General features: G+C 43.1%; 51 protein-coding genes and 1 pseudogene (1 of these 52 running past the window's edge). 29 read left to right on the forward strand and 23 right to left on the reverse strand.

Annotated elements, in window-relative coordinates; translation table 11 throughout:
• Positions 1-430: 430 nt before the first annotated feature.
• Both ACKTT2_RS20090 and ACKTT2_RS20095 read right to left on the reverse strand, forming a co-directional pair.
• Positions 431-1513 carry a class I fructose-bisphosphate aldolase gene (locus ACKTT2_RS20090; protein WP_407890139.1) on the reverse strand — a complete coding sequence of 361 codons (1083 nt, stop codon included), beginning with the start codon at positions 1511-1513 and terminating at the stop codon, positions 431-433.
• Between the two features lie 141 nt (positions 1514-1654).
• Positions 1655-1762 (reverse strand): annotated as a pseudogene (locus ACKTT2_RS20095) (AAA-like domain-containing protein); the annotation flags it as partial.
• A gap of 696 nt (positions 1763-2458) precedes the next feature.
• Between ACKTT2_RS20095 and fdhD the strand changes: the two are divergent.
• A complete protein-coding gene (gene fdhD, locus ACKTT2_RS20100) occupies positions 2459-3286 on the forward strand; it encodes a formate dehydrogenase accessory sulfurtransferase FdhD (protein ID WP_407890140.1) in 828 nt (275 codons plus the stop codon).
• An 89-nt stretch (positions 3287-3375) separates the two neighbouring features.
• Here the strand turns inward: fdhD and ACKTT2_RS20105 are convergent, their stop codons facing one another.
• Genes ACKTT2_RS20105 through ACKTT2_RS20115 form a run of 3 tightly spaced genes read right to left on the reverse strand, consistent with a single transcriptional unit; the run spans position 3376 to position 7982 of the window.
• Complete coding sequence (locus ACKTT2_RS20105; protein ID WP_407890141.1) at positions 3376-5808, reverse strand: glycoside hydrolase family 65 protein; 2433 nt, start codon at positions 5806-5808, stop codon at positions 3376-3378.
• Positions 5798-6868 carry a PfkB family carbohydrate kinase gene (locus tag ACKTT2_RS20110; RefSeq protein ID WP_407890143.1) on the reverse strand — a complete coding sequence of 357 codons (1071 nt, stop codon included), beginning with the start codon at positions 6866-6868 and terminating at the stop codon, positions 5798-5800. The genes ACKTT2_RS20105 and ACKTT2_RS20110 overlap by 11 nt, the downstream gene beginning before the upstream one ends.
• Positions 6852-7982 carry an FAD-dependent monooxygenase gene (locus ACKTT2_RS20115; RefSeq protein WP_407890144.1) on the reverse strand — a complete coding sequence of 377 codons (1131 nt, stop codon included), beginning with the start codon at positions 7980-7982 and terminating at the stop codon, positions 6852-6854. The genes ACKTT2_RS20110 and ACKTT2_RS20115 overlap by 17 nt, the downstream gene beginning before the upstream one ends.
• Positions 7983-8115: 133 nt before the next feature.
• Here ACKTT2_RS20115 and ACKTT2_RS20120 point away from each other — a divergent pair, with 133 nt between their 5' ends.
• Positions 8116-8760: a TetR/AcrR family transcriptional regulator gene (locus tag ACKTT2_RS20120; RefSeq protein ID WP_407890147.1), complete on the forward strand. Its 645-nt coding sequence runs from the start codon at positions 8116-8118 to the stop codon at positions 8758-8760.
• A gap of 60 nt (positions 8761-8820) precedes the next feature.
• On the opposite strand, the gene ACKTT2_RS20125 is transcribed toward ACKTT2_RS20120, so the two are convergent.
• Positions 8821-10230 carry an IS200/IS605 family accessory protein TnpB-related protein gene (locus tag ACKTT2_RS20125; protein ID WP_407890150.1) on the reverse strand — a complete coding sequence of 470 codons (1410 nt, stop codon included), beginning with the start codon at positions 10228-10230 and terminating at the stop codon, positions 8821-8823.
• Between the two features lie 546 nt (positions 10231-10776).
• Here ACKTT2_RS20125 and ACKTT2_RS20130 point away from each other — a divergent pair.
• Both ACKTT2_RS20130 and ACKTT2_RS20135 read left to right on the forward strand, forming a co-directional pair.
• Positions 10777-12882, forward strand: coding sequence for a M3 family metallopeptidase (locus ACKTT2_RS20130; RefSeq protein ID WP_407890239.1), 2106 nt, complete (start codon positions 10777-10779; stop codon positions 12880-12882).
• 466 nt (positions 12883-13348) lie between these two features.
• Entirely contained in the window at positions 13349-14200 is an 852-nt protein-coding gene (locus ACKTT2_RS20135; protein WP_407890152.1) for a universal stress protein, read from the forward strand.
• Between the two features lie 95 nt (positions 14201-14295).
• On the opposite strand, the gene psbM is transcribed toward ACKTT2_RS20135, so the two are convergent.
• From psbM to ACKTT2_RS20160, 5 genes are all read right to left on the reverse strand, one after another.
• A complete protein-coding gene (psbM, locus tag ACKTT2_RS20140) occupies positions 14296-14409 on the reverse strand; it encodes a photosystem II reaction center protein PsbM (protein ID WP_017746279.1) in 114 nt (37 codons plus the stop codon).
• A gap of 95 nt (positions 14410-14504) precedes the next feature.
• Positions 14505-14801, reverse strand: a complete 297-nt coding sequence (locus ACKTT2_RS20145) for a 2Fe-2S iron-sulfur cluster-binding protein (RefSeq protein WP_407890155.1) — start codon at positions 14799-14801, stop codon at positions 14505-14507.
• 290 nt (positions 14802-15091) lie between these two features.
• A complete protein-coding gene (locus ACKTT2_RS20150) occupies positions 15092-15229 on the reverse strand; it encodes a photosystem II reaction center protein K (protein ID WP_407890157.1) in 138 nt (45 codons plus the stop codon).
• A 122-nt stretch (positions 15230-15351) separates the two neighbouring features.
• Entirely contained in the window at positions 15352-16464 is a 1113-nt protein-coding gene (gene tgt / locus ACKTT2_RS20155; protein ID WP_407890160.1) for a tRNA guanosine(34) transglycosylase Tgt, read from the reverse strand.
• A 106-nt stretch (positions 16465-16570) separates the two neighbouring features.
• Positions 16571-17023 (reverse strand): hypothetical protein, encoded by a 453-nt coding sequence (locus ACKTT2_RS20160; protein WP_407890161.1) that lies wholly within the window; start codon positions 17021-17023, stop codon positions 16571-16573.
• 390 nt (positions 17024-17413) lie between these two features.
• Between ACKTT2_RS20160 and cobS the strand changes: the two genes are divergently transcribed.
• Positions 17414-18190 (forward strand): adenosylcobinamide-GDP ribazoletransferase, encoded by a 777-nt coding sequence (gene cobS / locus ACKTT2_RS20165; protein WP_407890163.1) that lies wholly within the window; start codon positions 17414-17416, stop codon positions 18188-18190.
• 74 nt (positions 18191-18264) lie between these two features.
• Here cobS and ACKTT2_RS20170 read toward each other — a convergent pair whose 3' ends face one another.
• From ACKTT2_RS20170 to ACKTT2_RS20185, 4 genes are all read right to left on the reverse strand, one after another.
• The gene (locus ACKTT2_RS20170) at positions 18265-18735 is read right to left on the reverse strand and encodes a PPC domain-containing protein (protein WP_407890165.1); all 471 of its coding nucleotides are present in this window, start codon (positions 18733-18735) and stop codon (positions 18265-18267) included.
• 77 nt (positions 18736-18812) lie between these two features.
• Positions 18813-19508 (reverse strand): ComF family protein, encoded by a 696-nt coding sequence (locus ACKTT2_RS20175; RefSeq protein WP_407890167.1) that lies wholly within the window; start codon positions 19506-19508, stop codon positions 18813-18815.
• 165 nt (positions 19509-19673) lie between these two features.
• Positions 19674-20585: a sterol desaturase family protein gene (locus tag ACKTT2_RS20180; protein ID WP_407890168.1), complete on the reverse strand. Its 912-nt coding sequence runs from the start codon at positions 20583-20585 to the stop codon at positions 19674-19676.
• Between the two features lie 82 nt (positions 20586-20667).
• Complete coding sequence (locus ACKTT2_RS20185) at positions 20668-21348, reverse strand: dienelactone hydrolase family protein (RefSeq protein ID WP_407890169.1); 681 nt, start codon at positions 21346-21348, stop codon at positions 20668-20670.
• Between the two features lie 542 nt (positions 21349-21890).
• Between ACKTT2_RS20185 and ACKTT2_RS20190 the strand changes: the two genes are divergently transcribed.
• A complete protein-coding gene (locus ACKTT2_RS20190) occupies positions 21891-23195 on the forward strand; it encodes a hypothetical protein (protein WP_407890171.1) in 1305 nt (434 codons plus the stop codon).
• Between the two features lie 52 nt (positions 23196-23247).
• Here ACKTT2_RS20190 and ACKTT2_RS20195 read toward each other — a convergent pair whose 3' ends face one another.
• Together ACKTT2_RS20195 and aroF are read right to left on the reverse strand one after the other, a co-directional pair.
• Positions 23248-23553: a DUF2442 domain-containing protein gene (locus ACKTT2_RS20195; protein ID WP_407890172.1), complete on the reverse strand. Its 306-nt coding sequence runs from the start codon at positions 23551-23553 to the stop codon at positions 23248-23250.
• A 330-nt stretch (positions 23554-23883) separates the two neighbouring features.
• The gene (aroF, locus tag ACKTT2_RS20200) at positions 23884-24756 is read right to left on the reverse strand and encodes a 3-deoxy-7-phosphoheptulonate synthase (RefSeq protein ID WP_407890173.1); all 873 of its coding nucleotides are present in this window, start codon (positions 24754-24756) and stop codon (positions 23884-23886) included.
• A 692-nt stretch (positions 24757-25448) separates the two neighbouring features.
• Between aroF and ACKTT2_RS20205 the strand changes: the two genes are divergently transcribed.
• Entirely contained in the window at positions 25449-25937 is a 489-nt protein-coding gene (locus tag ACKTT2_RS20205) for a hypothetical protein (protein ID WP_407890174.1), read from the forward strand.
• Between the two features lie 446 nt (positions 25938-26383).
• Positions 26384-27064 (forward strand): pentapeptide repeat-containing protein, encoded by a 681-nt coding sequence (locus tag ACKTT2_RS20210; RefSeq protein WP_407890176.1) that lies wholly within the window; start codon positions 26384-26386, stop codon positions 27062-27064.
• A 150-nt stretch (positions 27065-27214) separates the two neighbouring features.
• Here ACKTT2_RS20210 and ACKTT2_RS20215 read toward each other — a convergent pair whose 3' ends face one another.
• Both ACKTT2_RS20215 and ACKTT2_RS20220 read right to left on the reverse strand, forming a co-directional pair.
• Positions 27215-27751: a nuclear transport factor 2 family protein gene (locus tag ACKTT2_RS20215; protein WP_407890178.1), complete on the reverse strand. Its 537-nt coding sequence runs from the start codon at positions 27749-27751 to the stop codon at positions 27215-27217.
• Between the two features lie 348 nt (positions 27752-28099).
• A complete protein-coding gene (locus ACKTT2_RS20220) occupies positions 28100-29218 on the reverse strand; it encodes a sulfate ABC transporter substrate-binding protein (RefSeq protein WP_407890181.1) in 1119 nt (372 codons plus the stop codon).
• Between the two features lie 324 nt (positions 29219-29542).
• Here ACKTT2_RS20220 and ACKTT2_RS20225 point away from each other — a divergent pair, with 324 nt between their 5' ends.
• The 6 genes from ACKTT2_RS20225 (at position 29543) to ACKTT2_RS20250 (ending at position 34070) form a co-directional block, all read left to right on the forward strand.
• Positions 29543-30310: a class II glutamine amidotransferase gene (locus ACKTT2_RS20225; RefSeq protein ID WP_407890183.1), complete on the forward strand. Its 768-nt coding sequence runs from the start codon at positions 29543-29545 to the stop codon at positions 30308-30310.
• 205 nt (positions 30311-30515) lie between these two features.
• Positions 30516-31670 carry a sulfate ABC transporter substrate-binding protein gene (locus ACKTT2_RS20230; protein ID WP_407890185.1) on the forward strand — a complete coding sequence of 385 codons (1155 nt, stop codon included), beginning with the start codon at positions 30516-30518 and terminating at the stop codon, positions 31668-31670.
• Between the two features lie 18 nt (positions 31671-31688).
• Complete coding sequence (gene cysT / locus ACKTT2_RS20235; protein ID WP_407890187.1) at positions 31689-32573, forward strand: sulfate ABC transporter permease subunit CysT; 885 nt, start codon at positions 31689-31691, stop codon at positions 32571-32573.
• Complete coding sequence (gene cysW, locus ACKTT2_RS20240; RefSeq protein WP_407890189.1) at positions 32560-33450, forward strand: sulfate ABC transporter permease subunit CysW; 891 nt, start codon at positions 32560-32562, stop codon at positions 33448-33450. The genes cysT and cysW overlap by 14 nt, the downstream gene beginning before the upstream one ends.
• A gap of 14 nt (positions 33451-33464) precedes the next feature.
• On the forward strand, positions 33465-33731 hold the full coding sequence (locus ACKTT2_RS20245; protein WP_407890241.1) for an NIL domain-containing protein: 267 nt from the start codon (positions 33465-33467) through the stop codon (positions 33729-33731).
• A gap of 60 nt (positions 33732-33791) precedes the next feature.
• Positions 33792-34070, forward strand: a complete 279-nt coding sequence (locus ACKTT2_RS20250) for an NIL domain-containing protein (protein ID WP_407890191.1) — start codon at positions 33792-33794, stop codon at positions 34068-34070.
• 88 nt (positions 34071-34158) lie between these two features.
• On the opposite strand, the gene ACKTT2_RS20255 is transcribed toward ACKTT2_RS20250, so the two are convergent.
• Entirely contained in the window at positions 34159-34746 is a 588-nt protein-coding gene (locus ACKTT2_RS20255) for a Crp/Fnr family transcriptional regulator (RefSeq protein WP_407890193.1), read from the reverse strand.
• A gap of 74 nt (positions 34747-34820) precedes the next feature.
• Here ACKTT2_RS20255 and ACKTT2_RS20260 point away from each other — a divergent pair, with 74 nt between their 5' ends.
• Together ACKTT2_RS20260 and ACKTT2_RS20265 are read left to right on the forward strand one after the other, a co-directional pair.
• Positions 34821-35843: a sulfate/molybdate ABC transporter ATP-binding protein gene (locus ACKTT2_RS20260; protein WP_407890195.1), complete on the forward strand. Its 1023-nt coding sequence runs from the start codon at positions 34821-34823 to the stop codon at positions 35841-35843.
• Positions 35844-36078: 235 nt separating this feature from the next.
• Positions 36079-37407 carry a DUF4910 domain-containing protein gene (locus ACKTT2_RS20265; RefSeq protein ID WP_407890196.1) on the forward strand — a complete coding sequence of 443 codons (1329 nt, stop codon included), beginning with the start codon at positions 36079-36081 and terminating at the stop codon, positions 37405-37407.
• Positions 37408-37579: 172 nt separating this feature from the next.
• Here the strand turns inward: ACKTT2_RS20265 and ACKTT2_RS20270 are convergent, their stop codons facing one another.
• The 3 genes from ACKTT2_RS20270 to ACKTT2_RS20280 form a co-directional block, all read right to left on the reverse strand.
• Entirely contained in the window at positions 37580-38233 is a 654-nt protein-coding gene (locus ACKTT2_RS20270; protein WP_407890197.1) for a PIG-L deacetylase family protein, read from the reverse strand.
• Positions 38234-38427: 194 nt separating this feature from the next.
• Complete coding sequence (locus tag ACKTT2_RS20275; protein ID WP_407890199.1) at positions 38428-39279, reverse strand: glucose-1-phosphate cytidylyltransferase; 852 nt, start codon at positions 39277-39279, stop codon at positions 38428-38430.
• A 60-nt stretch (positions 39280-39339) separates the two neighbouring features.
• Positions 39340-40620: a methyltransferase domain-containing protein gene (locus ACKTT2_RS20280; protein WP_407890201.1), complete on the reverse strand. Its 1281-nt coding sequence runs from the start codon at positions 40618-40620 to the stop codon at positions 39340-39342.
• Positions 40621-41312: 692 nt separating this feature from the next.
• On the opposite strand from ACKTT2_RS20280, the gene ACKTT2_RS20285 reads away from it, so the two are divergent.
• The 13 genes from ACKTT2_RS20285 to ACKTT2_RS20345 form a co-directional block, all read left to right on the forward strand.
• Entirely contained in the window at positions 41313-43688 is a 2376-nt protein-coding gene (locus tag ACKTT2_RS20285; RefSeq protein WP_407890203.1) for an NACHT domain-containing protein, read from the forward strand.
• 215 nt (positions 43689-43903) lie between these two features.
• Positions 43904-45967, forward strand: a complete 2064-nt coding sequence (locus ACKTT2_RS20290; RefSeq protein ID WP_407890205.1) for a glycosyltransferase — start codon at positions 43904-43906, stop codon at positions 45965-45967.
• A gap of 37 nt (positions 45968-46004) precedes the next feature.
• A complete protein-coding gene (locus ACKTT2_RS20295; protein ID WP_407890207.1) occupies positions 46005-46589 on the forward strand; it encodes a hypothetical protein in 585 nt (194 codons plus the stop codon).
• A 74-nt stretch (positions 46590-46663) separates the two neighbouring features.
• Positions 46664-48496: an ABC transporter ATP-binding protein gene (locus tag ACKTT2_RS20300; protein ID WP_407890209.1), complete on the forward strand. Its 1833-nt coding sequence runs from the start codon at positions 46664-46666 to the stop codon at positions 48494-48496.
• Entirely contained in the window at positions 48493-50304 is a 1812-nt protein-coding gene (locus ACKTT2_RS20305) for an ABC transporter ATP-binding protein (RefSeq protein ID WP_407890211.1), read from the forward strand. The genes ACKTT2_RS20300 and ACKTT2_RS20305 overlap by 4 nt, the downstream gene beginning before the upstream one ends.
• Positions 50305-50478: 174 nt before the next feature.
• Complete coding sequence (locus ACKTT2_RS20310) at positions 50479-50892, forward strand: acyltransferase (protein ID WP_407890213.1); 414 nt, start codon at positions 50479-50481, stop codon at positions 50890-50892.
• A 7-nt stretch (positions 50893-50899) separates the two neighbouring features.
• Positions 50900-51499: an acyltransferase gene (locus ACKTT2_RS20315; RefSeq protein ID WP_407890216.1), complete on the forward strand. Its 600-nt coding sequence runs from the start codon at positions 50900-50902 to the stop codon at positions 51497-51499.
• Entirely contained in the window at positions 51489-52673 is a 1185-nt protein-coding gene (locus ACKTT2_RS20320) for a hypothetical protein (RefSeq protein WP_407890218.1), read from the forward strand. Before ACKTT2_RS20315 ends, ACKTT2_RS20320 begins: the two co-directional genes overlap by 11 nt.
• Before the next feature lie 2 nt (positions 52674-52675).
• Entirely contained in the window at positions 52676-53878 is a 1203-nt protein-coding gene (locus tag ACKTT2_RS20325; RefSeq protein ID WP_407890220.1) for a glycosyltransferase, read from the forward strand.
• Positions 53875-55014: a glycosyltransferase gene (locus ACKTT2_RS20330; protein WP_407890222.1), complete on the forward strand. Its 1140-nt coding sequence runs from the start codon at positions 53875-53877 to the stop codon at positions 55012-55014. Before ACKTT2_RS20325 ends, ACKTT2_RS20330 begins: the two co-directional genes overlap by 4 nt.
• A gap of 28 nt (positions 55015-55042) precedes the next feature.
• Positions 55043-56212, forward strand: a complete 1170-nt coding sequence (locus ACKTT2_RS20335) for a glycosyltransferase family 2 protein (RefSeq protein ID WP_407890224.1) — start codon at positions 55043-55045, stop codon at positions 56210-56212.
• A complete protein-coding gene (locus tag ACKTT2_RS20340) occupies positions 56212-57345 on the forward strand; it encodes a glycosyltransferase family 2 protein (RefSeq protein ID WP_407890226.1) in 1134 nt (377 codons plus the stop codon). The genes ACKTT2_RS20335 and ACKTT2_RS20340 overlap by 1 nt, the downstream gene beginning before the upstream one ends.
• 44 nt (positions 57346-57389) lie before the next feature.
• Positions 57390-57671: the 5' end (the start) of a glycosyltransferase family A protein gene (locus tag ACKTT2_RS20345; protein WP_407890227.1), read on the forward strand. Its footprint extends 942 nt past the window's final position; the window shows 282 of its 1224 coding nt (coding positions 1-282); the start codon lies at positions 57390-57392; its stop codon lies beyond the right edge, outside the window.

Raw genomic sequence — 57671 nt, forward strand, 5'->3', positions numbered from 1 at the left:
GAACTCAGTTGTGAAACATTGATGCGGCGACGATAGTTGGCGGGTAGCCGCCCGCAAAAATAGCTCGGTGCCAGGTTCTATACATCGCAAAGCCCTCTTTCCTCTAGTTAGGAAGGGGGCTTTGTTTTGAGCGGTTATAGCGTATTATCTCTTGACGCATTACAGCTATTTACGTAAATAAACACATATCGTAGGATGGGCGTCCTCGCCTCGCCTGCCTTCTTATCTACAACGGGCGTCCTCGCCCGTTCCACAAGAAAATGCACCATCCTCTAGAAAATGCACCATCCCCTAGAAAATGTACCATCCCCTATTGGTGGGGTGGGTATGCCCACCAAACGTGTTTAGGTAATCATAAGCGCGGGAAGGGAGTAACGCTCGATCCCCAATGGCGAATTTCCCAGTCTCAATTCTTAATGACTGTTCAACATTAAGCTATAGTCACTTCAGAGGATAAGTAGATATCTTGGATGAGGTGAAATAGTTTGACGCCTTCCTCAAAGGGACGTTGAAATGTTTTTCTGCCAGAAATTAGCCCCGTTCCACCAGCACGTTTGTTAATAATAGCTGTGCGAACTGCTTCTGCAAAGTCATTTCTACCAGGAGCCCCTCCAGAATTAATTAGCCCCGCACGCCCGCAGTAACAATTGAGAACTTGGTAACGAGTTAAATCAATTGGATGGTCTGTGGTTAAGTCAGTATAAACTCTCTCGTTGGTTTTACCGTAACTCTTTCCAGTTCCTTGGGCAACAGCTCCGTATCCTTTGTTATTTTCTGGCAACTTTTGTTTAATAATGTCAGCTTCAATCGTCACGCCCAAGTGATTTGCTTGTCCTGTCAGATCGGCAGCTAGGTGGTAATCTTGGTCTTGCTTGAAGGCATTATTCCGCAAATAACACCATAAAATTGTTACCATTCCCAAATCATGAGCGCGTTTGAAAGCTTGACTGATTTCCTGAATTTGTCTGGTAGACTGGTCTGAACCGAAATAAATTGTCGCTCCAACTGCAACTGCACCCAAATTCCAAGCTTGTTCAACTGAGGCAAATAAAACCTGATCGAATTGATTGGGATAAGTCAGCAATTCATTGTGGTTGATTTTGACAATCAAAGGAATCTTGTGAGCATATTTGCGTGAAACTGCTCCTAGCACTCCTAAAGTTGTAGCAACAGCGTTGCAACCTCCTTCTATTGCTAGCTTGATAATATTTTCTGGATCGAAATAAATGGGATTGGGTGCAAAGGACGCACCAGCTGAATGTTCAATTCCTTGATCTACTGGGAGAATCGATACATATCCAGTGTTGGCAAGACGCCCAGTAGCATAAAGGGTTTGTAGATTCCTCAAAACTTGAGAGTTACGATCGCTACTTAGCCACACTCTATCTACAAAGTCTGGTCCTGGTAGATGTAACAAATCTTTAGAAATTTTTGCCTTGTAGGTGAGCAAGTCTTCTGCTTCTTTACCCAACAAAGATTCAATAGAATTAGGCGCAGACAGCATTGTTGTCATCAGAATTTCCTCAAGAAATTTACAAGCGTGTCTTTGCCTTTATGATAGCTTTTAGCAGGATAAAGTATAAAAATATTTCCTGCTTCTTGCCCGTGAGAGGTGTTATAAGTTTTAAAGCGATCGCTTGCTGAAATGCTCTTGCTCTGGCAAATGAACTACTAAGCCAATGTTAAAAGGTGACTCATTAATATTTAATTCAATATAAATCTCTGTAGAATGAACTACAACTAATCGCAACTTTTGCCAAACTTTATAAAACAAGAGTGGGAAGTGTTTCCTTCACGTGGCTTTAGCCCGTGGAGGAAACACGACGGAAGCCCTTTCAAGGGCAGTCTTACTCCATTACCGCCTTGGAGGTACTAAATGCCGGGTAGAATTGCCGTCTACTTTCGTTCAGGCAGTTATGAACTGACATTGTTCCCTCTGTACGCATAATGGGTTGCTCAATTGAGCCTCGCTTTCGCGGTAATGTGAGCCTCGCCAAAGTTACTGGTCGGTACTATCCAGACAGCACTGACTTACCCCTCGTAAATCTGTTTAACCATCCAGTTCTAGTGCTACAGACTGGCTACGCATCTGTAGGTAGGACTTTAACCTTGCCAATAACGTAGTACCTGAGTACTTAGGCTGGTCAGCTAACTAAAATTCCGAGGCACGAAGCCCCGTCACTTTAGTGCGGGGTGCTGACATTGTTTTGCTTGTTCGTGCCAAGAATGTAATTATCCCAATTACTTTTAGCATTTTTTTGGGAAATTAGTATCGCTCAATTAAAGGTTTTGCAGATACCCTGACTTTAATATATGTCTATCTTTAGAGATATTGAAAAAATAATCAATCTGTCTTTAGATAGAAAGCGAGGATAAATGAATAAGATGCTAGGTGTGACGGCAGGTGATACTATTGGCTCGGTTTATGAAATAATTTATTTCCTGGTACTGTTAGACAATGCCAACTCGAAGCAAAACTAAAGCAACTGTTTGGCTGATAGAGAACGGTAAAGTGCGATCGCGTTCTGACAATCTCGCTACTGAAGAACCTCTGGAAATTCGCTTTGCATTTCCACGCCAAACAGTTGCAATAACAATGCGAACACCTGGAGCAGATTTTGAACTAGCTGCTGGGTTTCTTTACAGCGAGGGCATAATTAACTGTAGAGAAGATATCAAACGCATCAGTTATTGCGTAGACAACTTGGTAGATGGCGAACAACATTACAACATTGTCAACATAACCCTTCGAGAAGGCTTAAATCCAGATCTACAAACACTACAAAGGCATTTTTATACAACTAGTGCCTGTGGAGTTTGCGGTAAGGCTAGTCTTGAAGCCTTGCGCTTGCGAAATCATCCACCCATTCCTACAGGATTAACAGTTACATCTGACATTATTTACACATTACCAAATAAACTGAGAGCAGCCCAAAGCGTGTTTGATGTAACAGGTGGTTTGCATGCAGCTGCTTTATTCGATACTCAAGGACAACTGCTAACCATACATGAAGATGTCGGACGCCATAATGCATTAGATAAGTTAATAGGTTCAGCCTTACTGAATGAGCAAGTACCTTTGAGCGATCGCATTGTGATGGTAAGCGGACGCTCTAGTTTTGAAATTTTGCAAAAGTCTGTAGCTGCTGGAGTTCCTATTGTCTGTTCTGTTTCTGCACCTAGTAGTTTAGCTGTATCCATAGCAAAGGAATTTGGAATCACTTTAATTGGATTTTTGCGAGGCGAAAAGTTCAATGTATATGCTGGGTTAGAAAGGATAGAATGAAGGCGAAACGGCTTCCAGTGCTAATAAAAGTAACGGGCGTCTCGCCCGTCCCACAAGAGATTTTTGAAGACTTTTTTATTTGGAAGTCCCTAAGCCAAGAGCTTAGTATGTGCCAGATTAATTGCTACCGAGGTATCTGGTTGTAGATCCATTGTTTGACCCTGACAAGTAACTTTGACAGATTCTGTATTCGCAGACGCGGCTGAAATGCTTAAGTGATTATCTATCATTTCAATTTGCAGATCGTTGCTTCGGTGATGGAGACTAATGGATAACCGTTTGAGGTGTGTTGGTAACGATGGATCTAAGTATATACTACCATTTTGGATACGCAAACCAAGGTAGTGATAGTGGAGGATATACAACGTACCTGCCATCATACCCAAGTGGATTCCACCTATTGTCTCTTTACTGTCTTTGTCCGAGATCTCGGTAAAACACGCCTTAGCAAATAATTGCCAGGATTTATCACTATCAAGTGTAGCAAGTGCGCCAGCGTAAACAATACGCGACAGGGTGGACTGGTGAGCTGTGCGTTGAAGATGATACTCGATTGTGCGTTGCATCTGCTTCCGGTTAAATTGATATCCCTGGCGTTCCAACAGTACCGTCACTTCTTTTTCAGTCAGCAGAAAGAACAGCATTGCTACATCAGCCTGCTTGGTCACTTGATATCGATTGATATCATCGCCTTCAGCTTCAAGAACCCAGTCAACACGTTGAGAACCGTGTTGTTCGTGAAACTGCTGTAAATCAAACTCCGAAAGGTTCTCGAATCCTTCATACTGGCTTAATATACCATCATTATGAAAGTCTATATGCATCTTTTGGCTAATAACATTCCAGTGCTCGATCTCGTCTTGGCTAAGCTTGAGCCTGTAGCAAAGTTCGGCGCAGGGCGAGGGTGGTAGTATGTTGAGCACCTCTCGCGCACAACAAAGTGTCCAGCTTGCCATAACGTTAGTGTAAGTGTTGTTGTCAATTCCAGGAATCTCCGTATTTGGATAGGCGGTATGGTATTCATCTGAACCAACTACACTAAGAATTTCATAGCGATCGCATTTGGGGTTATATGTCACAATACTTGCCCAGAAGCGTGCTATCTCTATTATCAGTTCAGCCCCGTAGTCACATAGAAACGTAATGTCGTTGGTAACTGTATAGTACTTCCACACATTGAAAGCAATAATCGCGTTGATGTGGTGCTGCAAGCAAGTTTTATCCCGTATCCAATGCTCGGAGAGCGGATTGAACTGAAAACGGGGTGTCTCTTCGCGTCCAGTACTGGCGCTACGCCAAGGAAACATTGCGCCACTATAACCGTGTTGACGAGCCAAGTGCCGCGAAAAGTTGAGGCGACGGTAGCGATACAGCAATATCGATCGCGCAACAGTAGGAAAGCGGGGGGCTAAGAACGACAGCACAAAGGTCTCATCCCAAAAAATGTGTCCGCGATAGTTCTCGCCGTGCCAACCACGAGCTGACACACCCACATCAATGTCAGTTGTATGAGGTGAGACAGTTTGTAATATATGAAAGATATGCAGCCGTATCGCACGTAGGTACTCTACTGGAGCGATGTCGATCTCGCAGCGCATCCACAGGAGCGCCCACGCTCGCTTGTGTGCATCAAGCAGACTCACAAAGCTAGGTGCATCTTGGATTGCTTGCTGTGCTGCCTCTCCGCTTTCGCCAATTGCGTAGTCGTGTGACGTGTATAAGGCGGCAATTTTCTCAATCGCGATCGCACTGCCGCGCTTGACAGACAAATGAATCCTCTCTACAACCTGTGCCTCCTCACAGTCGTAAACTCGTACCGAATCAGTTGCGTTACCATTGACAAACACGCGGGTACGTGCTGCCAATGCAATATTGATATGCGACTGACAGGTACGCATTTTGAGCCAGATACCTTCCGGTTCGAGTGTTCCGGTTTCCAAAGGCTCGAGGTGCTGCTTGCTATACTCTTTCTGGCGATCGACATTGTTGTTAATTACACGCCCGTCGATGGCTGAATGAATCTCCAAATTGCCAGACCAGTTTTCGGCGATGAGTTCAACATTTAACCCAGCAAGATGCGGTAGAGCCATGCTGACAAAGCGTTGTTCGCGAAGAAGCGTTTGCCGCCCCAGGGAGTCCCGAAACTGAATTTCTCGCTGTAGGACACCGTGCCGAAGGTGAAGCTTCTGGTGATATGAAAGAATTTCAACATTGTCAATCGAAAACCAATCGCCTCCTTCAATACGAAACGTTAGCAACAACCAATTAGGCAGATTTACAATCGATTCATCGTCAACATCTTCGCCTTCAATATGGCTAACGAGTCGATTGTAGATCCCTGCTCGGTAGGTACCAGGGTAATGAATACAATCGGCAGTTGCCTCAAAAGCTGCCGCACGAGTGACAAAATAGCCGTTTCCAAGAGCGCAGAGGGATTCCCGGTGACCTTCCTCTTCAGGCTCGTAGTCTTCAAAGCTAATAGTCCAGGCGCTTTCTAAATCACACGTGTTACTATAAGACATGAGTTTGGTTTATGAGTTGTTTAAAGAGCGCGTCGATCTCCGAGCGCGTTGGATATGCAGGCTGAGAACCGTATTTGGTCACAGCGGCGTGCGAGGCAGCCGTAGCAAAGCAGGCAGCATCACGCAACGAGCGACCTTCAAGTACAGCTACGGCGAGACCACCTGCAAAGGCATCGCCTGCGCCTGTGGTATCGACGACGTTTACCGAGATGGGTGGAACGTGCAGTACTATCTCACGGTTTGCGAGAACACAACCACCATCACTCAGCTTCACGCAAGCGTTCTCAACACCGTGCTCTACAAAGTAGCGTGCGGCTTGGACAGCACTATCGACCGAGTCACTCTCAATGCCAGTTAACCTCTTCGCCTCACCAGCGTCAGGGAGGATGTAGTTAACCTGGGAGAATATTTTCTGCTCGACCCGATCTGTTGGTGATGGATCGAGGAGCACCGGGATTCCTCCCTCGCAAGCAATGGCGATCGCATGCTCGACCATGAAGGGTGCTATTTCATAGTCAACCACCAGTACCGATCCGGGCGGTGCATTTTCAATAGCTCTGCTAACCATGGGAACATCTTCCGAGCACCAGTCCTGGTTCGCATTTTCAGCCAGTATAATTCCCTTGTTGCCATCGGGCGGAACTGTAATCATGGAAACACCAGTTGATTTACCCTCAACGGCACGCACGTATTGGAGGTCAACGCCGATCTCGCGTAGCGGCTGTAGCGCCTGCTCCTGCAATGAATCGGCACCAACACGCGCAATCAGTGTCGCGCTGATGCCAAGGCGGCGAGCAAGATAGGCAACATTCGCCGCTTTGCCGCCACTAAGTTTGATAAAATCGTGTGCTGGGAGCGTCTCGTTCAGATTTGGTCGGCGATCGACGCGCACTTGGAAGTCAGCGTTGACGCTACCAAGAGAGATAACTGTCCCTGGACTCATCATGTCTTTTCTGAAGCTTTCACATTCTTTAAGTATTGTAAAACTTCGCTCAATATATAGCCAGTGCAGTACTGTAAACTTCGTAGTTATCTGTGAGTGACTAGGCTCGGTAAGCATGAAAAGACTTGAAACTGTTGCCGATCGCTGAACCCATTGCCTTCATAAAAGTATTGCGAAGTCCCACAGCTACCGGGTTTTTCAATTCGCCCATCTTGCCGGATTGCCTCGATGCAAGGGCAATTGCCTTGGTACGCGGAAAACGCTCTGACTCATACTGTTGAAAAGCAATACTTAGATCTGGTTGTGCTTGCAAGCATTGGGCAACGACATAAGCATCCTCCAAAGCTGTACAAGCGCCCTGCCCCATAGTGGGTAGCATGGGGTGGGCAGCATCACCGAGTAGCGTAACATTTTGCTGACTCCAAGGCTGTTTTGGCGGACGATCGTATAAATCTGTGGTCAAAATATTGGCTTCATCTGTAGCAGTGATTAACTCAGAAATGGCTCTGAACCAATCCTGATACATTGTCAATAGCTCTTTTTTACGACCGAGCGCAGCATCTGGTTGTGCTTGGCGTGCGGTTGCTGCTGCATACCAATACATTTTGCCAAGCCCAAGCATCATGAAACCGAATCCTTTACCGCATCCTAAAAATTCTTGAATGTAACCAGGACGGTATGCACTTGGAATATAATCGGTTAAACCACGCCAAGTCTTGAAATTTCGGTAAGTGGGAGCCTCGTCACCTAAAATGGCGGCTCTGACTTGCGACCGCAACCCATCCGCGCCGATTAACGCATCTCCTTCAACGCTCAAACCTGAAGCAAAATAGGCATAAACCCGATTGTCCTTGCGCTCAAATCGCTCAAAAGTTTCTCCCAAAATAAATTTCTCACCCGGTACATTGCGGCACAATAGCTGATGCAATTGGGCACGATGAATTCCAATAACGGGCAACTCAAAGCCATCAAGTGCGACGTTCACTAACTCAAAGCCACGTTGCGAATTGAATTGATAGTTTGTGGTGAGATAACCAACTTTCATCGCTTCTTCCAATAAACCTAAGTTCTTCAAGATGTGGGTTGCGTTTGCCCAAAGCGCAATTCCAGCCCCGACTTCTTGCAACTCTTTAGTTCGCTCGTAGACGACAGGCTCAATCCCAGCACGACTCAGGGCGAGCGCAGTTGCAGCACCGCCAATTCCACCACCGATGATGATTACTTTTTTCATATATCCCAAATTTGTCGACAGACTTGTCAGTTAGTTAATTTTCATCAAACAGGTTTGACGCGCTCTTGTCAACTGACTGTTCAGTCGGGAAGAGGTATACTGATTCATAAGTTCTTTGAATCCTGTAACAACTGTGGCGCGTACAAAATCAGAAAAAGTAAAGAATGCCAAGCCAGTTCGAGATGCTGAAGCGACTCAAGCTGTGATTTTGGCAGCAGCGGAAGAAGAATTTGCCCAACATGGTTTTACGGCGGCGCGAACAGAAGCGATCGCCGCCAAAACAGGTGTTGCAAAGTCGATGATTTATTACTACTTTAAAGATAAAGAAGGTTTGTATCAAGCGGTCTTGGAGCGATCGCATACCGATCTAAGGCAAACAATTCAGCAATTACAGTTGGAGGATTTGTCTGGTGAAGTCGCGTTGGAAAGATTTTTGAGAGCATTGCTCGGTTGTGTATCGCGTAACCCAAAACTCCCGACTATCATGTTTCACGAAGCAGTGCAAAACCAGGGAAAGTACTATAAACACAGTAGCTCTGTGAGTATTGATACTACTTTGATCGCAATTCTGCAACAAGGCGTGGCTGAGGGGATATTTCGTCCACTCGATCCGTTTCAGTCTGCAATTAATATTATGGGAACTTGCTTGTTCTATTTTATTGGTGCAGGAAACATTCAGCAGTTTCCCCAGGGTAAGCGGCTTTTGAGCAAACCAATGCTAGAGCAGCACACCACTGAAGCGATCGCGCTAATCCTAGCAGGTGTACGACAATCCTGACTGCTAGCTGTTGAACGCACCGCCAACCAAATCTGACGATTATGGTTGGGGATTCTTACGCTATGAGGCACTCAGTCCCCACAACGTCCCCAGCGTTATCGGCGTCCGCGATTTGTTCGTTGAATTTCTATCTACGAATACTCTAGAGAATGTGCTGTCACCTATTAAGACACAATACCAATACCTAGCAGCAATGTTGTAAGAGGCAGAGAGATCGGCTTGATAAAATTTACCACTTGGAAACTTAGCTATAGAATAATTATTTTTATTCCGTTTGACTTTTCCGCTTCCATCATAAGCATAGGCACTCGTGTATTTAGGATTAACAGCTTGAACAATCCCTCCCAACTCTGACCATCTCTGGGTTAATGTCTCAAATATTTTTCGATGACACCAAAGATGGAATTTTTGTTTAGTTAGAGATTTTTTCCGACCTGCCTTAGCTTTCCATCCTTTCAGATTTTCTATAACAATTACCTTAACTTTATGGAAATTGGCAAATTCTATAATTCTCTTACTAATTTTTCTGGCTATCTCCAAATTAATATTTGAAGATTTGCGATATAGCCCTTTACAAAAACCCTTGGGTAGTTTTTTGTCTTTTCCAATTCTTGCTTTGGTTTGCTTGGATTTATGAGCTATCATCATGCGTCGTTGATTGCGTTGGTCTATGTCTCTTGCTGGATTGATAAACAATCTGGCTTTTACAGTACCTTTGATATCTACGATGCTGCAAACACTGCTACTATTGATCCCTATATCTATGGCACATACGTAATCGGATTCCTCCTTATTTACTTTCAGAATTTTGACAGGTATAGACAATTGACAAGTCTTCTTGTTAACCACTAATGCCGGAGATTGCATCTCATTGTTGGCAATGAGATGTCTATTGTTACCATGCCCTTTCACTGGTATTTTCTTAATCCATACCCAATCCTTGCCATTCCAAACTTTGATATCTACCGAACTGTAATTTAAACCATAACGGATTTGTTGACCCTTATATAAAGATGGGTAAGAGTTACACATTGCCGTCAATCGTGGCGGTTTAGCATCACGTTTTGACCTTTTGCCAGATTGCCATTCTCTGTAACGAGTCTGGAAACTTGATACTATACCAATAGCATCTGCAATAGCAGCCCTTCTTAGATAACTGGGAAATTTCCGGAAAGATGGATACTTATAAACGACTTTTTGATAATAATTATGTTTAGGCTCTGGATTGTCTGCTGTTTTATGGATTATTTTCTCAATAGCAGCCACTGTTTCCTTTAAAGATAGCTCGGCAAGTTTTACCCATTGGGCATTTATAATTAAGACAAGAGGCTTTAAGAACCTTCGATACTCTTCTACTGTCATAATTAGCTGTTGTTTTTCTTCTGGTTTAATTGCCAAATCCCAAACATCAGTTCTAATTATTTCTGCTAAATTCTTTTTTCTCTTGTTATTTTTTCTTTTCTTGCCCATTGGTTCGACCTACCACTCTAATTTTATTTTACTAAACGTTAAGTAATAGTCAAGTGGCTAAAACAAAATCAAGAGAAAAATTGGCAGAAGCGAAATCCTGAAAAAGTCAGAGCATATACAGCTAAATATGAGAAGTCTAGAGCTAAGACAACAGTGTATGCGCGAAAAATGGGTGACAGAACAAATCGATCGAGTTAAGGAACCTAGGCAAACCTAAGGTAACTGGGTTCGGCTCCATATTGAAGCATGGGCAAGAATCAGGTGTAGTCAGACTTCGATAACAATCAGGATTGAGAATAATGTTGCTGCGCTTTGAGGCTTGGATTCCCCTTACCCCACCCAAAAATACTAGAAAATATTTACATTTTGGGTGGGGTAAGGGGAATCATTTTTGTTCAAAAGAGCACTTACAGTTCCAAGCGGTATGGTTTCTATCACCTCCAGTTGCAAGAAACCCGCAATAGCATTCTTCTATCGCTACATTAGAAGATACAAGAAAGAAAAGTCGCTTTTTGTTTTTATTTACCGGGTACTCTTACAGCAATGATGAGTGAAGCAGTTATTATTCCCAATAACCCCTTACTAAAAGGTTCTGGCTTACCACCTTTTGCAGAAATACAACCAGAGCAAGTTGTACCAGCATTCAACCAGCTTTTAGCAGAATTAGACCAAGAACTCGTTGGATTAGAAGCTAGTGTAGAACCGACATGGAGTGGTTTAGTACAACCTTTAGAAAATCTTACAGAACGCTTGTACTGGAGTTGGGGTATTGTCAATCATCTTATGGGTGTAAAAAATAGCCCCGAATTGCGCGAAGCTTTTGAAACTATACAGCCACCAGTGATTCAGTTCTCCAACAAACTCAGCCAAAGCCAACCTATTTACAATGCTTTCAAAGCACTCCGCGCCAGTGAGACTTGGGCAACTTTGGATGCAGCCCAACAGCGCATTGTTGAATCTGCCATTCGAGATGCAGAACTTGCAGGTGTTGGTTTGCAAGGAGAAGCAAGAGAGCGTTTTAACGCCATCCAGATGGAGTTAGCCGATTTATCTACTAAATTTTCCAACCATCTGCTTGATGCAACTAAAGCTTTTAGCTTGACTTTAACCACTCAAGAAGAAATTGATGGCTTACCCCCTAGCTTACTTAGCTTAGCCGCACAAGCTGCACGATCTGCAGGAGAAGAAAACGCTACAACGGAAAATGGTCTTTGGCGCATTACTTTAGATGCTCCTAGTTACATACCCTTCATGCAGCACAGTACCCGACGAGACTTAAGGGAAAAGCTTTATAAAGCTTTTATTGCCCGTGCTTCGTCAGGTGAGTTTGATAATAACCCACTTATCGAACGTATTTTGGAATTGCGTCAAGAACTGGCAGAGTTGCTTGGTTATCAGACATATGCTGAATTAAGCTTGGCTAGTAAAATGGCTCCTAACGTCAAAGCAGTGGCGTCTTTGTTGGAAGAATTGCGTTTCCGTAGTTATGATGCTGCTGTTAAGGAATTGGATGAACTCAAAGCTTTTGCTGCATCCAAAGGAGCACCAGAAGCCAAGGATTTGTGGCATTGGGACATTCCATTTTGGGCAGAACGTCAGCGAGAAGAAAAATTTGCTTTTACTGCTGAAGAGTTGCGTCCTTACTTCCCACTCCCTCAAGTTCTCGATGGTTTATTCGGATTGGTAAATCGACTATTTGGCATGACTGTTACCCCTGCTGATGGTCAAGCCCCTGTTTGGCATGAGGATGTGCGGTACTTCCAAATTGCTGATGAAGCGGGTCATCCTATTGCTTATTTTTACTTAGATCCTTACAGCCGTCCTGCTGAAAAACGTGGCGGTGCGTGGATGGATGTTTGTATTAACCGTGGCAAGATTGTAGAAAATGGAGTGACAACGGTTCGGTTACCTGTGGCTTATTTAATTTGCAACCAAACCCCTCCTGTAGATGGTAAGCCTAGCTTAATGACTTTTGACGAAGTTGAAACCCTGTTCCACGAGTTCGGTCACGGCTTGCACCTCATGCTAACAAAGGTGGATTATCCTTCTGCGGCAGGTATTAATAATGTTGAGTGGGATGCAGTGGAATTACCGAGCCAGTTTATGGAGAATTGGTGCTATGACAAACCAACTTTGTTTGGTATGGCAAAGCACTATGAAACAGGGGAACCTCTACCAGAACATTATTACCACAAGCTAGTAGCAGCAAAGAATTACATGACTGGTACTGGTATGTTGCGACAAATCCATATCAGTCTTGTCGATTTAGAACTCCATCACCGCTATCGTCCGGGTGGTACGGAAACTCCTAAAGATGTGCGATCGCGTCTAGCCAAAACCACAACTGTTCTGCCACCATTACCTGAAGATGCCTTCCTATGTGCGTTTGGACACATATTTGCTGGAGGATATGCTGCGGGTTATTACAGCTATAAATGGGCTGAAGTTCTAAGTGCAGATGCTTTTGCCGCATTTGAAGAAGTGGGTCTTGATAACGAGACAGCCATAAAAGCAACAGGCAAACGTTATCGAGAGACGGTGTTGGCTCTTGGCGGTAGTCGGCATCCTATGGAGGTCTTTAAGTCCTTCCGAGGTCGCGAACCAAGTACTGAACCCCTACTCAAGCATAATGGTTTAGCTGTTGCAGCGTAAAAATTTGTTGCTGGATTCTAGCCTGCCACTAGTATATTTATCCATAACTCATGTACCTCATGTACGGGCGTCCCCGCCCGTACCACAAGATGGATAATTTATGAGAGAAAGTCGGATGTGTTTTTAACCATAGTCATCTTTATATTTTGTAAAAAAATAGAAGTCATATTCATCTATTATTTCAAGTCTTCTTTGCATTACTTAACTTTGTTCTAATTAAAAAGAGTAAACATAGATTACAACTAATAAATTTAATAACCATTCGTTAAGTTCATAGGTCAGAATTAATAGTAAGCTGGAATTATCAAGAACCCAGTTAATCTTTTCAAAAACTGGGGACGAATAACCCGAACTGTTAGTAGTTATTGGTTAGTAGTTAGTGGTTGCTAGAACAACTAACTACTAACAATTAACCAATAACTATTATTGAGTCAATTAGGTAACCTGAACCCAAAGAAGATCTAAGATGATAGAAAAAATTTTGCTGGCTGTCTCCGGCTTAGGTCACGCTGAAGAAATGCTCAAATCCTTAAAGGATGTGCCTTCAATTCAACGAGCAAAAGTAACCGTTTTACACGTTGTACCAGATCAAGTGATTGCTGAAAATATGACAGCTAAATGGGAAGAAGGAGGCAAAATTTTAGCGAATGCTATTCAGTATTTGAGCCTAGATCCCAGTCGGGTTTCCTCTATTTTACGTCAAGGCGATCCCAAAACTGTGGTTTGTCAGGTTGCCGATGAAATTGAAGCTGACTTGATTATCATGGGTTCGCGAGGACTCAAACGCCTACAATCGATTTTATCAAACTCTGTCAGTCAGTATGTTTTCCAACTATCTTCTCGCCCCATGTTGTTGGTTAAAGATGACGTTTATGTCAAAAGAATTAACCGTATTATGGTGGCAATGGATAATTCAGAGGCTGCCAAGCATTGCTTAAGTTTAGCTCTATTCCTCTTACGAGATATTAAGGGAGGAGAGTTACTTCTGGCTAATATTAATACAGATTTGCGTGGCAAAGCATCTGAAAGGCATGAAATTAGTTCAGAACACAGCCCTGTTTTAGCCGCCGCTGCTGCAGAAGCTAAAAAATATGGTGTCCCGGTTCGTTGTGTGGTCAGTAGTGGTAAACCAGGTGAAGAAATTTGTCGTTTAGCAGATGAATGGAAAGTAGATTTACTACTTCTTGGTTCTCCAGATCGTCGTCCTACTATTGCTAAGAGTTTGGTAGATATAGACAGACTTTTAGGTGCATCTTTGTCTGATTATGTGCGAGTGAATGCCAACTGTCCAGTTTTGTTGGCACGAACAGTAGATTAAGGAAAGTTGAACGAACGGCGATCGCTCAATAAAAACCCCTACCATATAAGTGTAGGGGTTCTCTCGATCTTAAATTTTGAATTTTGAACTGCTTGTTAATCTTTTTTACCTTCGCGGCTAGCAGTTTGAATGTAAAGAATTATTAAAAAGACTGCAGGAACGAGAACGAACAGAATGCTCGCTACGAACCCTAGATCGTTAACTTGCATGGGAAGACAGCCTCGCTTCAATATCTAGGTAACACTTTTAGGATACCATTTCATGGCAAAAGAAATATGACTTTATACCTTCATCCTTTATATTGCTACGGCTTTGTAATTACACTAACTGCACCATTTACCAGAGTTTGACAAGCAAGACGGCAATTTTCTGGTTTTTTCTTCAATAATTTCCTTTCTGCATCGGTACGGGGCGATAAATTGTCCGAGCCTTCAACAATCTCTACTACACAACAGCCACATTGACCGTACCCACCACAATTCATCATCTTGCCAAAAAGTTTGTATATGTCAACATTGTTTTGCAAGGCTTTTTCTCGTAAGTTCGCGCCGTTAGCTGCTACGACTTCTTTATTCTCTTTCACAAATGTGATGTTACCCATTTCTGATACCTCATTTACGTAAACTCAACTAAAAAAGTATTAAGGATAAAGGGAAAGCATGAAAAGCTTATAGTTCGCCCTTCATGAGGTACAACCTCCCGAATTTTACGGTAAAGGCGTTACCTGACATACTCGCTTTATTTTTATATTTTACCCACTCTCTTAATTTATTACAATTTATTAAGAAATATCAATTTTATTGACAAAGTGTAAGAAAAAAAACCCGACTGCCAAAAAGCGCCGGGTTTGGGGAGTATTGAGCCTATATTTAGGTCAATGAGTCAATTGATTTATCTAAAACCAATAGCGGCTTGCCAAACAAAAGCAAGCAACAAGAAGAATACGGGGATGATTGGCAGAACGTCTACCAAAGGATCGAGAATTTGATAAGCTTCGGGTAATTTTGCCAACAACAATGCTGCTTCCATATTTATTAAATCCACCTATCCAACACAGCTTTCAGAATTGAGAAATATCTTAACACGTGGTAGTGGTCATTGGTCACTGATTACTGGTCACTGGTCACTGGTCACTGGTCACTGGTCACTGATTACTGGTCACTGTCAAGCCATGAAGCAAAATCGTTTGCAAAGGTATCGTTCAGTATTGCTTCTCGTATCTTTTGAGTAAAGCAAATCAATTCAGTGATATTGTGAATACTTAACAAGGTATACGCTAGTATCTCTTGCGCTCTGACTAAATGAGATATATATGCACGGCTAAAGTTTCGACAAGCATAACAAGGACAAGTTTCATCCATCGGTGTAAAGTCTTCGCGAAACTTGGCATTTTTTAAATTCCATCGCTCGCCTTGTACCATTGCTGTACCGTGTCTTGCCCAACGGGTGGGAATAACGCAATCAAACAAATCAACTCCAGATGCGATGGCGATAGCAATTTCTCGGTATGTGCCGACTCCCATTAAGTAACGAGGTTTTTCTGGTGGTAGTAGAGGTGCTGTTGCTTTGACTACGTGAGAAATGAGTTCGGGTGGTTCGCCCACGCTGACGCCACCAATAGCGTATCCAGGTAAATCTAATTCTGCCAGAGACAAAGCTGCTTGAGAACGCAGATCGAGATACACGCCTCCCTGTACAATACCAAATAAGGCTTGGTCTTGACGTTGATGAGCGATCGCACAACGTTTTAGCCAACGGTAAGTTCTTTGTGTGGCGGCTTCTACTTCTTCGCGTGTGGCTGGGTAAGGCGGACATTCATCGAATGCCATAATGACATCCGCACCTAAAGTATTTTGAATTTCAATAGAACGTTCTGGAGTTAAGTTAATAATTTGACCATCATGGGGCGAGCGAAAAATCACTCCTTCTTCACTAATTTTCCGCATTTCACTTAAACTAAACACTTGGAACCCACCTGAATCTGTCAGAATTGGTCCATTCCAACCCATAAATTTATGCAGCCCTCCACCTCCTGCTACAATTGCTTCACCTGGTTGGAGGTGTAAATGATAAGTATTGCACAAAACCATTTGCGCTCCAGTGTCCTCTAGCTGAGATGGAGTCATAGTTTTGACATTTGCTAGCGTCCCCACAGGCATAAATCGTGGAGTTTCTACTATACCGTGAGGGGTAGAAAAAACTCCCACCCGCGCCTTTGTCTGGCTACAGGAAGCAAGACGTTGAAAAGAAAATTGTGCACTCAAGAGAGAATTTACTAATTGCTAAGGGCTAATAGCTAATAGTAACATTCGGGGAATCAGTGACCAGTGACCAGTGACCAGTGACCAGTGACCAGTAACCAGTGACCAACTAAAACAGGTCGCAGTTATCATCATCCATCTCCGCATCCCACTTAGCTGAGAAGACTTGCTCCATCATGGCTTCCAAAGCACTGACGTGAAAACAACGGTCTTGTCTCTCCTCCAAAGGAATGGACAGGGGAATCAGTCGCAAACACATTCCTTCTTGGATCAGGTCAAAATAAGTCTCTTTTTCCGGAGACAGTTTTAATTCCAAGTAATCAAAACTATAAACATTCAGATAAAGCGTGTGGTTGGCGACTAAGGTAGACCGTTTCGGATTGGCAAAAACCTCCATGACATCCCCCTCTCCCTCGCCCTGCAATTTTCCCTCATGGGTGTGAATGTAGCGAACGCGACCTAAATCTGTCAGTAATCGCCACATATCTTGCTTATTCACAACCACGCCTGTATCAATAATGCACGGAGCTGGTATCTTGGTATCGGGTAGATGGTTACTCATAAATTAAACACTTTTTGGAGCGCAAATGAGTTCAACATAGCTCTACTTTTATTGTTACAGCTTTGCTGAATCCCTACATTTTAATCAAAATCTTCACCTGTAGGACAATCTATTGAAAAGCTGCAATCAATAAATTTGTGAGTCACAGTACTACAGTACTGTCACTGACTTTTAAGACTGCTATGGCTAATTCAATTAGTGATAATTTACACATAATAACAAATCATCACTGAGCATAGCATAACAAAATTTTTTCCATTAGTTCCCGATACGGATAAATCTTATTTAAAGCTTTAAAAAAGAGGAAGAATAAACTATCCGTATTTCTTGCTTTTGGGTTCATCTTGTAAGCTACATTTTATCTTCTATAATTTACTGCTCTTCCTTCAGATGGCCAATCGACATCAGTGGTGGAAACAACACATATTAAATATGGCTGCTTCTATAATATTCTATACAAGTATTCCCATGCCTTATCTGGAAGGATTAGACTTTAAGTATGTGGCGCAATATGCTCCCTGGGTGGGGTTGACCATAGGGAGTATTTTGGGAGCGTTGGATATTGGAATGAATTATTTAGGAGTACCAATATTGACTCGTAGTGCTTTGCTCGTCAGTATTTGGATTGCTCTAACCGGAGGATTGCACTTAGATGGAGCTATGGATACAGCTGATGGTTTGGCAGTGGGAGATCCCAAGCGGCGACTTGAGGTGATGGCAGATAGTGCAACGGGTGCGTTTGGTGCAATAGCAGCTGTTGTTTTGGTGGGTATAAAAATAGCTGCTTTAACAGATTTAGAGAACAATCGTTGGTTAGCTTTAATGGCAGTTTGTGGGTGGGGACGTTGGGGTCAACAATTGGCAATCGTTCGCTATCCTTACCTCAAACCAACTGGTAAGGGCGCATTGCACAAACAAGCGATTCGTTCTTATAAAGATTTGTTACCAGGATTGTTCTTGGTAGTCAGTTTAAGTGTATTGGAAATATTACTGAACAAACAGCGTCTGTTGTTTGCTCTAGGAATGGCAATTGCAGGAATTGCGATCGCTACTCTTACAGGTGCTTGGTTTAACCGTAAGTTGGGCGGACATACGGGAGACACTTACGGTGCAGTTGTTGAGTGGACAGAAGCTTTACTTTTGGTTTGGTTAGTGGTTAGTTGTTAGTTGTTAATGCTACAACGAGCGACTACTATCTACTAACGATGACAGGCGAGACGCCTGTCCTACACAACTAACAACTAACTCCCCTTAACTGGTTGCAGTCGTGTTACCTTTAATTTAAAAGCACCAATTCCGGTTTCTCCAAACGATCGGACGCGAACGATGTAACTCCCTGTTTCTGAAACTCTGGTAAAAAGTAGAGAATTGCTGCTACCATCGGGACCGTCATCATTTTCTGCTACAGTGGTGCCATCGGGTGCTAGCAAGGTAATGATAGCATCGAAGCTCTCAGAGATTAAATCAATGGCTAAATTATCTCCCTTACTCAATTTCACCATGTAATCGCGAGCATATCCGCCTTGACCTGTAGGAATATCCTTATCAGAGAGCATATCGGAAATTTCATTACTTAGTGGTAAAGGAATCGGACTATACAACTTATTTGCTGGTTGAGCAAAAGCTGCTTTTGTACCAAAACCAATTACTACTACTGTGGCACTCGCAATCGCGAGTTTTCTCAACCCCACTGCAAAAGCCTTACTTACCATTCGGAGACTCTTCCATGAAAACAGCGCCGTTTGGTTAATTATAGTTTTCCTGACTAGAATTTGCCCATGTGTAGTTTTTATCTGGAATTGTAACTAGGGTTGTTCGGGTTGAAGGTAGTAGCAGTTGCTACAATTCCTAAAACTCTAATTCCAGATTGATGAAGTGTTTGGGTAGCAGATTTGGCAGTCGCACCAGTGGTGTAAATGTCATCAATCAATAACACGGGGGTTTTTAATATGTGACGAAAATCTTGTCCTATTCGGAAAGCTTTAGCTAGATTCTTTTGTCTCTCAGACACAGTTAAACCATACTGTGCTTCAGTTTCTTGTACTCTCTCCAATCCGTTGACTTTTAGTTGTAATCCTGTTGTTTCACAAAAACTTTGGGCTATTAGTGCAGCTTGGTTGAAACCTCGCTTTTTTTGCTTCTCAGAATGAAGTGGAATTGGCACAACTATGCATTTTGTATTTCGTGCAGTGCTACTTGATAACCATGCGTTACCTAGGTATTGACCCAAAGGACGAGCAATTTCAGGATGGTTTTTATATTTCATAGTAGCGATCGCTAATTTTAGAGTACCACCATAACTTCCCCAAGCAAAAACTGGCAGAGGTTGGTTCCAACGAACACCAGGATTAGGCAAACAAGATCGTTGTAGTTTCTGAGTACAGTTTTGGCAAACTTCTTGACTAGTAGGACGTTCGCATAGAGGACAATTAGATTTTAGGAAAATATTTAATAAACTTTGAAAATTTCTCATCCAAAGAGGCATACTTTACACTAAGAATTACAACTTGTTATTCTCAGTATATGTCAATTTATTAATACACGCATTTACTTAGACCATTTTCAAGCTAGCCGATCGCACGAAAATTCACAACCAAAAATGAAAACGTCTCTTTCCTAGTTTCCATTCGCCAATCCCCAGTCCCTAACCCTACTCTATTTTCAATGAGAAATTTCTTGTCATTAATGTGTTGTTAAAATCTACCATTTGAGTTAAGTCTCCACCCAAAACGGCGGGACTTCTTTCCACAAGTTTGTTATTGGGTTTGCACCAGTAATCGCGTTGTTTTTGAAAGGGTACGAGTAAAATATGCTGTAGTTTGTTGTCATCAGGAGAGGAATAAGCCGGAATCCCAATCTCAATCTCTGACTGAGGAACGTTAAGCCTTAGTGTCTGATGCAGTTTATCCCACCAAGGAAAAATAACAGAATAGTTGGAATTGGTTTCGTCTCCAACTTGGGAGTGATGAACGCCATGCATCCGAGGCGTTACCAAGATTGTATTTAACCAGCGTTCAGTCCAGATGGGAAGACGAGTATTGCTATGGTGAAACAGGGTATTTGCTTGATAAACTAACTCGTAGAGAATGTAAGTTCCCAGGGATATGCCAGTTAAAGCTATCTGAAAAATGCGAAGCCCTGCTGATAAAACAATTTCTACGATATGAAAGCGAAAACCTGTAGAAATGTCTAAATCTGGATCGATGTGATGTACGTTGTGAAAGCGCCACAAAATCAGAAATCTGTGATTCGCTCTATGCCAGTAGTAGTATGTTAAATCCATCAATAAAAAAGCTATGACGCTTTTGATGGCTGTAGGTAGTGCCACAAGATGAACCAATCCAAATGACTGTAAGTGAGTCCACTGCAACATAAATTGAGCAGTCGGTTGAACAACAGTCGCATTTGCGGCAAAAGCCAAAGTAATAACACAGGAGTTGATAAACAACCTCTTTATGAGTGAATGCTTTTGCAATCGCAAGGGAAAGATTCTTTCCAGCAGAAACAAGATAACAAAAACTGCTGTGACGATCGCATAAACATAACTAAGTAGTAGTAACATTGTTGTCAACTAGTTATAGATTAAGAATTTTGATTCGCCATCGCACCAGATGAGTAAAGTTTCCTTCTTTTCATTGTGCTGACTACTGAGGTAATGTAACTAAGTATTGTTCAAACCACTCACTCGATAAGCGTGCAACTACCTCTAGTGTTCCCGGTTCTTCAAAAAGATGTGTTGCTTCAGGAACAATGGCTAACTTCTTTTCTACTTGTAGCTGTTCCATCGCTTCTTGATTCATGCGAATAACGGGCGTATCTTTTTCACCGACTATTAACAGTGTTGGCGCTTGAACATTTGACAGCGACGCTTCTGCTAAGTCAGGTCTTCCACCGCGAGAAACAACAGCACGAATACCATTTGGATGTTGTGCAGCTGCTACTAAAGCTGCTGCTGCACCGGTACTAGCACCAAAGTAACCAATTTTTGTTTTGTAAATCTCTAGATTTTGGGCTAGCCATTCTGTAGCATCAATTAGCCGTTGAGCTAATAAATTAATATTAAAACGTAATTGTCCTGTTTGATTGTCTATTTCTTCTTCATCTTGAGTTAGCAGGTCAATCAAGAGGGTAGCTAGCCTTGCTTTATTTAATTCTTGGGCAACATAACGATTTCTTAAACTATGCCGACTGCTACCACTACCGTGAGCAAACAGCACAACTCCACGAGCATTTTCAGGTATCCTCAGATCGCCTTCTAGGTTAATTACGCCTGATGCAACTTGAATTGAACGTTCTTCAACTTGCGATTCTAATGTTCTATCCATAAACCTTTTACTAAAAATTTTTCAAAATTGCTCTTAAAGTTATGCTTTCACAAGCCTTGACTAAATCTCTTCCATCTTCAGTATGGAGCATTTTATAGCAATCCTAAATCGTTCGTAAAAAATTTTAAGCACTGTAGGGGAGCTACCCGAAGAGCGCGGGTTTAAGCGCGACTAGAAGGATCGTAATTAGTCATTTGTCGTTAGGGGATGTCCAAGAAATAAATTATCCATCTTGTGGTACGGGTGTCCTCGCCCGTTCTTTGTGAGTGACGGGCTAGAAGCCCGTACCACAAGAGAAAGTTAGTTATTTTTTTATTTGGAATGATGCTCGCTTTGTGCTTATTGGTGAGGCGACTCATGGCACCCATGAGTTTTACGAACAACGAGCCGAGATTACCAAACGCCTTGTTGGCAAATGGAAGAAGCACCAGAGACTTTTCCTACAGGTATCTGAACAGTGCGAATATTTCCAGTCGGCTAGCATAATAGTGGCTATGTGGGCTTCGCCACTTGCTTTGACTTGAAATCTTCCAAACAATGCCATGAAACAATGGTTCCTTACAATTCTACTACCTCTTGTTCTACTCCAAAACTCAGTTTTAGCTCAAACACCTCCACTCACGACTTCTGATAACAGACAGTTAACATTACTTCCCTTAGAAGGTACTAAGCAAATTCAACTTAATTTAGTAAATTGTAGCGGGTGGTTAGATTGCGCTTTGGCGCGTGTCTTTCTACCTGCTAGTGCATATATTGATAGTCGAGAGTTGCAATTTGATAACAGAACTCCAAGAGATGTAACTGTTCTTAATCCTGTAGTTGTCGCTCAAGGTGAAATTACAGGCTATCAACTCAATACATCTACAACAATCATCTTACCTAGCTCTCAAATTTTACCGGCTAACCAGATAGTTGGTATAAATCTTTTATTGAAACGCTCTGCAATGCCTTCCGACCATTACATCGGTGCTGTCTATCTCAACTTTGATAGTGTTGGTAACCGCTTGACTTTACCTCTCGACTTGAATGTTAGAAGTGGTCCCTTTGTTCCTCTTCTTGTATTATTATTAGGGGTCATTCTCGGCAGGCTCATGCAGTATGTCGAAAAGTCAGGCGGTGCTCAGGCAGAGGCTTTGAAAGAAGTTAATCGTCTTGATGTAGATATTGCAGATGCTTATTTAGAAAGTCAAGACGATCGCAAGATATTAACTAATATGTCTAGGGAAGTCCGAAAACTGGTGTTTCGGAACAAAATTGATATAGCTATGTCTCAAATTGAATCTATCAGAAATCGCTTGGAAGTTTTACTGAATTTGCAAGTGATGGTGCAAAAAATAGAAGAAGAACTGCTAGATGCAAGTACAGAACAAAGAGTGCGATCGCAAATAGAAAAAATTCGATATTTTATTTCGCAACAAGATGATATAGCGGCAAATGAATTCTTAGAAGATTTAAAAGCAATGTTTGAGGATCTAGGAACTAGATCGGTAGACCGTCCAGAAATGAGTCGGTCTATAGAAAGCGCCCAAGATGCAACAGGTCGTCTTATTAAAAGAGAGACTATCCCACCTAAACCTACTATGACCGAGCGTTTGCAAATGTTTTTAGTAACCCTTTCTGGCTTATCAGATAGAGTGAGTGCTGAAGCAACACTGTGGTTTATCAAACCTTTACTATCCTTAACGCTGTTACTGACTCTCACAGGTGTAGGATTAAATTCTCTCTATGTGGAAAATGGTAAAACTTTTGGAGCCAGACCTTTTACTGATTTTCTAGGGTTGTTGCTTTGGGGACTCAGCGCTGATGTTGCTAGCCGTAGCCTAAGCCCGGTTAAAGGTAAAGGATAAAGTAAACACCTCAAATTAGTATAAGGATTGAGTTAGCAAAGCGCCACTTCTGTCAACTGGTAGAAGCACTGCGTGTAGCTAACCACCGTTCAAAAGAGTGCTGGCTTTCTCCACTCCGTCTACCAGCCAATAAACCCTCAACACCAATATGCTCATCAATATCAATCCACTCAATTGCATAGCCATCACCTAAAATTTGCCAGTTTTGTCGTTCCTGAGGTGAAGCGTGCATTAGACGAGGATACCAGGTTAAAGGAATACTAAGGCTGCGACCATCAACTAGGTCTACAATCAATTTCTCATCAGAGACGGTAACTTGATTTACAATTAGTTCTGTCTCAAGCGTCAAAGTACTCATCTAAAAGCCTCCGGGAGTGCGGAAACCACGTGGCTGTCTTCCCGTGGAGGAAGCGTTCAGTGAGTCCACTGCTGCAGGCGGGTTTCCCGCCGTAGGCAAGTGGCGAACCCAGAGGGCGAGTCAAAATTTAGCAATTTGCTTATCCCACTTAACGTGAATATGGGGAGGCTCCCCCCGATCTGAGCTAAAGAATATGAAATTGTAAGGACCAACTTGAAGAACCGTAGGCATTAGCAGACGTGGTTTTAAATTGTCCTCAAGTATGAGATACTCTCTAAAACCTGTCAATATTGATTGTAGTACTGATGCTCTGTTATCCTCTTGCGTATTTTAAGCTGCACAAAAAATAGGGGCTGGTTGTGAACCCGCCCCCATTGTTTCTGATATACTCCGCCCGACAGATACAGCTACGGGCTTTAAGCTATTAACTAAATTCACCATATCTTCCAAAGACAATGCCTGACGTGCATCAGATACAGATTGTTCTGGTTCTGGATGGCACTCTATAATTAACCCATCTGCCCCACAAGCAACTGCCGCTTTCGCTACGGGTGCTACTAGTTCTCGCTTACCGACGGCATGAGAAGGATCGACAATCACTGGTAAGTGAGTTATTTGTTTGAGTGCCGCGACTGCACCCAAGTCGAGTACGTTACGGGTGTAATTGTCAAAGCTGCGGATACCTCGTTCGCACAGCACAACATCAGGATTGCCGTGGCTAACTATATATTCAGCTGCCATTACAAATTCTTCTATGGTTGCTGCCAAACCTCGTTTCAGAAGTATTGGTTTACCTGCTTGTCCAAGTGCTTTCAGTAAATCGAAGTTTTGCATATTGCGGCTACCAATCTGAAGCATATCAGCACGTAGGGCAACAACTTCTATTTGGGAAATGGACATAACCTCTGTCACAACTGGAATATTGTAACGCGATCGCACTTCTGCCAAAATTTGCAATCCTTCCTCGCCCATGCCTTGGAAAGCGTAGGGAGAGGTGCGGGGTTTGTAAACACCACCACGTAAGGCTTGAACGGATGCAAGAGTTAACTTTTGAGCGACAGTTTCCATTTGTTCTTGGCTTTCAACAGCACAAGGTCCGCCAATAATGACGAGTTCCTTTCCACCAAAAGCGACTTTTGGAGAAAGACGGACGATTGTTTGATGGTGAGGGTGAGATTTGGTAACAAGTTTGGCGTTATTCATATAGTTGGTAGTTAGTTGTTAGTTGTTAGTTGTTAGTTGTTAGTGGTCACTGGTCACTGGTCACTGGTCACTGAAAACAGAAAAGCCCAGAACCAGGTTCCGGGCTTTAACGATGCATTTGTTTGCATGACGCTATCACCCGGAGCTGATTCTAGGCCAAAAATAAAAATAAAAGCTTGTGGTGTAATGGGGATTTTTTCTGACTTTATCCTTCATCGTTTATCCTTTACCCTTTCAACTTCTCCTAAAAACACAAAAACCGCAGAGTTCGCTCTGCGGTTCACCGGGTGATTTCCATGTGGAAACTGAATTCACTCCCGGTGAACCACCCTAAACCAAAAATAAAAGTAGGAATTATTGCTTATCATTGGATTTGTGCTTTGTGGAAAAAGATAGATTAAACTTATATACATGACCTTAACAGAGGCAGAGAGTTGCGTCAACCCCCCACAACGTTCTTTGACTTGTAGGCATATCCTCTACATTTGAAGAATAGCGATCGCAATTGCGCGTGCTTGGCACAAACTGAAAGGGGCTTCATTTTTTTAACTTCTCCTTATGAACTTCTTACTCCTTACAAAGGTAACCAAGCTGTCACGCATTTCATTGCAGCTAATTACGGGAAAATCTTACAAACATGAAAACCCCTCTTTCCCTACTCCCCACTCCCTACTCTCTTTTTTTAACTGCTTATGCCGAGTTCCAAAATTCTTTCCACATCTTTTAATTATCAAGGAGTTTACCCTTGCCCAGTGTGCCGTGTAGGTAAAATTAGTCATATGCCATTGATGGAGGCTATGTCTTGTGATTTTTGTCAGCAAATTTTTGTTGCTAATGTCGAACAACAACAACTCAAAATGCCTTCTAGACAACCTCCTCTTATTTGGTATTGGAACGGCTTCAATTGGACAGAAGCACAAATAGAAGGAGTTGAGTTTGGTTGGGGTTACGTGTTTGCTGCTGTCGGTTTTATACTTCTTCCCACTGCTTTAATTGGTATAGTAGCGTATAATTTCCCACCCGAGTCACAAGTTCCCTTATCCTGGGTGCCATATATTTGGACAGTATTAACCTTTTCTTTTCATTTGGCTATTATTATTTGGCTGCTAATCGAGGTTTATCAAATCCCGATGCGAGCTTATGTACGAGCATTACAACAGCGATTCATAGGCAGAGGATAATATAAATATTGATTTTCTCTAGAAAATGTATCTTTTGATAGTAGATACTCTATTTTTTATTGTTTTCATCCAGACAAAGCAAATACATTTTGTATCAGTATTTTACAATTGATAACATATCCATAAGTAGTTGATACAAGTATTTACATTCTTGTAAGGTTTATTAGCTGAAGAAAAATGTACTGAATTCTTGACTATTATGAAGTAATCAGTGACCAGTGACCAGTGACCAGTAAGTAGTTACATATACTGTAGAAGCCCCTGAATTTATTTATGGAAAAACAGAAATTAATTCATTATTCAAATCCCCAACTTAGAAGTAAGGTGATTCATTGGTCAGGTGGTCACTGGTCAGGTGGTCACTGTTCAGGAAAGATTATACAAATGATGCAGTCGAAATTTGTCTGTATCACTCATAATGAAGTTAATTTCCACCCAAAAGTCTTATGAGCGAGATGGAGCGGTACTATAGATTGTTAGAATTAGAGCCTGGAGCAACACTTGAGGAAGTGAATCAAGCGTACAAAGATTTGGCTTTTGTATGGCATCCCGACCGCCTACCAAAAGAAAACGTCCGTTTGCAAGAGAAGGCGCAAAAGAAGCTGCAAGAAATTAATGAAGCTAGGGAAAAATTGCGGTCTTTAAAATCTCAGTATCAAATGTCACATAGCAGAGCGGCATATTCGTCCTATACGCCCTATACGCCCACAAAGCCAACTCAAAAAACTTCTCAATCTCCAAAGCCAGACGCTGCAAAGCCTAATAACGACTTAAGTGGGAAGGACTTTAGTAGAGCTAACTTGAAAGGGAAAGATTTATCTGGTAGAAATATGAGCTACGCCAATTTGAGTGGAGCCGATCTCAGTGATAGTTTTATGCATAAAGTGAATCTTAGAGGAGCAGATTTATCAGATGCGAATCTGTTTAGAGCAAATTTACTGTTATCTGACCTCAGAGAAGCGAATTTATGCGGTGCTAATTTAATAGGAGCAGATTTAAGTGGTGCTGACTTGCGGGGAGCAAATTTAACAGGAGCACGCATGAGTTCTGGCGATCGCATTCTTGTAAAATTAATAGGAGCAAACCTAAAAGGAGCAATTATGCCTGATGGCAAAATCTATGAGTAATTGCACTGATTTAATTGAAAATTTAAAGACTAGATTGCCCGTACTCTTTCAACATAAGGGCAATCGCTTTTGCCTAAAAAAGTTTAAGAAACCGATCGTGATTTGCCGTTGTCCTTCAGCAGCTGACTCAGACGGAAAACTTTCAACTATCTAAGGTCTAAACTTTAAGTCTTCCCCTTTAAACGTGGTCACCTGTGCATACATTAACCCGTCCCAGGTTACATAAGCATCAGAACCGCGATAGGGTTCTGATAGGAAAGGCGCTTCAGATCTCCACTGAACATTAATTGTTTTACCGACTTGACTTACGTGCTCGGGAGTAAAGGTGAGACCGCACAAACCGCCTTGCTCGCGAGCTTTAACGAAATCTACAAAGAGCGCTCGTAACTGCGTCCGTCCTTTAACTACAACGCCATCAGGCAGATGAATCTCAGCTGTGTTTGGATACTGAGCCATGAGGCGTTCAAGGTCACAAGCGTTCAACGCCCTCAGATGTTCATCCACCACCTTCACAGGTGTAGACTGACGTTCTAACGTTAATTCATCATCGTCTTTGGACGTTAATTTGTTAACAACACTATCAAACAGTAATTCATGAACTCTATCGAACGCCGAAACTTCTAAAGTTGTTGCACTAACAAAACCGACAGCGAGTAGCAAGGCACCCGTAATTATAGATTTATGCATTTTTTTCTTCCTTTACCTTGTCATAGAATATACCTCGTTAAAATTTTAAAAGTAAGTACATTTTGTCAATACTCCCAAATGTAGAAATAAATTTATATTAGAAAGCACCTTTTGCTGCTGCCCATTTACAGCAGTTTTCAAGTAAATGAGCCATACTATGCTCTTGTGGTCTATGAACCTGAAAATTGCTGTAATTGATGAGAACTTAACTGTAGATTTTAGCGAATAAACCACTCCAAACGATGGCGTTGCTGTCATGACCACTAGCCCATTGCTAATGGCTGATAGCTAATTGCTAATCTTAAATTCACAATTAGCAATTAGCAATTAACAATTAGCAATTAGCCATTAAAACTTCCCTCCCTGAATCTGGTCAAAAACAGCCTTGTCATCAAAGAACTTCTTCTGAATTCCATCCCAACCACCAAAGTCTTTGACAGTATAAAGCTTGCTGATTGGAGGAAACTGCTTTTGATTTTCTTTAGCTGCAGTAGCATTTACAGGGCGAAAACCTACCTTTGCAAATTGCCGTTGTGCTTCTGGTGTATAGAGAAACTTAACAAAAGCTTCTGCTACTTGACGAGTACCGCGCTTGTCCACAACCTTGTCCACCACAGCTACTGGGGCATCAATTGAAACATTGACTTGAGGAAGTACAGAAGGAAAATTAGATTCTCCTTTTATCTTTGCCAGAATTTCCTCATTTTCATAATTTAGTAACACATCCCCTTGATTGCGCTTGTAAAAAGTATCGCTGGCTTCTCGCGCATCCTTAGGTAACACGGGGACATTTTTATAAACCTTAGTAACATAATCGCGGGCTTTTGCTTCATTTCCACCTGTCTTAATTACGGAACCCCAAAGCCCTAAAAAGTTCCAACGAGCACCTCCAGAGGTTTTCGGATTAGCTGTGATGACACTCACGCCCGGTTTAACTAAATCGTTCCAATCACGAATTTTTTTAGGATTACCCGGACGAGTCACAAGCACAACAGCAGAACGAGTCACAATCCCATTGTTGGGAACCTCTTTTTCCCAACCCGGTTTAATCAGCCCTGCCTTCTGGATCTTATCCACATCCAATCCCAAAGCTAGTGCTACAACATCCGCCTCCAAACCATCAATAACAGCTCGTGCTTGGGAACCAGACCCACCATAACTTTCCCGAAAAATAACTTCTTGATTGCGCTCTTTCTTCCACTTCTGTGTAAAGAGGGGAATGATTTTGGAGTATGCTTCTTTAGTCACGGCATAGGATACCAAAGTCAATTCAACTGTTTTGGGTTTTTGGCTAATGAGTTGAGTTTGAGTCTTTGTAGGAGGCTTTTGCAAAGTCATACCTGCATAAACAGGTACTGCCGCACTGATAGTAAAACCTATAGCGATCGTAAAAGTGCGCGTGCGAGTGGAAGATTCCTTCCACGGTTGTAATAAGGAAGAAAAAATATTTGGCAGGGGCATTTTCATGGTCGGTAATTCCTCAAAAATTGTAAAGTACGGTAATTCTATAAAATTGCAGTAAGATTAATGAAAATAACAATCTCATAAATACGTACTCAATGCAAGAGGGATTGGGGACTGGGGAACTCGGGGTCCCCTCTGGGGATAAGGGGCAATGGGGATTGGGAGGACAAGGGTGACAAGGGTGACAAGTGTGACAAATGACACTCGATCGATGACAAATGACACTTGACCAATCTCCAATTGAAACATTAGTGCCAGAATAGTGTAGAGCTTCTAAAGTATCTTGATCCCAGAGCCATTTTCATAGAGTTCAGGATTTTAACAGCCATGTGCCAGCTGCTAGGAATGAACTGCAACGTACCTACTGATATTTGTTTTTCGTTTGAGGGCTTTGCAGCGCGGGGAGGAAAAACTGATGACCATCGCGATGGCTGGGGAATTGCCTTTTTTGAAGGAAAGGGGTGTCGGCTTTTCCTGGATGCCAAACCTTCTATTGATTCTCCTATTGCGGATTTGGTACGGTGCTTTCCCATTCACTCCAAACACGTGATAGCCCACATTCGCAAAGCGACTCAAGGTGAAATTTCTCTAGAAAATTGTCACCCGTTCCGACGAGAAATGTGGGGAAGGTATTGGGTTTTTGCTCACAATGGCGATTTACGCAATTTTCATCCCCAGGATTTGGAGTTCTATCAACCTGTTGGCAACACTGACAGCGAAAAAGCTTTCTGCCTAATCTTGGATAAGTTACGAGCTTCTTTTCCTCACAGTAAACCACCTGTAGAAAAATTTTATTTAGTTCTCCAGGAAATCACTAATTTTATTGCAAAAAAAGGTATATTTAACTACTTGTTATCTGATGGCGAGCACTTTTTTGCTTATTGCTCAACTAAGCTTTGCTATATAGTGCGTCAAGCACCTTTTGCTGCTGCCCATTTAATTGATGAGGACTTAAGTGTAGATTTTAGCGAATTAACCACTCCAAGCGATCGCGTTGCCGTTATTGCCACTACTCCGTTAACTGACAATGAAGTCTGGACAACCATCGAACCAGGAGAACTGTTAGTCTTTCAGGATGGCTTACCAATGAGTTAGCGATAAACACCTACCAAGCTTCTCTTATTCACTGGTCACTGGTCACTGGTCACTGGTCACTGGTCACTGTAAAAACACCACTTTCCTGATAGATAAAGTGATGTTTTCCCCTTGCTTTTTTTGCTTATGCCATGTATTATCTCTTACAATAAACAATAAATACGGTTAGCTATGTAACTAACCGTATAACTTCGGGGGCGAGAGTATGAATTTCTGGCAGACTGTCCTGAAACAAGCAGGGCTATTATTTTTGCATATTACCGACAACTTTAAGCTTAAGTCTTTAAAAAGCTTTTTATCACTCTTTTTAGTAGGAATCAGCTTAAGTGTTGCGATCGCGGCTTGTTCTGGTGGCAATACAACCAGTTCTTCTGGAAATAGCACTGGAACAGATACCACAGCAAACCCTGTCGCTGCAAACAAACAGGATGCTGAAATTACCCTTGTTTCCTTTGCCGTGACAAAAGCAGCGCATGAAGCTATTATTCCAAAATTTGTGGAAAAGTGGAAAAAAGAGCACAACCAAAATGTAACATTCAATCAAAGCTATGGCGGTTCTGGCTCTCAAACCCGTGCTGTGATTGATGGTTTGGAAGCTGACGTTGTCCACTTGGCACTTGGTTTAGACGTAGGAAGAATTGAGAAAGCTGGGTTGATACAGCCTGGATGGGAAAAAGAAGTCCCGAACAATGGTATTGTTTCCAAATCAGTCGCTGCCCTAGTCACTCGTGAAGGAAACCCCAAAGGTATTAAAACTTGGGCAGATTTAGCAAAAGATGGTGTTAAGCTGATCACGGCTGACCCTAAAACCTCCGGGATTGCACGCTGGAATTTTCTCACATTATGGAATTCAGCCATCAAAAGTGGAGCATCAGAAGATAAGGCGATTGAGTTTGTGAAAAAAGTCTACAACAACGTACCAGTTCTGACAAAAGATGCGCGTGAAGCGACTGACGCCTTTTTCAAGCAAGGACAAGGAGACGCACTCATCAACTACGAGAACGAAATTATCTTGGCACAACAGAAGGGAGAGAAAGTCAATTACATCATTCCTGATGTCAATGTATCCATCGACAATCCAATTGCAGTTGTAGATAAAAATGTTGATAAACACGGAAGCCGTGAAGTCGCAGAAGCTTTTGTAAAATTCTTGTATGAACCAGAAGCACAGGAAGAATTCGCTAAGTTAGGATTCCGATCTGTCAATGAAACAGTCGCTCAAAACAAGGCTATTTCAGACAAGTATCCAAAAGTTAAAAATCTAGGCACAGTGCAAGACTACGGTGGTTGGGACTCCATCCAGAAAAAGTTCTTTGCCGATGGCGCAATCTTTGACAAAATTCAAGGAAAAGGAAAATAGGAATTAGTTAAACCACTTATGACTATTTCATCTCCTCCATCACCTTCTACCAGGAGAACTGTTCGCCAACAGCCTCTTTGGAAAAGGTCTCTACAACATCTTTACAACTTACCTTGGACTTGGCGAATTACCATTGCCTATTTAAGTGTGATGTTATTTCTACCAGTCCTTGCAATGTTGGCAAAGGCAAGTACTGAACCTCCAACCCGGTTTTGGGAAATTGCGACCAGCCCTATTGCTCTGGCAACTTATGAAGTAACTTTTGTTACTGCATTCTCTGCTGGTCTCATCAATGGAGTGTTTGGAACTCTCATTGCTTGGGTCTTTGTACGGTATGATTTCCCTTTGAAACGCTTGCTTGATGCCACTATAGATTTACCTTTTGCATTACCAACAGCAGTCGCCGGATTAACTTTAACGACAGTCTACAGTGAGAATGGTTGGATTGGTTCTTTACTAGCACCTTTAGGAATCAAGGTATCCTTTACTCGTTTGGGTGTAGGGATAGCCATGATATTTATATCTCTTCCCTTTATTGTGAGAACAGTACAACCAGTGCTGATGGAAATGGAGAAGGAAATTGAAGAAGCAGCTTGGTGTTTGGGTGCTTCTCAAGTACAAACTTTTTTGAGGGTGCTTCTACCTCCTTTGTTTCCCTCTATTTTGACGGGTGTTGCGTTAGGTTTCTCCCGTGCTGTCGGGGAATACGGTTCAACTGTCATTATTGCTTCTAACACCCCTTTTAAGGATTTGATTGCTCCGGTGCTTATTTTCCAGCGATTGGAGCAGTATGACTATTCGGGTGCAACAGTTATTGGCATGGTGTTATTAATCATCTCTTTGGTGATGTTGCTGGGAATCAATCTTTTACAAGCTTGGGGAAGAAGATATGACGCAAGATGAATTTCCACAACCGCACTTTCACTCAACAACCAGCGAAACAAGCACTTCAAAGCGAGTCAAACCAAAAAGTTTTGCTCCTACAATACTAATTGCGATCGCAGTTGGTTACTTAGCTATAATCATTTATGTCCCCGCAATCAACGTTTTTGTCCAGGCTTTTAAAAGCGGGGTTGGAACGTTTTTCTCTCACCTGTCGCGTCCGGAATTTACTCATGCGGCTTGGTTGACAATAGCTCTAGCTATCATTTCTGTACCTGTAAATACAGTATTTGGTTTGTGTGCGGCTTGGGCGCTCGCACGCAACAAGTTTCCCGGTCGGGCTTTTGTTCTGAGCCTTATTGACTTACCCTTTTCTATTTCACCTGTAGTTGCAGGGTTAATGATTGTGCTGCTGTATGGGCGAAATGGGTGGTTTGGTCAGATTTTGGAAACCAATGATATCAAAGTTGTCTTTGCCTTTCCAGGTATGATACTAGCCACAGCTTTTGTGAGTTTACCCTTTGTCGCACGGGAAGTGATCCCCGTTTTAGAAGAGTTGGGTAGCGATCAAGAGGAAGCCGCTAGAACACTCGGTGCAAAAGATTGGCAGATATTTTGGCGCGTTACCTTACCTAACATCCGTTGGGGTTTACTTTACGGCTTGCTTTTGACAAATGCGCGAGCAATGGGTGAATTTGGTGCGGTTTCGGTAGTTTCTGGGAACATTGCCCGCAAAACTCAAAGCTTACCCCTCTACATAGAAGATGCTTACAAACAGTATGAAACGGAAGCTGCTTTCTCAGCAGCAGTGCTGTTAGGGTTGCTAGCAGTCGTTACTTTGGTGATGAAGGAGATTTTAGAACGGAAAACGGGGATCAAACAGAGCGCAAAACATTAATTGTAATGACAATTATGGTTTCTGAAAATCAGCTTGCCCACAGACGCATTCGATTGAGAATACCTAAAGAATTTCATCAAGAACCCGTGATTTCGCGCCTGATATCAAACTACGGTTTGACAGTGAATATCACTGCTGCAATGCTCGGTTCAAATGGTATTGGTGATGGTTGGTTTGACTTAGATTTACAAGGAAGCAGCGAACAAATTGAGAGCGCCTTAATCTACATCAACGATTTAAATTTGGAAATTTGGCATGACATCAATACAGGTGATTACTAGTATGATGCGTGGATTTTAGATTTTAGATTTTGGATTGAGAGCAATGAATTATTAGTAACTATGATTAAAAGCAGCAGTACCACAAAAGTTCGTTTGCGTTTGCATATTCCTCCCTTGTATGAGAAAGAACCTGTGATTTCTCGGCTAATTTCCAGTCATGGCTTAATTGTTAACATTACAGGAGCAATGCTGGGAAAAAGCACAAATGGGGAGGGACTATTTGACCTAGAAATTCATGGAACTGTGCCACAACTTTGGCATGGTTTAAATTATTTAGAATCTCTAAATCTGAAAATTGAGGGTAAGCCTCATACAGGTGGAGATAGTTGGTACTGCTAAGTCAGCTATTGCTTAATCGCAAACGATTGTTAGGTCTTAAAAATTCAACACTAAGCGATCGATAAACTAATGTTTCAACACTGTTTGCCTAAATTTCGTAATGCCAAAGTTCTTCTTCTTTCAAGACAATTCTGTGTAGGGGAAGACGATGAATCAAGCCCTGCTCTTCCAACTGGGTAAGGATACGAGTAATCGTTACGCGAGTTGAATTGAGCATATCAGCAATGTCTTGATGAGTGAGGCGTAAATCAATAAGATTTCCCGATGCTACTTCACGACCAAATTTCTTAGCTAACCAAGTCAACAACTTAACAACCATAATCTCTACTGTTTTATGACTGCGAATTATCATCAGTTCTTCAGCTTGTTGAATGTGAGCGAGCAATACCGATGTGAGTGGGAACCACCCATCTAGAGGAAGCGCTACTGCTTCAACTTTGGTCAAACACTCAATTTGATAGGGATCGATTCCAGAAAAAGCTTGGCTGACAACATCCCCCGGTCCCCAAATTCCTAAGGTGACCAGCGTACCGTCTTCATGCCAAGTGATAACCCTCACCACTCCTGTTTCAATTTTCCACAAACTATTTTCTTTCAGGGGTAGCGATGAGCGAATCTTAAAGCTTTTTCTAGTGGTTTGACTGGATGAATTGGGAAAATGTGTTGAAATAGACATTGTTGTTTAAATTACCTTTTCTCGATAAAAAAACCGTAGTTTCTAAATATATCAGTTTTTTGTAGGAGATTGCTATGGGAATTGCAGTTCAAAATGTAACTAAGCAGTACGGCTCTTTCTATGCTGTAGACGATGTGAGTTTGGAGGTCAAAACGGGGTCTTTAGTGGCTCTTTTAGGTCCCTCCGGGTCTGGGAAATCAACTTTACTGCGAATGATAGCTGGATTGGAAGCACCCGATACCGGTCATGTTTGGTTGGTTGGAGAAGATGCCACTTACAAATCAGTACAAGAGCGTCAGATAGGGTTTGTATTTCAGCACTACGCCTTATTTAAGCACATGACAGTGCGTCAGAACATCGCCTTTCCATTGGAAATTCGCAAGTTCCCTAAAAATAGAATTCAAGATAGAGTTTCAGAACTTTTGGAATTAGTTCAGTTAGGGGGTTTTGGAGAACGCTATCCCTCTCAACTTTCTGGAGGTCAACGTCAAAGAGTAGCGTTAGCAAGAGCATTGGCAGTGCAGCCAAGAATCTTGCTTTTAGATGAACCATTTGGGGCGTTGGATGCGAAAGTCCGCAAGGAATTAAGAATGTGGTTGAGACAATTGCATGAAGAGGTGCATGTGACAACCGTGTTTGTGACCCACGACCAAGAGGAAGCGATGGAAGTTTCCGATCAAATCGTAGTGATGAATAAAGGTCGGGTAGAGCAAATGGGTACGCCTGCTGAGATTTACGACTATCCAGCCACACCTTTTGTCATGAGCTTTATTGGTCCGGTCAATGTTCTTTCCAGTAACGCTGGTATTGTGGCAAATAAAGATTTTGTCACTCCATCAAGCCATCAAGTTTTCTTACGACCCCACGATGTTGCGATTAAAACTAGTGCTAGTGAAGAAAATTCTGTATCGGCTAAGGTAGACCGGATTATTAACTTGGGTTGGGAAATTCGAGTTGAGTTGGTTCTTCAGTCTGGAGAACCAGTCATTGCTTACTTATCTCGCGAGCAGTTTAATCAACTTAAGATCGCGGAAGATCAGCAAGTGTTTGTTAAACCCAAGCAAGCAAAAGTCTTCCCAACTTATGCTATGAGTTGATAGTGTAATTTACAATCGTTCTGCGCGTGTAGAGAGGTAGCATACAAATGGGAGAGACGTAGTATGCTAGCTCTCTACATTAATTTTTACCTGTTTTGTTCTATTTGGGAGAAATATTACTTTTACATAAAAAAGCGGCTGCAACATTTGTTTATAAAAATACTAGTAAATGTAAACATAATAATATTGTAAAATATGTGTCTATATATGCTTAGAGAATCCCCTAATAAATAATATGCATACAGGTATTGATATAAACAACAGTATTAGCGTGAATGATATTAGCCATCAAATGTATCAGTTAATATCTGATTTGTATCCTATTTGTCGTAGTATTACTGGAAATGGCTTACGAAAAACTCTGGAGATTATTCACAAATATATTCCCTTAATTATACATAATGTACCTACAGGTACTCAAGTATTTGATTGGACTGTTCCTAAAGAGTGGAATATAAAAGATGCCTATATTAAAAATATTCAAGGCGAAAAAATTATAGATTTTAATCAATCAAATCTTCATGTAGTTAATTACAGCGTAAATATTCATGAAAAAATGCCTTTAGAGGATTTAAAGGCACATCTTTTTACATTAATCGACCGCCCTAATTGGATTCCTTATAGAACTTCCTACTACAAAGAGAACTGGGGCTTTTGTCTTAGCCATAACCAATTCTTAGAATTAAAAGAAGAAGAGTATGAAGTTTACATCGATTCTTCTTTAGAAAATGGTCATTTAACTTACGGAGAGTATTACATTAGAGGCGAAAAAGCAGATGAAGTTCTGATTTCATGTCACGCCTGCCACCCATCTCTTTGTAATGACAATCTTTCCGGAATAGCATTAGCAACATTCTTAGCCAAACATCTCAGCCAACTTTCGCCTTCTTACTCTTATCGTTTTCTCTTTATTCCTGGAACCATTGGTTCCATTACCTGGCTGGCTTTAAATGAAGTGAATGTTGACAAAATTAAACATGGTTTGGTTGTAACTTGTGTGGGCGATCCCGGTAAGTCTCACTACAAAAAAAGCCGTCGAGGTAATGCTGATATTGATAAAGCCGTTATTCATGTGTTGAAACACTCCAATCAAGATTATGAAATTATGGAGTTTTCTCCCTACGGTTATGATGAACGGCAATTTTGCTCGCCAGGATTTAATCTTCCTGTGGGCTGTTTTATGCGATCGCCTCACGGTACTTATCCTCAATATCACACATCTGCAGACAATTTAGAGCTGGTAAAACCTCAATATCTTGCCGATTCATTCTCAAAAATTTTGTCAGTTTTGCAGATTGTAGAGAACAATAAAAAATACTTAAATCAAAACCCTAAATGTGAGCCACAGTTGGGTAAAAGAGGACTATATAGTGCCATCGGTGGGCAGACTGATACCAAAAAAAATGAAATGGCTATGTTGTGGATTTTAAATTTGTCTGATGGCGAGCATACACTGCTAGATATTGCTGAAAAATCCAGTTTAGAGTTTGACTTGATTAAGAAAACAGCAGATACATTGTTGCAGTTCAATTTATTAAAAGAATGTTTTGAGTCAAAAAACTAGATCCCCTGCTACTCTCTCGTTCCCAGCCTCTGGCTGGGAATGCAGACAGCGAGGCAGAGCCTCGCCAAGTTGGAGCGAGGCGAGACGGGAGGCGGAGCCTCCCTTCAGGTATTCCCAAGCGGAGCCTGGGAACGAGGTGGGGGGATCTGAGCTTTGAATTCTTACATTCGAGTTAAAAAACTACTTTACGGCAGTAAAAAGCTTCCGCATACTTATTAGGCGCATTAGATTCAATTCCTCGCAATCTCAAAATTGATAAAAATGTTTCTTCTGTAAACCATTGTTTCTGGCTTTGCGATGGAAAGCTATCAAGAATATAGTTGATTTTGTCTTTGCAAATGTTTTCAGTTAAATGAACAAAAAAATTAGGATTTCCTAAATCTCCATCATACTTGGGGATTTCATATTCTAATATTAAATGATTTCTAAACGTATTCCAGGTAAAATCAGAAATTAAGCGATGGTCTTGATGCAGGTCATGACGAGAATGAGTAAAAATTAGATCGGGATGATAATCTTGCTTTAATTCCTCGAAAAATTGTTTAATTTCAATTCCTATGAAAGGAAAAAAACCGTCCTGAAATTGTTTAATGATTATATTTTTTTCTATAACTTTTTCTAAAAACTTATTAGCACTATGATAAGCTTCTTTTTCTCTATGTAAGTTGGAACTAAAGACAACCCAATAAAACACAAGATCTGGGTAACTTTCTATCAATCTTAAGATTGTACCTCCACAACCAATTTCTATATCATCACAATGCGCTCCCAAACACAATACTTTATAACTTGAGTTACTTTTTTGTTCAAAATTAAATTTAAGCATATTGATGATTTGTTATTACTGGCTGACATCTTGCATCTTCGAGGGGGAGGGCTGGTGGGCTTTAGCCCTACCAACGATAGGAAATTGTAGGTTGGGTTTCGTTCCTCAACCCAACCTACTTACAAAAACAATTTTAGTGTGGGTTTATGTAACTAGACGCTTGAGTGTGTCGGGAAAAGCTTGCAAGGTTTGAGTTAAGCCAATTTTAATGGTATAGAATCATTAGTAACATGGTGAATCCGACTATAATCCAAAGATTTTACCTTCCTTTCAAGATTCCATACTGCCCAAGGAGCGTTACCTTGACAATACATATCATCTAACTGCTGTTGCTCTTTAAATGTATCCATACACGCCCAAAATCCACTGTATTTATAAGCAGCTAGCTGTCTTAACTTAATTAACCTTTGAAATGGTTCGTTCACTAATTCTTCTCCAGCTTGAATGTGTTTAAAAATATCTTTCTTAAATACAAAGAAACCTCCATTTATCCGAATCCCGGCTTGCTGGACACTTTGGATATCACTGACCAAACCATTTTCTTCCATTGAAACTAAATGAAAACTTTGCGATGGTTTAACGCACAGAAAGCTAGCTATTTTGTTATGTTTCTGAAAGTCTTCAATTATGTCGGGTAGATATAAATCTGTTAAACCGTCGCTATAATTAGCTAAAAATACCTCTTCCCCTTCTAAGTATTTTTCAACAGCCTTGAATCTTTGACCAATATTTGAAGTCAAACCTGTATCGACAAAAGTAATTTTCCAATCTTCAATGTCACTGTTGAGAAGTTGAATTTTTTTGCCTCCCTCCTGTAAGGTAAAATCATTGGAAATACACTCATCATAATTGAGGAAGTAATTCTTAATGATATCTGCTTTATAACCAAGACACAAAATAAAATCTTTGTGTCCGTAGTGAGCATAGTATTTCATCACATGCCACAATATCGGTCTGTAACCAATATTAACCATAGGCTTGGGGACATTAGCAAAAAAATCTCTTAATCTTGTTCCTAAACCACCGCAAAATAAAACTACTTTCATAGGAATTTCCTTCTTGGTTATGATGAAATTTCAATCATTATGAGTTGATTTCTACTTGACTCAAGAATAGACATGAACTTCAGGAATCGGCACGATAAATTTACAACCCCAATCACGTACAAACAACATCTGCGACATGATTTCGTTTTTCAAATTCCAAGGTAAAATCAGTAAATAGTCTGGTTTTGTTTCTTGAATTTTGTCTGGATGAAAGATTGGTATATGAGTTCCTGGTAAAAATTTACCTTGTTTATATGGATTCCGATCTACTGTGTAATCAATGAAATCTTCTCTAATCCCACAATAATTCAAAAGGGTGTTACCTTTACCAGGTGCGCCGTAACCAGCAATTGTTTTTCCTTGTCGTTTAGCTAAAATTAAAAATTCTAAAAGTTTGAATTTGGTTTCCTTAACTTTTTCACCAAATGAGAAATAATGTTTGATGTTGGTAAATCCAGCAGCTTCTTCCTTAGCTCTTAGTTGTATCACCTGTTGACTAATAGGTTTAGAAGTATCTTCTACTTGTTTTGCATAAATTCTTAGAGAGCCACCATGAGTTGAAAGTTCTTCTACATCAAAGATTGTTAACCCATGATGTGCAAAAATCTTTTCGACTGTTAGCAACGATAAATAAGAGAAGTGTTCGTGATAAATGGTGTCAAACTGATTTTCCTCAATAAGTCGCATTAAATGAGGAAACTCCATGGTAATTATACCTTGAGGTTTAAGTAGTATTTTAGCGCCTCCGACAAAATCATTGATATCAGGTACGTGAGCAAGTACATTATTACCTATCAATAAATCTGCTGGCTTACCGCTAGCAGCTAATTCAGATGCTGTGTTTTTTCCAAAAAACTTTACAACTGTGGAAATACCTTTTTTGATTGCTACCTCAGCGACATTAGCTGCTGGTTCTATGCCTAGCACAGGTATTTTTTGTTCAAGAAAATATTGCAATAAGTAACCATCGTTACTCGCTATTTCCACGACTTGACTTGAAGAGTGCAACCCAAACCGCGCTATTACCTTTCCGGTATAGTTTTTGGCGTGTTGTAGCCAAGAGTCAGAGTAAGACGAAAAGTAAGCATACTCGCTGAAGATGTCTTGCGGACTGACATATTCCTGAAGTTGAACTAAAAAACAGCGCTCGCATACATATACGTGCAGCGGATAGAAAGTCTCCATTTGGTTTAGCTGTTCGGGTGACACGTAACTTTCACAAAGCGGTGACATTCCCAAATCAACAAAAGTGTGCTTTAATTTTGACCCACAAAATCGACAGCAACCACGATTCAGGGTTTTATTATTCTGTACGTAGGACTCCAAAATTGTCTTAGTCATTTATTAGCTTCTCTAAGTCTTATGTGTAACTCGATCGTAGAATCCTGTGTCAACCTTTCTTGCACGGAGAGCCACTTGCTACAGCCGATTGTCTTCATGTTGCGATCGCAGCGCAATCGTTTATGAAAGAATAGTGTGCAACTGACCTGTTTGCGATCGCGTTGTGGGAAATGTATAACTTAACGTATAATCTGTATAATTGGTCTGTTTATGCCTCTAAGTGTGTGGAAGAATGCTCTGGTTACTGCAAATTCATTTTCCAAAGTAACGAGCCACCAAAGCAGGGACATTTAACAGCTTGATGGAGGCATTGCCCTTATGCATTCGTCAGAGGGAGTAACCTGACTACCTTTAGCAATAAGCGAACTGCCCAAATCAGCAAGGTTTGATATTCACTAAAAGTCACCCTACCATTCTTATCTTACTTTTCGTACTTTTCCTACTTTGCTGCCGCTAAAGATGAGCAACTTTACCAGATGAGATTAATTCTTATTAACCCTTTGAGTTTATGATTTTTTACATATTATAAACTTAGTTAATTGTAATATAAGTATATTTCTGATTAACTCTTATCTATATCTAAAGATAGAAGTTATGGTAAATATTAGTAGTTTAATTTCTTGCTTATAACAAATTTAATTTATTCAAAACTGTTTTAATTTGATAATGTTTCGAGGTTCGCAGTTTAGGTTATGGCACGACGTTCGCTAAAGGCATCTACCGTAGGAATCAAGAAAGCAAAAAGGGCTTTTCAAGTCAGGGAATGGACGCAAGAATATCTAGCTAGTGAGGTAGGGCTGGAAACTCGCCAGTCAATTTGGAAGTTTTTTACAGGCAGGCCGATTGAGCGTCAGAGCTTCATGGAGATCTGCTTTCAACTTGGTTTAGATTGGCAAGAGATTGCGGAGCTACCGATAGGAGGCGTAGCAACGGAAAAAAAGCTCGACTGGGACAAATGCCAGGATATTGATGCTTTGGTGGAAATGGTGCGAAAGCAAAGAAGCGATAAAATTCAAGCTCAGTGTGCCACCCTGCGGTTGTTGGATATTGCTCAACCGATTGAACTAGAAGACATTTATGTCAATGTCAATATTTTAAATAATATTGCGAGTCAAAGATGGTTAGATCTCTTTGAATTACAAGGCTTGGTTTCAGAAGAATTGGACAGCTTTAGTTTAGTTCCAATTTGTCAGGAACGAGTAAGAGCAATGCAGGCAGTTGTAACCTATCCCAAGGTGATGGTGCTAGGTAAACCGGGGTCTGGGAAAACTACATTTTTACAATATATCGCTACACAATGCAATCAAGGCAAGTTTTTATCAGACAAAATTCCCATTTTTATCCGACTCAAAAACTTGGCTGAGGATGGCAGAGAAACAGGCAATTTTAGTTTATTGAACTATATCACTCAAAACTTGGCTGAGGATGGCATTTGTGACCAGCAAATTCAAACATTACTGGCTGACGGCAGAATGTTAATTCTACTGGATGGTTTAGATGAAATTCCAGAAGATGACAGCGCCGAAATAGTGCAAAAAATTCGTAATTTGTCTGAAAAATTTTATAAAAATAGATTTATTATTACCTGTCGGATTGGGACTCAACAGTGTCAGTTTGATTCCTTTACCGATATTGAAATTGCCGATCTTGATTTCTCCCAAATAGAAGCTTTTGTCCAAAAGTGGTTTATTAACGTTGATAAGAATTCTATTGAACGAGGAGAAGCTTTAGCTTATCAGTTTATGGAAAAGTTGCAGTTATTAGAAAATCGGCAAATTCGAGAACTAGCCCAGTCACCACTTTTGCTCAACCTGGTTTGTTGTATGTTTCAAGCGCAATCCAACTTTCCAACGAGACAAGTCGAATTTTACAAGCAAGGATTGGACATTTTGCTCAATCGCTGGGATGAAGTCAGGAGCATTAAACGCAATGACAGCGATCTTCACTTGTCTTTACCCCACAAGCTGAAACTGCTAAGTCAGATTGCCGCTGTCACCTTTGAGCAAAAACGTTACTTTTTTACAAAAAGCAATGTCCGGCACTATATTGCGGAGTATCTCGGTCAGTTATCCAGCGCCCAATGCGATCCGGAGATGCTGCAACTTAATAGTGAAGCACTACTGAAATGGTTCTTAGCACGCGGACTTCTAGTGGAGCAGGCGCGAGGTATTTACTCATTCTCGCATTTAACATTTCAAGAGTATTTAACAGCTAGAAACATTGTTACTAGTTCTGAACCAGAAATATTAGAAAAAAAACTGAGCGATCTAGTCAGCCATGTGACGGAAGCTCGTTGGCGTCAAGTATTTTTACTGGCATCTAGTGTGTTGGGTAATGTACCTTACCTGCTGCAATTAATGAAGCAACATATTGATGGACTTGTTGCTACCGATGACCAATTGCAGCAGTTCCTTATCTGGCTCCACCAGAAGTCCCTTTCCGTGCAGGCTCCTTATAAAAAAGCAGCTATTCGCGCCTTTTACCTGACACTAGTTCTTCCCAATGATTTAAGCTTAGATTGTGACATGGCTTTGTGCGTTGCCATCGATTCAAGGCTTGCTGGTACTCTTGCCACTGATTTGTCGGTAGATTTGACTCTTAACCATGCTGTGTCCCTCACCCAGACCTTGCCCGACCCAATGGATCGAGTCCTCGCCCTCAGTTTTGCCCTAACTTTAGATGAAGATGTTGTCTGCGATTGTGATTTTGAGCGATCGCTGCAACAACTCAAAAAACAATTACCCGCCCCAGAGCAAGGCAGAGAAAGGTTAAAACAATGGTGGAATGCTAACGGTGAGACTTGGACTCTTCAATTGAGGTCTTTGATGCTTTGGTGTCGTAACATAAGTCATCAATGGCAGTTCAGCGAAAAGCAAAAGGAAGTCCTCAAGCAGTACTATGCTGCCAACCAGTTGCTGGTGGATTGCCTCAACACAAATCGGGAAGTCAGTTCTAGTATACGAGATAAAATTGAGGAAACGCTGTTGTTGCCCATCACCAAAACATCAAGTTCTCTATCGGGCAAAAATGTATATTTATCAACAGGAAGCGTACTGAAATGCTGCTAGCAACCGAATAATACGAGCTATGATGCGTTTCATAGAATAACAACAAACTTATACGTTAAGTCATACATTTTCTCAGACGCGATCGCAAACAAGCCGATGACACACTGCGATCTCGTAGACACTTGATTCCACCCTGGGGGGATAACAAAGATGTGCTACGGGTCGAAGTAGCTCGTTATATGTTAACCAATATTCAGTAAATTGTGGGGGGTATTTTGCAAAATCTGACCTTGTCATCTTCTGGCTGTAGCCCTATACCACTTGCACGTAGGGAAGCAGTTACAGTCAAGGGCAAATTTTTCTTTATTGAAGAGCGAAAATTTTTTCTTAAAGGAGTTAGCTACGGTCCCTTCTCCACTGGCACGCACGGCAAACCTTTTCCAGAAAAACCAGTTGTGGAGAAAGACTTTGCCATGATGGCACAGTTGGGGGTTAACTGTCTGCGTATCTATACCGTTCCACCTAATTGGCTTTTGGATCTAGCTTGTGCCTACGGTCTGAGGATGCTCATCGGCATACCCTGGTCTCAGCATATCGCCTTTCTTGATTCATCTGCTGTTCAGGCAGAAATCCGGAACTGCATTGCCAGTGGAGTCAAAGCCTGTCAGAACCATCCTGCTGCCTTTGCCTATTTGGTGGGCAATGAGATTCCTCCGGATATTGTGCGTTGGCATGGTCAAAGACGGGTTCGTGCTTTTGTCAAAGAGTTAATGGCGGTAGCAAAAGATAGCGATCCAGAAACTTTGGTAAGCTATGCCAATTACCCCTGTACCGAATATTTAAATATTGACTTTACTGATTTTTTATGCTTTAACGTTTACCTGCATCAAGAAAAAGATTTTCGCCGCTACCTGTCCCGACTCCACAATCTGGCGGGGGATAAACCTCTAGTGCTGAGTGAGTTTGGTGTTGACTCCATCCGTGAGGGAACCCAAGCGCAAGCCGAAATCCTCTCCCAGAAGTTGTCATCAAGCTTTGAGATGGGAGCAGCAGGAACGATAATTTTTTCCTGGACGGACGAGTGGTTTACCGGCGGTTATGCGATACAAGACTGGGCTTTTGGCTTGGTTGATGCTGAACGTAACAAAAAGCCTGCGTTCGATACGGTGCAGCAGTATTACACAGGACCTCTGCCGCCAACGCTACCAAAGTACCCCAAAGTTTCAGTAGTTGTGTGCGCTTACAATGCTGAACGCACTATGGATAGCTGCCTAGCTTCTCTCAAGGATCTCAACTACCCCAACTATGAGGTCATTGTAGTCAATGATGGCTCGACTGACCGCACTCTAGAAATTACTCAGCGCTATGACTATGTACGCTTGATTAGTCAGGAAAATAAGGGACTGAGCGTAGCACGCAACGTCGGCATCACCGCTGCAACGGGGGAGATCGTTGCCTTTACCGATTCTGATTGTATGGCAGATCCGGACTGGCTCACCTATCTGGTAGCAAAGTTTCTCTCCTCAAATTTGGCAGCAGTCGGTGGTCCAAACTTATCTCCCCCTGAGGACTCTCTTGTCCCTGCTTGCGTTGCTGTCTCTCCGGGGGTACCTACCCACGTACTTTTGAGCGATGAAGTTGCCGAACATATTGCAGGCTGCAACATGGCTTTTCGTCGGGAGGCTCTACAGGAAATTTGGGGCTTCGACCCGCAGTTTCGTGTTGCTGGTGACGATGTTGACCTGTGCTGGCGGCTGCAAGACAAAGGCTACACAATTGGCTTCAGCCCAGCTGCAATAGTGTGGCACTTTCGCCGTAACACGGTAGATGCGTATCTTAAGCAGCAACGAGGTTATGGTAAGGCGGAGGCGCTCGTTTATTTTAAGCATCCTTACCGCTTTAATCTTCTGGGACAACCTAGCTGGTTGGGGAGGATCTACGGAGACTTATCTTCTTATCTCCGTTTCGGTCAACCAGTTATCTATTCCGGGGTGTTTGGTCGCGGTTTGTTTCAAACCCTGTATGAGCCTTCTTCCTCGCTCTTTTCTTTTCTACCCCTAACCTTGGAGTGGAATGTAGCTGCTGCTATCTTCTTTTTATCTGGGCTTTTGTCTGGCGATCGCCCGTGGCTCGGTGCAGCAATGTTCATCATTTCTTGTATTTGGTGTGTAGCTGGTGCTCTACAGGCACGCATCGATCCCCGTTTTCAAGGAGTGAGAGCACGCCTGCTTGTTGCTCTGTTGATCTACCTGGGTCCTCTTGTACGCAGTGTAGAGCGCTACCGCTGGCGTATCAGAAGACTGACTAAGGTAGAGCAAATTCAGTTTGATGAGTTGTAAATCAGAAATCAACTAGTTTTTAATAATTTTTAAGACAATGGCTCAAACACTGACTCAAGTAGGGTTAATCAAGTTCGATCGACCAGCACTTACACCGCATATCTCCTGGAGCGATCGCGCCTTTTGCTTATCCTATTGGACAGAGGCGGGACTGGAGAAGGAAAAGTTGCTGCAAGAGGTCATAGATTTCCTTATTCCCTACAAGTATTTCATCGCTATCGATCGCGGGTGGAGCGACTGGGATTTAGAGATTTACCGAGGGATCTGGTCAAAGGTTGAAGTTAAGGTATGTGCTGAAAATCATGGGGGCAATAAAAGACTTCTCAGGGTGCGATGTGCGCTCAGGATGTCACAGTTAGCCACTATGGCTATGATTGGCTATTCTCTTTTGACAGTTGTGGCACTTATTTTGGGAATGCCAGAATTAGCTACAGTCGCAGTTATAGTAGGTGTGCTCAACGCCGCCGCTATTTTATATCAAAACTTCGGCTTGGGACGTATTATTTATCAAGTGCTCTCGACCGTAACAAAAAAAATGCACCTGCTGCCGATACACACCACCGATACTCAGTCTGTGAGCCAAAATGCAATATTACAGTCAACTATCGGCACTTCCGCTTGATGCTCTTCATAACTAAAAGTGGGAATTCAGCCAGATCTAATGAGTGAATGGTTAAACGGGAGGTGAATCCGTAGATGAGGCAAGGGATCAAAGCGATGATGCACCGACACGGGCGCTTGCTCCGGTATCCACTGCGCCAATGGCGCACCTTAATAGTAATCCTGGTTCTAGTGGCTGGCACTTCAGCCACTGCAACCCTTCAACCCTGGCCAATAAAAATTCTGGTGGATTATGCCCTCGGTCAAGCAGCTATCCCCCTGCCAGTTAACTCACTCTTTGGAAACTTTAACTTGTCCCTCACGCCGCCACTGCTAGTCGTTGTCGCTGCTGTTTGTAGCCTTGGGCTGTATGCCCTGAACGCTACACTTGACACGGGTCTTAGCTGGGCTTGGAGCGCTGCTGGGCAAGGTATGGTCTACGAACTAGCTCAGAGCTTGTTCTATCGTCTTCAACGCCTTTCACTCCTGTTCCACAGCCAGCGTACCGTCGGCGATTCTCTGAGTCGCCTGACAGGTGATTCTTATTGCGTTTACACCTCAATCGGTGCTGTGCTGATTTCACCCATACAGCACCTGCTGACCCTAGGAACTATTAGCATCGTCGCCTGGAATCTGAATCCTTTACTGACGCAGCTTTCGCTCTTTGTTGCGCCAATCATGGCTGCTTCCGCCCTCGTCTTTGGTTCCCACATCAAGCGCCGGACAAAGCTCAACCGCGAAGCACAATCTCGCCTCACGAGTTTTGTCCACCAAACGCTGACAGCAATCCCAATGATTCAGGCATATGTACGGGAGAGTTACAATACCGAACAGTTTCAGCACCTAGGGGCAGATGCAGTTGCGATCGCGCAACGCGAAACCCTGCTCAAGAGTGCCTACGGTCTTGCAAATGGTGCTGTGGCAACGGTTTGTAATGCAATTATCCTCTATGTGGGCGGGCAGCAAGTGTTATTAGGAGTCATGAGTGTTGGCAGCTTGCTCGTCTTCCTGGCATATCTACAGCCGATACAAGGATCGTTTAGGGGTCTGTTTGGGATCTACGGGAGCCTTAGGTCTGTGGAAGCCAATATAGATAGAGTGCTAGAGGTTTTGGATGCTAAAGATGGGGTACATGATGCTCCTGGAGCCAAACCATTGCCCGATCGTCCCAAAGGAGCGCGGGGACATATACGCCTGGAGGGAGTGACTTTTGGTTACAATCCGGGCTATCCCGTCCTCCAAGATATTACACTGGAAGCTCGACCGGGAGAAACCATTGCTCTGGTGGGCGCAACCGGTGCTGGTAAGAGTACTTTGGTCTCCCTAATTCCCCGTTTTTTTGACCCCTGGCAGGGAAGAGTCCTCTTTGATGGGGCAGATGTCCGAGGCATACAACTAAAAAGCCTGCGATCGCAAATAGCCCTAGTGCTGCAGGAGCCGTTTCTCCTGCCGCTTTCGGTGGCAGACAATATTGCCTACGGGCGTCCTGGAGCAAGCCAGGAGGAGATTGTAGCAGCAGCCAAAGCGGCAAAAGCAGACGACTTCATCCGTCAGCTGCCTCAGGGATATGACACCGTTCTGAGTGAAAGAGGAGCAATCTTGTCCGGAGGACAGAAACAGCGGCTGGCGATCGCGCGGGCATTGCTACTGGATGCGCCAGTACTGATTCTCGATGAACCGACTTCTGCTTTGGATGCTCAAACTGAAACACTGCTGCTGGAAGCTTTAGAGCGCTTGATGCAAGGGCGGACAGTTTTCATCATTGCCCATCGGCTCTCGACTATTCTCCGGGCAGATCGGATCGTAGTGCTGGAGCAGGGAAAGGTTGTGGAGATGGGAACGCACCAAGAGTTGCTGGCAACCTCTGGTCTTTACAAGCGTTTGCACTCCTTACAGTTTACCGATCCGCAGCAGGAGGTTGTCCTATGAAACAGTGGTGGCTGCGACTGGCACGCTACGCCCTGGTTCGTTGGCGCGGACTTGTGTTTGTGCTGCTGCTCATGCTAATGAATGTAGGGCTGAATGTGCTCAAGCCCTGGCCTTTAAAGCTGATCGTTGATTCCGTCCTAGGCAACCAATCCCTCCCACATACCATTGTTTGGTTCAAAACCTTCAGTGGTGCTGAATCTGACATTCAGTTGCTCGGTTGGTTAGCCGGTTCCACAATTGTGCTATTTTTGACCGGTGAGGGAGTTCGTCTACTCCAGGATTATGTGGGAGCAGGCGTAGGGAGTCAGATGAGTTATGACTTGGGAGCGGCACTGTTCGATCGCTTGCAGCATCTTTCCCTGAGGTTTCATAACCAACACCACGCTGGAGACCTCGTCCGGCGAGTTATGACTGACAGCATCTGTATTCGGAACCTGGCAATGGGAGTTTTTCTGCCCGTGCTCACTTCCTTAGTAAGCCTAGTAGCCATGTTCGCCGTGATGTGGCAAATCGATCGCCTACTTTCAGTGTTCTCTCTGCTTGTTGCTCCTCCGATTGTGTTACTCATTTGGGTTTTTAACAAACCCATGATTGAGCGAACCTATCAGCATCAACAATTTGAAGGCGAGATTATGGCGCTTAGCGAGCAGACCTTAACAGCGCTACCGATTATTCAAGCATTTGGTCGCGAAGCATATGAAGATGAGCGCTTTCGCTACCTATCCCGCCAAGCACTCCAAGCGTATTTGCGTGCTATTCTTGCCCAGATGCAATTCAAAGTAGGGGTGAGTGGGGTAACGGCAGTAGGAACAGCAATTATCATGCTAGTAGGCGGCTCCCAGGTTCTGGATGGGTCACTCTCAATTGGTTCTTTACTGGTCTTCCTTTCTTATCTCACTTCCTTGTATGTGCCTATGGAGACTCTGGCTTATATGTCGTCTGGTTTTGCGGCAGCCGCAGCTAGTGCTCGTAGAGTGCTAACAGTCTTGGACAATAAAGATGAGGTGCAGGAGGTTCCTGGTGCCAACCCTCTGCTCTTACGATCGGTTAGAGCGAGGGGATACGTATGCCTAGAGGGAGTCACCTTCGGCTACGAGCAAGGCAGACCCGTACTCCAGGACGTTTCCTTGGAGGCACAGCCAGGGGAAACCATTGCGTTGATAGGAGAGACAGGAGTTGGTAAAAGTACGCTGGTTTCCCTCATTCCCCGTTTTTTCGATCCCTGGTCCGGACGAGTCCTCTTTGATGGGGTAAATATCCGCAGCGTACAACTGAAAAGTCTGCGCTCTCAGATTTCGCTAGTTTTGCAGGAGCCATTTTTGCTGCCGCTAACCATCGCTGAGAACATTGCTTATGGCTGCACTAGTGCTAGCCGCGAAGCAATTATTGCCGCCGCTCAAGCTGCAAATGCGGATAATTTTATTCAACGATTACCCCAAGGTTATGACACGGTCATTGGCGAGCGCGGTGCTACGCTTTCAGGGGGAGAGAAGCAACGGTTAGCGATCGCCCGTGCTCTGCTCAAGGATGCTCCAGTACTGATTCTGGATGAACCCACCTCAGCCCTAGATGCTCAAACCGAGTTTCTATTGCTAGAGGCATTAGAGCGACTGATGGCAGGACGGACTACATTCATTATTGCCCATCGCCTCTCGACAGTGCAAAGAGCAGACCGGATCGTAGTGTTGGAACAAGGACGAGTCGTGGAAAGCGGAACCCATCAAACATTGCTCAAAGCTCGTGGGCTGTACTATCGCCTGCACCAAATCCAATCCGGGCGCTCCACAATTCATTCGGAATCAGCATAAACCAGGAGAGAGAAGGTGACTGACTTAGCCAATCATCAATCGGATTCTAAGAAGATTTTTAATTTTCCTGAAAATGTCCAAATTGGTTCAAATACAGTTGTCATGGGCAATCTCGCGTTCAAGCGATTCCACAGCCATAGAGAACGGGGACTCATAATCGGCAAGCACTGCACCATGGACGGCGTCCACTTCGATATTGGTGAGAAGGGACAGGTCGAGATTGGCGACTACTGCTACTTCACAAATGCTGTACTCCTGTGCGAGTTAGAACTTCGTATTGGCAGCTACGTTGTTATTGGATGGAATGCAACACTGACTGATACAGACTTTCATCCAATTGCGCCTGCCGAACGCATTGCTGACGCAATAGCATGCTCGCCCTTGGGGAAGACCTTAGCGCGACCGGAAATCGTCAAGCGACCCGTGGTTATTGAGGACGGTGTTTGGATCGGACCGAACGCCACAATCTTAAAAGGAGTCCATATTGGAGCGGGTGCTCTCGTGGAGGCGGGTGCAATGGTGAGCCGAGATGTACCGCCACGCAGCCGAGTTATGGGTAACCCGGCACAGATTATTGGGGAGGTCTAACGGCGATATGGTTTCTACGCGCACTCTCTCCTGGGATTGGTATCCCGGCACAATTCCAGAAAATGTCATTCTTGATGAAACTGCTTACGTTGAGACTACATTTAGTTTTCATTTATACCGCAGTGAAGCACCAATAGGGATAGAGTACGGTCGCGGCGCTTCCACCTATCTGGGAACGATGTTTGATGTTGGTCCGCGTGGGCGAGTCAGCTTGGGCAACTATGCGCTTGTCCACGGAGCTAGGATTATCTGTGATTCCCAGATCGAGATCGGCGATTATGCCCTCATCTCTTGGAATGTTGTGCTAATGGACACCTATCGGTTACCGTTTGACCCAACAGAACGGCAGCGCGAACTAGAACTTCTGCCATTTCGTTCGCCCCGACATATTGATGCAAGAGTACCAGCGCAACCAATCCTTATTGGGTGTAACGTTTGGATCGGTTTTGATGCCTGCGTACTACCGGGCATCACAATTGGAGAAGGGGCGATCGTCGGAGCACGGTCTGTTGTCACCCAGAATGTGCCACCGTATACCATTGTGGCTGGCAATCCTGCCCGTATCATTCGTCAGTTAGATGCAGGAGGTGCTGACCGTGAAGTATAAACGCCCTAGTAAGGGAAAAATTATAGTTTTTGGTATTCTATTTTGGTATCCCCTGGCAGGAGTGACTTACCAGTTCCTCCACTACTTATTAGGGCTTCGTCGCCTGGGGTATGACGCTTATTATATAGAAGATTCATGGCGTTGGATTTACAATCCCCGTATCAACGACCTTTCTCCAGATGCTACTGAGAATATCCAGCAGATTGCCCCCCTTTTAGAGGCGTATGGCTTTAAGGATCGCTGGGCATTTCGCGACTATCTGGGGGGTGAATGTTATGGGATGACTGAAGCCCAAATTTTACAATTATATAAGGAAGCAGACGCCTTCTTGAACGTAACGGGTGACCAGGAAATCCGCGACGAGCATTTGGCTTGCCACCGCCGCATTTATGTGGAATCCGATCCGGTTGCCTCTCAAATTCGGGTGGCTCAGGACGACAAAAAACTCATTGCTCATCTGTCCGCTCACGATACCCATTTCAGTTTTGGGGAAAATCTAGGAGCACCAGACTGTGGTGTTCCTGTCGGGCAGTTTCAGTGGCTACCGACCCGTCAACCCGTAATGCTGGATCTGTGGGAAACTTCAAATCCCCCACCAGGAATTGCTTACAACACTATCGCCACTTGGAATAACAAGGGGAAGGACATTACTTATCAAGGCAAAACTTACTACTGGCGCAAGGCGCGTGAATTAGAAAAATTTCTCGATCTTCCCCAACAGCGTCCATTGCGATTTGAGATGGCTGCGAATGTGAGTGAGGATGAAAGAGAGAACGTGCGATGCCTGCTTCAGAAGCACGGTTGGAGTCAGGTAGACGCTGTGGAACTCTCTCAAGATATGAATAATTATCGCACTTATATCCAGCGATCGCGTGGGGAGTTCACGGTGGCAAAGGAGCAATATACGCGCCTCTTAAGCGGCTGGTTTAGCGATCGCTCTGCCTGCTATCTAGCAGCTGGTCGTCCTGTCATTACTCAGGAAACAGGATTCAGCAAATATCTGCCAACGGGTAGAGGACTTTTTGCCTTTAACACTATAGAGGATATTTTGACGGCGCTTGACGCGATCGAAAGCGATTACGAAGGCAATTGCCAAGCAGCTCGCGAAATTGCCTCGGAGTACTTTGCAGCAGAGAAGGTGATTGGCAGTCTTATGGAGCGAGCGGGGTTTTAAGCATGGCACGCATTGTTGTTTGTGGATATACGATCCGACATCCATTGGCAGGTAATATTTTGGCCTACTTCCACTATTTGTTAGGGTTACATTATTTGGGACATGAAGTCCTATACCTGGAGGAAAGCGGCTGGTCTCAATCCTGCTATAACCCGATAAACCGCGATTACAGTGACGCTCCACTCGTTGGTCTTCATGCAGTACAGACACTCATAAATACTTATGGCGTGAATGCCATTGTGTGCTATGTGAATAGGGACACGGGAACCGTCTATGGTGCTGATTGGCAAGAGGTAGAGGGAATGCTCGAGACGGCGGATTTGCTATTGAATATCGGTGGAGTTTGCTGGCTACCTGAATTTCTGCTCTGTAAGCGCCGGGTACTTATCGACATGGACCCATTCTTTACGCAAATAGGGCAGTTTGCTGCCGAGGGTCGCAATGACTACCACGCCTACTTTACTTATGGCGCTAATATCAAACAACGCAATTGCAGCATTCCCAGTGATGGTATTGAATGGCTCCCTACTGTACCGCCTGTTGTGCCAGAAATCTGGAGAAGCTCCGTACTGACTCCAGAACAGGGTTGTGAAGAGCGGGCAAACGCACCATTCACTACGATCGCCAATTGGAGTGCTTATGGTAAAACTATATACAAGGGTGAATGCTACGGACAGAAAGATGAGGAATTTATGCGCTTGCTGGAACTCCCAAGCTACTGTACCCAGAAACTCGAACTCGCTCTTTCGGGCAAGGATACAGAAATAGCAGAGATTACGAAGTCTCTACAGACAGCAGGCTGGTTAGTTCGAGATGCCTGGGAAATTAGCGCTAACCTCTCAACATACAGCACTTACATTACTGGCTCTCGGGGAGAATTTAGCGTTGCCAAACAAGCTTATGTCAAAACTCGCAGCGGTTGGTTTAGCGATCGCAGTGTTTGCTATCTCGCTGCTGGTCGCCCGGTCATCTTACAAGATACCGGATTTAGTGACTGGTTGCGGACGGGTTGCGGCGTGCTGGCTTTTTCCTCCTTAAAAGAAGCAGTCGATTGCATAGAGCGCGTCAATGCTGATTATCCGGCGCATTGCTTGGCAGCAAGGGAAATAGCCGAGCAAACCTTTAGTTACAAAGTGGTGCTACCTCGACTATTAGAGACAGCAATGTATGCTCGCGACGAGTTAAGGAGGGTTGAGGTAAGATGAATGTCATTTTCGCTAGTGCTATCGGTCGTTTTCCTATAGGTGGCAATGCCTGGTCTGACCTACAGTACCTTTTGGGTTTGCGATCGCTTGGGCATAATGTTTTTTATTTGGAAGAATGTGGACTCGAGTCGTGGGTTTACAACTGGGAGAGCGAGCAACTCACAACGGAATTGGACTATCCCACCAATTATCTGAGCAACTGCTTGAAACCCCTTGGCTTTGAAAACCAATGGATTTACCGGGCTGGCGATCGCTCAGTTGGGATGGAGGTTGATGAGTTTAGGGACGTTTGTTCCCAAGCCGATCTCATGATTGTCCGTGGCTCACCAATTTCTCTCTGGAGAGAGGAATATGAATTGCCGAAGCGTCGCATTTATATTGATGCAGATCCTGGTTTCACTCAGATTAACATTGCTTGCGGTCATGGGGAATTAATCAACACCATCGAACGTTGCGATCGCCTCTTCACAATCGGGCAGCGCATTGGTGCAGCAGACTGTCTCATCCCCACAATTGGTAGGCATTGGCTCTTGACATTACCTCCAGTAGCATTGTCTTACTGGTCAGTGACTGAAAACGATAACTCCACCCACTTCAGTTCGATTATGCAGTGGCACAGTTATCGGGAGGTGGTCTACGAGGGAGTCACCTACGGCAATAAGGATAAAGAATTCCTAAAGTTCATCGATCTACCGCAACTGACAAAACAATCGTTTCGGATTGCACTGAGTGGCGGTTTTCCCAATGAGCTATCCCAGTACGGCTGGGAAGTCCTCCCCGGATGGATTGCGTCCTTTACGCCAGAGTCTTACCAGACATTCGTTCAAGAATCCCGTGCTGAGTTTGGAGTTGCAAAACAAGGTTATGTTGCTACAAAGGGCGGTTGGTTTAGCGATCGCAGCGTATGTTACCTTGCCTCTGGCAAACCCGTTCTAGTTCAAGATACAGGCTTGAGTGACTGGCTGCCGATAGGAGAAGGGATTTTAACCTTTTGCGACCAAAAGGAGGCATTAAAAGGTACAGAAGCCATCAACGCTGACTATGAAAGACATCAGCATGCAGCACGGCAGTTAGCAGAGGAATACTTTAACTCAGATAAAGTTCTTTCATCTCTTTTAGAAGCAGCTATGAGTTAACGATACATTGAGTTTATAAAGTATCACTATGTCAACAGTAACCATCGGATTCTTTCCTCGCGAACAATTCTCCTTAGCTGCTGAATCTTTGCAGCGAATTTTTGAGTACACTCACATTCCATTTGAGATGATTGTGGTAGACTGCAACACACCCAAGGTGTATTGGCAGGAAATTAAACAAGTGCTAGAAGGACGCAGTCATGTAGAAGTTATCCACAAAGACCATTACTTAATGCCTAACCAGTCAAGAAACCTGGTGATTCAAAAAGCCAAAAGTGATTTTGTGTGCTTTATAGAGAGTGACGTTATCGTTGAGGAGGGCTGGCTATCTCAACTCATTGCGGCATGCGAAGAGCATCCGGCTGATGTCGCAATACCGCGCATTATCGAGGGGCGATTGGGAGAGACAAAAGTTCACTGGGACTCAAACCTGGGTCAGATCCGCTCGGTGCAAACAACTGACGGAGTCAAATATGAAATCCTTCCGCTTACAGACGATCGACAACTTGATAAAGGGGAGCATCGCCGGACGATAGAACTGTCTGGGGAAGCGCACTGTCAGCTCTTTCGCCGAAGCGTTTTTGACCGAGTTGCTCCTTTTGATGAAGAGGTTACTTATCTAGATTGGATCGATTCTAGTTTGGCTTTATATAATGCCAAAATTCCGGTTGTGTTTGAACCGAAGTCTGTTGTTCATTTCTGGCATCCTTTTCCTCCCCATCGTGAAGATCTCGGCTATTTCTTCATGAGATGGGATCTCGAACGAGCGGCTTCGGAGCTCGAACGCATTCCAAAAAAGTGGAATTTAGTTCAGGTGACAGCAGATCTGGATTTTGCTATGGAGCGGAATCGTATCGGTCAACTTTATGCGAGCATGGAGGAACTTAAAGCTTTGATACCTCCGGAGGAACCCTTTATTTTAGTCGATGAAGATTGGCTAAATGGTAATGAAATTATCGAGGGCTTTCGGACTATACCCTTTACCGAACACAACGGACAGTATTGGGGACTTCCAACAGATGACGGCATGGCTATTCGAGAATTTGAGCGAATACACCAAACTGGTGCCAGCGCGATTGTTTTTCTGTTGCACACTTTTTGGTGGCTGGAATATTATATCGGATTTCACGATTATTTGCGCCAAAAGTTTCCCTGTGTATTACAAAATGACTGTTTAATTGTATTTGACTTACGCTAATGGAAAAACCTTTAGCCAGTATTATTATCAACAACTACAACTACGGGCATTTTCTACCTGAGGCGATTGAAAGTGCTTTGAATCAAACCTATGAGCCTATAGAAGCGATCGTAGTCGATGATGGCTCAACAGATGGCTCACAACAAATTATTGCCAATTATAAAAAACGAATTATTCCTGTTTTAAAGGAAAATGGTGGGCAGGGGTCAGCATTCAATGCTGGTTTTGCCGTCAGTCGTGGTGAGATTGTCTGCTTCTTAGATGCAGATGATGTGTTGCTACCGAGTGCCATTGAAAAAGCAGTTGATTTACTGCGCGATCCAAACGCCGTTAAGGTACATTGGCCTTTGTCTACCATTGATGTTCATGGCCGAGCGCTGGGCAAGTTATTTCCTGAAAAACCTTTGCCAGAAGGTGATTTGCGTGATGCACAGCTTAAAGGTGGTGTAGAAGGTCATGTCTTCTCTCCTACCAGCGGCAATGCTTGGGCACGTAGCTATTTAGAAAGGATTTTGCCTATGCCCGAGATTCACTACCGAATCAACGCGGATTCCTACTTAGCAATTCTTGCTCCGTTTTTTGGCAGCATCAAGCGCATTGTTGAGCATCAAGCATTATATCGCATTCATGGTAAAAATGGCACTAGCAAAACTACTTATCGCTGGCAAGTTAACCAACATCACTATGAAGTGACACTCCTGCGTAAGTTTTTACAAGAACAGGGCATTCAAATTGAAGATGCTTCTGAACACTGGCAAGGTTCTGGCTATGGTCATGCCCAGCGTATGGTCGAATTGGGACAGGAACTCGAACCCTTAATTCCACCAGGACAAAACTACATTTTAGTTGATATGAATCAATGGGGATGGAATGGGCAACTACTTGAGAATAGCCAATCAATCCCCTTTCTAGAGAAAGATGGTATGTATTGGGGACCACCACCAGATGATGCCGTTGCCATTAAGGAGTTCGAGCAACTACACTGCACAGGCGCAAGTTTTATTGTGTTTGGATTGCCAGCTTTTTGGTGGTTTGACTACTATACAGAATTCGCTTGCTATCTACGTACCAAGTTTCGCTGTGTTTTAGATTCCGATCGCTTGGTTGTGTTTGATTTGCGGTTACCAGCTTGATACTATCGGGCGTGATTACGAAATAGAGATGGGTAGAAACACGCATGACACCTAAAACCAAAGTTACCATAGCAATTCCAACCTACAATCGCTCGAAGTTACTCAAAACGAGTCTTCAAAGCGTACTGGCACAGGACTATCCAGATTTTCAAGTTCTTGTGTTAGATAATGCTTCTAGCGATGATACAGAAGCCGTTATACGCTCATTTGAAGATTCGCGAATCACTTATGTACGTAACGAAACCAATATAGGAATATTTGGCAATTGGCAGCGAACTGTTGAGCTAAACTCTAGCCCCTATCTGAGCATTTTGTCGGACGATGAC

This window comes from Scytonema hankhaensis NUACC26 (assembly GCF_045865695.1).
In the GTDB taxonomy this organism is placed as follows: Bacteria; Cyanobacteriota; Cyanobacteriia; order Cyanobacteriales; family Nostocaceae; genus Scytonema.

Excerpts from the sequence above, each read along its gene's own strand:
- ACKTT2_RS20130 (WP_407890239.1), top strand. The coding sequence starts at position 10,777 with ATGAGTGAAGCAGTTATTATTCCCAATAACCCCTTACTAAAAGGTTCT.
- ACKTT2_RS20230 (WP_407890185.1), top strand. The coding sequence starts at position 30,516 with ATGAATTTCTGGCAGACTGTCCTGAAACAAGCAGGGCTATTATTTTTG.
- ACKTT2_RS20330 (WP_407890222.1), top strand. The coding sequence starts at position 53,875 with ATGAATGTCATTTTCGCTAGTGCTATCGGTCGTTTTCCTATAGGTGGC.
- ACKTT2_RS20180 (WP_407890168.1), bottom strand. The coding sequence starts at position 20,585 with ATGTTACTACTACTTAGTTATGTTTATGCGATCGTCACAGCAGTTTTT.
- ACKTT2_RS20175 (WP_407890167.1), bottom strand. The coding sequence starts at position 19,508 with ATGCCTCTTTGGATGAGAAATTTTCAAAGTTTATTAAATATTTTCCTA.
- ACKTT2_RS20210 (WP_407890176.1), top strand. The coding sequence starts at position 26,384 with ATGAGCGAGATGGAGCGGTACTATAGATTGTTAGAATTAGAGCCTGGA.
- ACKTT2_RS20185 (WP_407890169.1), bottom strand. The coding sequence starts at position 21,348 with ATGGATAGAACATTAGAATCGCAAGTTGAAGAACGTTCAATTCAAGTT.
- ACKTT2_RS20105 (WP_407890141.1), bottom strand. The coding sequence starts at position 5,808 with ATGTCTTATAGTAACACGTGTGATTTAGAAAGCGCCTGGACTATTAGC.
- ACKTT2_RS20335 (WP_407890224.1), top strand. The coding sequence starts at position 55,043 with ATGTCAACAGTAACCATCGGATTCTTTCCTCGCGAACAATTCTCCTTA.
- ACKTT2_RS20160 (WP_407890161.1), bottom strand. The coding sequence starts at position 17,023 with ATGAGTAACCATCTACCCGATACCAAGATACCAGCTCCGTGCATTATT.
- ACKTT2_RS20250 (WP_407890191.1), top strand. The coding sequence starts at position 33,792 with ATGATTAAAAGCAGCAGTACCACAAAAGTTCGTTTGCGTTTGCATATT.
- ACKTT2_RS20190 (WP_407890171.1), top strand. The coding sequence starts at position 21,891 with ATGAAACAATGGTTCCTTACAATTCTACTACCTCTTGTTCTACTCCAA.
- cobS (WP_407890163.1), top strand. The coding sequence starts at position 17,414 with ATGGCCAATCGACATCAGTGGTGGAAACAACACATATTAAATATGGCT.
- ACKTT2_RS20255 (WP_407890193.1), bottom strand. The coding sequence starts at position 34,746 with ATGTCTATTTCAACACATTTTCCCAATTCATCCAGTCAAACCACTAGA.
- ACKTT2_RS20295 (WP_407890207.1), top strand. The coding sequence starts at position 46,005 with ATGGCTCAAACACTGACTCAAGTAGGGTTAATCAAGTTCGATCGACCA.
- ACKTT2_RS20150 (WP_407890157.1), bottom strand. The coding sequence starts at position 15,229 with ATGGAAGCAGCATTGTTGTTGGCAAAATTACCCGAAGCTTATCAAATT.
- ACKTT2_RS20115 (WP_407890144.1), bottom strand. The coding sequence starts at position 7,982 with ATGAAAAAAGTAATCATCATCGGTGGTGGAATTGGCGGTGCTGCAACT.
- ACKTT2_RS20205 (WP_407890174.1), top strand. The coding sequence starts at position 25,449 with ATGCCGAGTTCCAAAATTCTTTCCACATCTTTTAATTATCAAGGAGTT.
- ACKTT2_RS20225 (WP_407890183.1), top strand. The coding sequence starts at position 29,543 with ATGTGCCAGCTGCTAGGAATGAACTGCAACGTACCTACTGATATTTGT.
- ACKTT2_RS20195 (WP_407890172.1), bottom strand. The coding sequence starts at position 23,553 with ATGAGTACTTTGACGCTTGAGACAGAACTAATTGTAAATCAAGTTACC.
- ACKTT2_RS20260 (WP_407890195.1), top strand. The coding sequence starts at position 34,821 with ATGGGAATTGCAGTTCAAAATGTAACTAAGCAGTACGGCTCTTTCTAT.
- ACKTT2_RS20310 (WP_407890213.1), top strand. The coding sequence starts at position 50,479 with ATGGACGGCGTCCACTTCGATATTGGTGAGAAGGGACAGGTCGAGATT.
- cysT (WP_407890187.1), top strand. The coding sequence starts at position 31,689 with ATGACTATTTCATCTCCTCCATCACCTTCTACCAGGAGAACTGTTCGC.
- ACKTT2_RS20340 (WP_407890226.1), top strand. The coding sequence starts at position 56,212 with ATGGAAAAACCTTTAGCCAGTATTATTATCAACAACTACAACTACGGG.
- ACKTT2_RS20135 (WP_407890152.1), top strand. The coding sequence starts at position 13,349 with ATGATAGAAAAAATTTTGCTGGCTGTCTCCGGCTTAGGTCACGCTGAA.
- ACKTT2_RS20170 (WP_407890165.1), bottom strand. The coding sequence starts at position 18,735 with ATGGTAAGTAAGGCTTTTGCAGTGGGGTTGAGAAAACTCGCGATTGCG.
- ACKTT2_RS20090 (WP_407890139.1), bottom strand. The coding sequence starts at position 1,513 with ATGACAACAATGCTGTCTGCGCCTAATTCTATTGAATCTTTGTTGGGT.
- cysW (WP_407890189.1), top strand. The coding sequence starts at position 32,560 with ATGACGCAAGATGAATTTCCACAACCGCACTTTCACTCAACAACCAGC.
- ACKTT2_RS20245 (WP_407890241.1), top strand. The coding sequence starts at position 33,465 with ATGGTTTCTGAAAATCAGCTTGCCCACAGACGCATTCGATTGAGAATA.
- aroF (WP_407890173.1), bottom strand. The coding sequence starts at position 24,756 with ATGAATAACGCCAAACTTGTTACCAAATCTCACCCTCACCATCAAACA.
- fdhD (WP_407890140.1), top strand. The coding sequence starts at position 2,459 with ATGCCAACTCGAAGCAAAACTAAAGCAACTGTTTGGCTGATAGAGAAC.
- ACKTT2_RS20110 (WP_407890143.1), bottom strand. The coding sequence starts at position 6,868 with ATGCTTACCGAGCCTAGTCACTCACAGATAACTACGAAGTTTACAGTA.
- ACKTT2_RS20285 (WP_407890203.1), top strand. The coding sequence starts at position 41,313 with ATGGCACGACGTTCGCTAAAGGCATCTACCGTAGGAATCAAGAAAGCA.
- ACKTT2_RS20280 (WP_407890201.1), bottom strand. The coding sequence starts at position 40,620 with ATGACTAAGACAATTTTGGAGTCCTACGTACAGAATAATAAAACCCTG.
- ACKTT2_RS20315 (WP_407890216.1), top strand. The coding sequence starts at position 50,900 with ATGGTTTCTACGCGCACTCTCTCCTGGGATTGGTATCCCGGCACAATT.
- ACKTT2_RS20265 (WP_407890196.1), top strand. The coding sequence starts at position 36,079 with ATGCATACAGGTATTGATATAAACAACAGTATTAGCGTGAATGATATT.
- ACKTT2_RS20215 (WP_407890178.1), bottom strand. The coding sequence starts at position 27,751 with ATGCATAAATCTATAATTACGGGTGCCTTGCTACTCGCTGTCGGTTTT.
- ACKTT2_RS20275 (WP_407890199.1), bottom strand. The coding sequence starts at position 39,279 with ATGAAAGTAGTTTTATTTTGCGGTGGTTTAGGAACAAGATTAAGAGAT.
- ACKTT2_RS20125 (WP_407890150.1), bottom strand. The coding sequence starts at position 10,230 with ATGGGCAAGAAAAGAAAAAATAACAAGAGAAAAAAGAATTTAGCAGAA.
- ACKTT2_RS20270 (WP_407890197.1), bottom strand. The coding sequence starts at position 38,233 with ATGCTTAAATTTAATTTTGAACAAAAAAGTAACTCAAGTTATAAAGTA.
- ACKTT2_RS20145 (WP_407890155.1), bottom strand. The coding sequence starts at position 14,801 with ATGGGTAACATCACATTTGTGAAAGAGAATAAAGAAGTCGTAGCAGCT.
- psbM (WP_017746279.1), bottom strand. The coding sequence starts at position 14,409 with ATGCAAGTTAACGATCTAGGGTTCGTAGCGAGCATTCTGTTCGTTCTC.
- ACKTT2_RS20325 (WP_407890220.1), top strand. The coding sequence starts at position 52,676 with ATGGCACGCATTGTTGTTTGTGGATATACGATCCGACATCCATTGGCA.
- ACKTT2_RS20305 (WP_407890211.1), top strand. The coding sequence starts at position 48,493 with ATGAAACAGTGGTGGCTGCGACTGGCACGCTACGCCCTGGTTCGTTGG.
- ACKTT2_RS20300 (WP_407890209.1), top strand. The coding sequence starts at position 46,664 with ATGAGGCAAGGGATCAAAGCGATGATGCACCGACACGGGCGCTTGCTC.
- ACKTT2_RS20220 (WP_407890181.1), bottom strand. The coding sequence starts at position 29,218 with ATGAAAATGCCCCTGCCAAATATTTTTTCTTCCTTATTACAACCGTGG.